At 61.8% G+C, this 56,169-nt stretch carries 49 protein-coding genes, 1 tRNA gene and 1 pseudogene (2 of these 51 cut by a window edge); 24 read left to right on the forward strand and 27 right to left on the reverse strand.

Annotated features, from left to right (window positions below; genetic code table 11):
- Both ribD and nrdR read right to left on the reverse strand, forming a co-directional pair.
- Positions 1–621, reverse strand: the 5' portion of a protein-coding gene (ribD, locus tag ACEN2R_RS09755; protein WP_442041668.1) for a bifunctional diaminohydroxyphosphoribosylaminopyrimidine deaminase/5-amino-6-(5-phosphoribosylamino)uracil reductase RibD. The gene continues 477 nt to the left of window position 1, outside the view; only the first 621 of its 1,098 coding nucleotides appear in the window; its start codon is at positions 619–621; its stop codon lies beyond the left edge, outside the window.
- Positions 618–1,085 carry a transcriptional regulator NrdR gene (nrdR, locus tag ACEN2R_RS09760; RefSeq protein ID WP_442041670.1) on the reverse strand — a complete coding sequence of 156 codons (468 nt, stop codon included), beginning with the start codon at positions 1,083–1,085 and terminating at the stop codon, positions 618–620. Before nrdR ends, ribD begins: the two co-directional genes overlap by 4 nt.
- A gap of 224 nt (positions 1,086–1,309) precedes the next feature.
- Between nrdR and ACEN2R_RS09765 the strand changes: the two genes are divergently transcribed.
- On the forward strand, positions 1,310–2,665 hold the full coding sequence (locus tag ACEN2R_RS09765) for an Nramp family divalent metal transporter (protein ID WP_442041672.1): 1,356 nt from the start codon (positions 1,310–1,312) through the stop codon (positions 2,663–2,665).
- A gap of 114 nt (positions 2,666–2,779) precedes the next feature.
- Positions 2,780–3,667 carry a YghX family hydrolase gene (yghX, locus tag ACEN2R_RS09770; RefSeq protein ID WP_442041674.1) on the forward strand — a complete coding sequence of 296 codons (888 nt, stop codon included), beginning with the start codon at positions 2,780–2,782 and terminating at the stop codon, positions 3,665–3,667.
- 87 nt (positions 3,668–3,754) lie between these two features.
- Here yghX and ACEN2R_RS09775 read toward each other — a convergent pair whose 3' ends face one another.
- The 8 genes from ACEN2R_RS09775 to ACEN2R_RS09810 all read right to left on the reverse strand — a co-directional run bounded on the left by ACEN2R_RS09775 (position 3,755) and on the right by ACEN2R_RS09810 (position 15,134).
- Entirely contained in the window at positions 3,755–4,135 is a 381-nt protein-coding gene (locus ACEN2R_RS09775; RefSeq protein ID WP_442041676.1) for a hypothetical protein, read from the reverse strand.
- A gap of 235 nt (positions 4,136–4,370) precedes the next feature.
- The gene (rpoD, locus tag ACEN2R_RS09780) at positions 4,371–6,365 is read right to left on the reverse strand and encodes an RNA polymerase sigma factor RpoD (protein WP_442041678.1); all 1,995 of its coding nucleotides are present in this window, start codon (positions 6,363–6,365) and stop codon (positions 4,371–4,373) included.
- Between the two features lie 116 nt (positions 6,366–6,481).
- On the reverse strand, positions 6,482–8,473 hold the full coding sequence (gene dnaG / locus ACEN2R_RS09785; protein WP_442041680.1) for a DNA primase: 1,992 nt from the start codon (positions 8,471–8,473) through the stop codon (positions 6,482–6,484).
- Between the two features lie 56 nt (positions 8,474–8,529).
- Positions 8,530–9,072 (reverse strand): sarcosine oxidase subunit gamma, encoded by a 543-nt coding sequence (locus ACEN2R_RS09790; protein ID WP_442041681.1) that lies wholly within the window; start codon positions 9,070–9,072, stop codon positions 8,530–8,532.
- Positions 9,065–11,995: a sarcosine oxidase subunit alpha family protein gene (locus tag ACEN2R_RS09795; RefSeq protein WP_442041683.1), complete on the reverse strand. Its 2,931-nt coding sequence runs from the start codon at positions 11,993–11,995 to the stop codon at positions 9,065–9,067. The genes ACEN2R_RS09790 and ACEN2R_RS09795 overlap by 8 nt, the downstream gene beginning before the upstream one ends.
- The gene (locus ACEN2R_RS09800; RefSeq protein ID WP_442041685.1) at positions 11,992–12,264 is read right to left on the reverse strand and encodes a sarcosine oxidase subunit delta; all 273 of its coding nucleotides are present in this window, start codon (positions 12,262–12,264) and stop codon (positions 11,992–11,994) included. The genes ACEN2R_RS09795 and ACEN2R_RS09800 overlap by 4 nt, the downstream gene beginning before the upstream one ends.
- Positions 12,265–12,275: 11 nt before the next feature.
- Entirely contained in the window at positions 12,276–13,526 is a 1,251-nt protein-coding gene (locus ACEN2R_RS09805; RefSeq protein ID WP_442041687.1) for a sarcosine oxidase subunit beta family protein, read from the reverse strand.
- A 177-nt stretch (positions 13,527–13,703) separates the two neighbouring features.
- Positions 13,704–15,134, reverse strand: a complete 1,431-nt coding sequence (locus tag ACEN2R_RS09810; protein WP_442041688.1) for a Glu/Leu/Phe/Val family dehydrogenase — start codon at positions 15,132–15,134, stop codon at positions 13,704–13,706.
- Positions 15,135–15,511: 377 nt separating this feature from the next.
- Between ACEN2R_RS09810 and ACEN2R_RS09815 the strand changes: the two genes are divergently transcribed.
- The 3 genes from ACEN2R_RS09815 to ACEN2R_RS09825 are packed head-to-tail and all read left to right on the forward strand — an operon-like array spanning position 15,512 to position 18,389.
- Positions 15,512–17,290 (forward strand): TadE/TadG family type IV pilus assembly protein, encoded by a 1,779-nt coding sequence (locus tag ACEN2R_RS09815; protein WP_442041690.1) that lies wholly within the window; start codon positions 15,512–15,514, stop codon positions 17,288–17,290.
- Complete coding sequence (locus tag ACEN2R_RS09820; RefSeq protein ID WP_442041692.1) at positions 17,287–17,835, forward strand: TadE/TadG family type IV pilus assembly protein; 549 nt, start codon at positions 17,287–17,289, stop codon at positions 17,833–17,835. Before ACEN2R_RS09815 ends, ACEN2R_RS09820 begins: the two co-directional genes overlap by 4 nt.
- 2 nt (positions 17,836–17,837) lie before the next feature.
- A complete protein-coding gene (locus tag ACEN2R_RS09825; protein WP_442041694.1) occupies positions 17,838–18,389 on the forward strand; it encodes a TadE/TadG family type IV pilus assembly protein in 552 nt (183 codons plus the stop codon).
- A gap of 15 nt (positions 18,390–18,404) precedes the next feature.
- Here ACEN2R_RS09825 and ACEN2R_RS09830 read toward each other — a convergent pair whose 3' ends face one another.
- Together ACEN2R_RS09830 and ACEN2R_RS09835 are read right to left on the reverse strand one after the other, a co-directional pair.
- Entirely contained in the window at positions 18,405–18,890 is a 486-nt protein-coding gene (locus ACEN2R_RS09830; protein ID WP_442041696.1) for a hypothetical protein, read from the reverse strand.
- Between the two features lie 74 nt (positions 18,891–18,964).
- Positions 18,965–19,918 carry an NAD(P)-dependent oxidoreductase gene (locus ACEN2R_RS09835; RefSeq protein WP_442041698.1) on the reverse strand — a complete coding sequence of 318 codons (954 nt, stop codon included), beginning with the start codon at positions 19,916–19,918 and terminating at the stop codon, positions 18,965–18,967.
- 163 nt (positions 19,919–20,081) lie between these two features.
- On the opposite strand from ACEN2R_RS09835, the gene ACEN2R_RS09840 reads away from it, so the two are divergent.
- Both ACEN2R_RS09840 and ACEN2R_RS09845 read left to right on the forward strand, forming a co-directional pair.
- Positions 20,082–20,993, forward strand: a complete 912-nt coding sequence (locus tag ACEN2R_RS09840; protein WP_442041700.1) for a pirin family protein — start codon at positions 20,082–20,084, stop codon at positions 20,991–20,993.
- A gap of 342 nt (positions 20,994–21,335) precedes the next feature.
- The gene (locus tag ACEN2R_RS09845; RefSeq protein ID WP_442041702.1) at positions 21,336–23,321 is read left to right on the forward strand and encodes a tetratricopeptide repeat-containing sulfotransferase family protein; all 1,986 of its coding nucleotides are present in this window, start codon (positions 21,336–21,338) and stop codon (positions 23,319–23,321) included.
- A 38-nt stretch (positions 23,322–23,359) separates the two neighbouring features.
- Here the strand turns inward: ACEN2R_RS09845 and ACEN2R_RS09850 are convergent, their stop codons facing one another.
- A complete protein-coding gene (locus tag ACEN2R_RS09850) occupies positions 23,360–23,947 on the reverse strand; it encodes a TetR/AcrR family transcriptional regulator (protein WP_442041703.1) in 588 nt (195 codons plus the stop codon).
- 98 nt (positions 23,948–24,045) lie between these two features.
- On the opposite strand from ACEN2R_RS09850, the gene ACEN2R_RS09855 reads away from it, so the two are divergent.
- The 6 genes from ACEN2R_RS09855 to ACEN2R_RS09880 all read left to right on the forward strand — a co-directional run bounded on the left by ACEN2R_RS09855 (position 24,046) and on the right by ACEN2R_RS09880 (position 29,987).
- On the forward strand, positions 24,046–24,360 hold the full coding sequence (locus ACEN2R_RS09855; protein WP_442041705.1) for a hypothetical protein: 315 nt from the start codon (positions 24,046–24,048) through the stop codon (positions 24,358–24,360).
- A gap of 76 nt (positions 24,361–24,436) precedes the next feature.
- On the forward strand, positions 24,437–25,723 hold the full coding sequence (locus ACEN2R_RS09860) for a homoserine dehydrogenase (protein ID WP_442041707.1): 1,287 nt from the start codon (positions 24,437–24,439) through the stop codon (positions 25,721–25,723).
- 60 nt (positions 25,724–25,783) lie between these two features.
- The gene (glpX, locus tag ACEN2R_RS09865) at positions 25,784–26,746 is read left to right on the forward strand and encodes a class II fructose-bisphosphatase (protein ID WP_442041709.1); all 963 of its coding nucleotides are present in this window, start codon (positions 25,784–25,786) and stop codon (positions 26,744–26,746) included.
- A gap of 96 nt (positions 26,747–26,842) precedes the next feature.
- Positions 26,843–28,588, forward strand: a complete 1,746-nt coding sequence (recJ, locus tag ACEN2R_RS09870; RefSeq protein WP_442041711.1) for a single-stranded-DNA-specific exonuclease RecJ — start codon at positions 26,843–26,845, stop codon at positions 28,586–28,588.
- A 76-nt stretch (positions 28,589–28,664) separates the two neighbouring features.
- Positions 28,665–28,739: transfer RNA gene (locus ACEN2R_RS09875), tRNA-Glu, on the forward strand.
- 249 nt (positions 28,740–28,988) lie between these two features.
- Positions 28,989–29,987 carry a LacI family DNA-binding transcriptional regulator gene (locus tag ACEN2R_RS09880; protein WP_442041713.1) on the forward strand — a complete coding sequence of 333 codons (999 nt, stop codon included), beginning with the start codon at positions 28,989–28,991 and terminating at the stop codon, positions 29,985–29,987.
- On the opposite strand, the gene ACEN2R_RS09885 is transcribed toward ACEN2R_RS09880, so the two are convergent.
- The 3 genes from ACEN2R_RS09885 to ACEN2R_RS09895 are packed head-to-tail and all read right to left on the reverse strand — an operon-like array spanning position 29,984 to position 33,198.
- Entirely contained in the window at positions 29,984–31,141 is a 1,158-nt protein-coding gene (locus tag ACEN2R_RS09885) for a Gfo/Idh/MocA family protein (RefSeq protein WP_442041715.1), read from the reverse strand. The genes ACEN2R_RS09880 and ACEN2R_RS09885 overlap by 4 nt on opposite strands.
- Positions 31,142–31,190: 49 nt before the next feature.
- The gene (locus ACEN2R_RS09890) at positions 31,191–32,081 is read right to left on the reverse strand and encodes a sugar phosphate isomerase/epimerase family protein (RefSeq protein ID WP_442041717.1); all 891 of its coding nucleotides are present in this window, start codon (positions 32,079–32,081) and stop codon (positions 31,191–31,193) included.
- 19 nt (positions 32,082–32,100) lie between these two features.
- On the reverse strand, positions 32,101–33,198 hold the full coding sequence (locus ACEN2R_RS09895; RefSeq protein WP_442041719.1) for a Gfo/Idh/MocA family protein: 1,098 nt from the start codon (positions 33,196–33,198) through the stop codon (positions 32,101–32,103).
- Between the two features lie 208 nt (positions 33,199–33,406).
- Between ACEN2R_RS09895 and iolC the strand changes: the two genes are divergently transcribed.
- Genes iolC through ACEN2R_RS09910 form a run of 3 tightly spaced genes read left to right on the forward strand, consistent with a single transcriptional unit; the run spans position 33,407 to position 36,069 of the window.
- Complete coding sequence (gene iolC, locus ACEN2R_RS09900; RefSeq protein WP_442041721.1) at positions 33,407–34,390, forward strand: 5-dehydro-2-deoxygluconokinase; 984 nt, start codon at positions 33,407–33,409, stop codon at positions 34,388–34,390.
- Between the two features lie 9 nt (positions 34,391–34,399).
- Positions 34,400–35,239, forward strand: coding sequence for a 5-deoxy-glucuronate isomerase (locus ACEN2R_RS09905; protein ID WP_442041723.1), 840 nt, complete (start codon positions 34,400–34,402; stop codon positions 35,237–35,239).
- Positions 35,236–36,069, forward strand: coding sequence for a class II fructose-bisphosphate aldolase (locus tag ACEN2R_RS09910; protein ID WP_442041725.1), 834 nt, complete (start codon positions 35,236–35,238; stop codon positions 36,067–36,069). Before ACEN2R_RS09905 ends, ACEN2R_RS09910 begins: the two co-directional genes overlap by 4 nt.
- Positions 36,070–36,146: 77 nt before the next feature.
- On the opposite strand, the gene ACEN2R_RS09915 is transcribed toward ACEN2R_RS09910, so the two are convergent.
- Complete coding sequence (locus ACEN2R_RS09915) at positions 36,147–36,320, reverse strand: hypothetical protein (RefSeq protein ID WP_442041727.1); 174 nt, start codon at positions 36,318–36,320, stop codon at positions 36,147–36,149.
- 76 nt (positions 36,321–36,396) lie between these two features.
- Positions 36,397–36,618, reverse strand: a pseudogene (locus tag ACEN2R_RS09920) (FAD-dependent oxidoreductase); the annotation flags it as partial.
- 265 nt (positions 36,619–36,883) lie between these two features.
- Here ACEN2R_RS09920 and ACEN2R_RS09925 point away from each other — a divergent pair.
- Together ACEN2R_RS09925 and ACEN2R_RS09930 are read left to right on the forward strand one after the other, a co-directional pair.
- Complete coding sequence (locus ACEN2R_RS09925; protein WP_442041729.1) at positions 36,884–38,452, forward strand: winged helix-turn-helix domain-containing tetratricopeptide repeat protein; 1,569 nt, start codon at positions 36,884–36,886, stop codon at positions 38,450–38,452.
- Positions 38,453–38,592: 140 nt separating this feature from the next.
- Positions 38,593–39,348, forward strand: a complete 756-nt coding sequence (locus ACEN2R_RS09930; protein WP_442041731.1) for a sulfotransferase family protein — start codon at positions 38,593–38,595, stop codon at positions 39,346–39,348.
- A gap of 93 nt (positions 39,349–39,441) precedes the next feature.
- On the opposite strand, the gene ACEN2R_RS09935 is transcribed toward ACEN2R_RS09930, so the two are convergent.
- From ACEN2R_RS09935 to ACEN2R_RS09945, 3 genes are all read right to left on the reverse strand, one after another.
- Positions 39,442–39,645, reverse strand: a complete 204-nt coding sequence (locus ACEN2R_RS09935; RefSeq protein ID WP_442041733.1) for a YgaP family membrane protein — start codon at positions 39,643–39,645, stop codon at positions 39,442–39,444.
- Between the two features lie 98 nt (positions 39,646–39,743).
- Positions 39,744–40,136, reverse strand: coding sequence for a Cu(I)-responsive transcriptional regulator (cueR, locus tag ACEN2R_RS09940; protein WP_442041735.1), 393 nt, complete (start codon positions 40,134–40,136; stop codon positions 39,744–39,746).
- Positions 40,133–42,598, reverse strand: coding sequence for a heavy metal translocating P-type ATPase (locus tag ACEN2R_RS09945; RefSeq protein WP_442041737.1), 2,466 nt, complete (start codon positions 42,596–42,598; stop codon positions 40,133–40,135). Before ACEN2R_RS09945 ends, cueR begins: the two co-directional genes overlap by 4 nt.
- A gap of 186 nt (positions 42,599–42,784) precedes the next feature.
- Between ACEN2R_RS09945 and ACEN2R_RS09950 the strand changes: the two genes are divergently transcribed.
- The 4 genes from ACEN2R_RS09950 (at position 42,785) to selD (ending at position 49,214) form a co-directional block, all read left to right on the forward strand.
- Positions 42,785–43,480 carry an ABC transporter ATP-binding protein gene (locus ACEN2R_RS09950; RefSeq protein ID WP_442041739.1) on the forward strand — a complete coding sequence of 232 codons (696 nt, stop codon included), beginning with the start codon at positions 42,785–42,787 and terminating at the stop codon, positions 43,478–43,480.
- On the forward strand, positions 43,477–45,882 hold the full coding sequence (locus tag ACEN2R_RS09955; protein WP_442041741.1) for an FtsX-like permease family protein: 2,406 nt from the start codon (positions 43,477–43,479) through the stop codon (positions 45,880–45,882). The genes ACEN2R_RS09950 and ACEN2R_RS09955 overlap by 4 nt, the downstream gene beginning before the upstream one ends.
- Positions 45,872–46,945, forward strand: coding sequence for a lipocalin-like domain-containing protein (locus tag ACEN2R_RS09960; RefSeq protein WP_442041743.1), 1,074 nt, complete (start codon positions 45,872–45,874; stop codon positions 46,943–46,945). The genes ACEN2R_RS09955 and ACEN2R_RS09960 overlap by 11 nt, the downstream gene beginning before the upstream one ends.
- A 70-nt stretch (positions 46,946–47,015) precedes the next feature.
- On the forward strand, positions 47,016–49,214 hold the full coding sequence (gene selD, locus ACEN2R_RS09965) for a selenide, water dikinase SelD (protein WP_442041745.1): 2,199 nt from the start codon (positions 47,016–47,018) through the stop codon (positions 49,212–49,214).
- On the opposite strand, the gene mnmH is transcribed toward selD, so the two are convergent.
- The 5 genes from mnmH to ACEN2R_RS09990 form a co-directional block, all read right to left on the reverse strand.
- A complete protein-coding gene (gene mnmH / locus ACEN2R_RS09970) occupies positions 49,211–50,251 on the reverse strand; it encodes a tRNA 2-selenouridine(34) synthase MnmH (RefSeq protein ID WP_442041747.1) in 1,041 nt (346 codons plus the stop codon). The genes selD and mnmH overlap by 4 nt on opposite strands.
- Positions 50,252–50,299: 48 nt before the next feature.
- Positions 50,300–51,367: a diguanylate cyclase domain-containing protein gene (locus tag ACEN2R_RS09975; RefSeq protein WP_442041749.1), complete on the reverse strand. Its 1,068-nt coding sequence runs from the start codon at positions 51,365–51,367 to the stop codon at positions 50,300–50,302.
- Positions 51,364–51,951: a heme NO-binding domain-containing protein gene (locus tag ACEN2R_RS09980; RefSeq protein ID WP_442041751.1), complete on the reverse strand. Its 588-nt coding sequence runs from the start codon at positions 51,949–51,951 to the stop codon at positions 51,364–51,366. Before ACEN2R_RS09980 ends, ACEN2R_RS09975 begins: the two co-directional genes overlap by 4 nt.
- Before the next feature lie 68 nt (positions 51,952–52,019).
- Positions 52,020–53,594 carry a trimethylamine methyltransferase family protein gene (locus ACEN2R_RS09985; protein WP_442041753.1) on the reverse strand — a complete coding sequence of 525 codons (1,575 nt, stop codon included), beginning with the start codon at positions 53,592–53,594 and terminating at the stop codon, positions 52,020–52,022.
- Positions 53,595–53,741: 147 nt separating this feature from the next.
- On the reverse strand, positions 53,742–54,434 hold the full coding sequence (locus tag ACEN2R_RS09990; protein ID WP_442041755.1) for an HAD family hydrolase: 693 nt from the start codon (positions 54,432–54,434) through the stop codon (positions 53,742–53,744).
- A gap of 105 nt (positions 54,435–54,539) precedes the next feature.
- Here ACEN2R_RS09990 and ACEN2R_RS09995 point away from each other — a divergent pair, with 105 nt between their 5' ends.
- The gene (locus ACEN2R_RS09995) at positions 54,540–54,989 is read left to right on the forward strand and encodes a MarR family winged helix-turn-helix transcriptional regulator (RefSeq protein WP_442041757.1); all 450 of its coding nucleotides are present in this window, start codon (positions 54,540–54,542) and stop codon (positions 54,987–54,989) included.
- Here the strand turns inward: ACEN2R_RS09995 and ACEN2R_RS10000 are convergent.
- The gene (locus tag ACEN2R_RS10000) at positions 54,986–55,264 is read right to left on the reverse strand and encodes a DUF3572 domain-containing protein (RefSeq protein WP_442041759.1); all 279 of its coding nucleotides are present in this window, start codon (positions 55,262–55,264) and stop codon (positions 54,986–54,988) included. The genes ACEN2R_RS09995 and ACEN2R_RS10000 overlap by 4 nt on opposite strands.
- A 106-nt stretch (positions 55,265–55,370) precedes the next feature.
- On the opposite strand from ACEN2R_RS10000, the gene ACEN2R_RS10005 reads away from it, so the two are divergent.
- Positions 55,371–56,169 carry the 5' portion of a diguanylate cyclase gene (locus ACEN2R_RS10005; RefSeq protein ID WP_442041761.1) on the forward strand. 587 nt of this gene lie beyond the right edge of the window, so only the first 799 of its 1,386 coding nucleotides appear in the window; the start codon lies at positions 55,371–55,373; its stop codon lies beyond the right edge, outside the window.

Here is a 56,169-nt window from a genome sequence, read left to right on the forward strand (position 1 = left end):
TGTCAGCGCGGGGTCGTCGACGCGGGCCGTGCCACCGCCCACAAGAACCGCGTCATGGCGGGCCCGCATCATATGCACCATGCGGCGGGCATCTGGCCCGGTGATCCATTTGCTTTCGCCCGTGGCCGTCGCAATGCGGCCGTCAAAACTGCTGGCAAGCTTCAGCGTCAGGAAAGGGCGCCCTTCGGTGACGCGCGACAGGAACCCGGCGTGATCGCGCGCGGCCTGGTCCCGCAACACGCCAGAGGTCACGGAAATACCAGCGTCGCGCAGCATCGCGTGACCACCGCCGCTGACCCTTGGGTCGGGATCCTCGATCGCGGTCACAACACGGGCGACGCCTGCGGTGATCAGCGCCGCAGCGCAAGGTGGGGTTTTGCCGTGATGGGCGCAGGGTTCAAGCGTGACATAGGCCGTGGCCCCGCGCGCAGCATTTCCCGCCTGCGCCAGCGCCATAGGTTCGGCGTGGGGCCGCCCGCCGTCCTGCGTCCAGCCGCGCCCGACTATGCGGTCGCCCTGAGCAATGACGCAGCCTACCGCAGGGTTGGGCCAGACACGGCCCATGCCCCGTTGCCCGAGGGAAAGGGCAAGGGACATGAAGCGTTGATCGCGCGCGCTCACTCTTCGGGCTTGGTATCGGGCCGCAGCTCGCTGACGAATTTATCGAAATCGTCCGCCGCCTGAAAGTTCTTGTAAACACTGGCAAACCGGACGTAGGCAACCGTGTCGATGCGGGCCAACGCCTCCATCACGATCTCGCCGATGACCTTGGAGCCGATGTCGGTCTCGCCCAGACTTTCCAGACGACGGACAATGCCCGAAATCATCTGGTCCATGCGTTCGGGTTCCACGGGGCGCTTCTGCAGTGCCATACGGATCGAACGCTCAAGCTTGTCGCGGTCGAAATCCTCGCGGCGGCCATTGGATTTGATCACCACCAGATCGCGCAGCTGGACGCGTTCATATGTGGTAAAGCGCCCGCCGCAAGCCGGACAAAAGCGCCGGCGCCGGATGGCAACGTGATCTTCGGCCGGACGGCTGTCCTTGACCTGTGTGTCTATATTTCCGCAAAACGGACAGCGCATGGCCTATCCCCTTATCTCACTGCCTCTGGGTGTTATTCCCCACTTATCCACAGGCACTATAGGCGAGCGGCTAGGCTTTGGGTAGGGGGCAAATTCAACCGCAAGATAGGCTGTTGCAAATAAAGCCGGTTCTGCGGGGTTGGCAGACATTGAACTTGACCTGCCGGAAAGGCGGGGATACCTGTTTTTGCGAATGGTTCTCATTCTTAGATTTAGGTGTTCCTGTGACAACTCTGAATACGACCCGAAAACCGCGAAAAGCCTGGCATTCCGAGGGCAACAATCCCTCGCTGTCCGAGGTGAACGCCAGCGTCCCGATCAGCGGCGGCGCAGTCCTGAAGCGGTTCTTCTCGTTTTTCGGCCCGGGATATCTGGTGGCGGTCGGCTATATGGACCCCGGCAACTGGGCCACGTCCCTGGCGGGCGGATCGGCGTTCGGCTACACCCTGCTGTCGGTTGTCCTGATTTCCAACATCATGGCGATCCTGCTCCAGGCGCTCAGCCTCAGGCTGGGCATCGCTGCGGGCCGCGATCTTGCGCAAGCCTGCCGCGAGGCCTTTGCGCCGTGGATCGCCTATCCGATGTGGGTGCTGGCAGAGGCCGCCATCGTCGCCACCGATCTGGCCGAGGTGATCGGCACAGCCATCGGCCTGAACCTTGTCTTCGGTATTCCGCTGGAAATCGGGGTGGTCTTGACCGCGCTGGACGTGTTCCTGATCCTGTGGTTACAGGGCCGCGGGTTCCGTATTCTAGAGGCGGTTGTGATCGCCCTGACGCTGGTGATCGCCGTCAGCTTTGCCATCCAGATGGTCTATGCCGCCCCCGTCATGGGCGATGTGCTGCGCGGGTTCATTCCCGATACGCAAATCGTGAAAAGCACCGCGATGCTGTATCTTGCGCTGGGTATTCTGGGTGCGACGGTGATGCCACATAACCTGTATCTGCATTCCGCGATCATCCAGACCCGCCGGATCGGGCCGACGGATGCAGACAAACGCGACGCAATCTTTCTGGGAACCATCGATTCAACCATCGCGCTGATGTTCGCGCTGTTCATCAATGCCTCTATCCTGATCCTGGCGGCGGCGGTGTTTCATACCACGGGCCAGACCGAGGTGGCCGAAATTCAGGACGCGCACCGCCTGATCGGGCCTGCCGTCGGCGCGCCGGTTGCGGCGCTTTTGTTCGGCATCGCGCTGCTGTGCTCGGGGTTGAATTCAACCGTCACGGCAACGCTTGCGGGGCAGATCGTGATGGAGGGCTTTATCAAGTTCCGTCTTGCCCCCTGGATGCGCCGCCTGATCACCCGCGGCATTGCCATTGTGCCCGCCGCGATCGTGACGGTTCTATATGGCGAAAGCGGCACGGCGCGGTTGCTGGTGCTGTCGCAGGTGGTGTTAAGCCTGCAACTGCCCTTCGCTATCGTGCCCCTGGTGATGTTCACCGCCGACAACGGCAAGATGAAGGGCCTGCGTGCGCCGCGTTGGCTGACCTGGGCCTGTGTGGTGATCGCGGCCATTGTGATTGTCCTCAACCTCAAGCTTTTGTGGGATGTATCACAGGGGGCGATCGCGTTTTGATGCGCGGTCACGCGATTTTCACTTAACGCGGCGTCAAATCGCACTACTCTGTTGCCAGGAAGGTTGGCCAATGGTCGGCCCCATCCGGTTTCCGTCAAACAGGAGAGCCTAATCATGACCCGTATGACCGCCAAGGATTTCGATCAGGAACTGCTTGATCTCTATGACTTTTACGCCCACGGCCAGATCACGAAACGCGAATTTCTGGACAAGGCCGCCAAGTACGCCGTCGGGGGGCTGACCGCCGCCGCCCTGCTGAATGTCCTAAGCCCGAACTACGCCATCGCCGAACAGGTCTCGTTCAACGACCCCGACATTATCGCCGAATATATCACCTACCCCTCGCCCAACGGGAACGGTGATGTGCGTGGGTATCTGGTGAAACCCGCAGGGGCGACCGGCCCACTGCCCGCCGTTCTGGTGGTCCACGAAAACCGCGGCCTGAACCCCTACATCGAAGATGTCGCGCGGCGCGTGGCAAAGGCGGGGTTCATGGCGCTGGCGCCCGATGGCCTGACCTCTGTCGGGGGGTATCCGGGCAATGACGAAGAGGGCAAAGCCCTGCAAAGCACCGTGGATGGGACCAAACTGATGAATGATTTCTTCGCGGGGGCAGAGCATCTGATGGCCCGCGAAGACAGCACCGGCAAAGTCGGCTGTGTCGGGTTCTGCTATGGCGGTGGCGTGTGCAATGCGCTGGCGGTCGCCTATCCAGAGCTTGCCGCGTCGGTGCCGTTCTATGGACGGCAACCCTCGACGGCGGATGTGGCCAAGATCACGGCGCCGCTGTTGCTGCATTACGCGGAACTGGACACCCGCATCACCGAGGGCTGGCCCGCGTTCGAGGACGCGCTGAAGGCAAACGGCAAGACCTATACCGCCTACGTCTATCCGGGGGTGAACCACGGGTTCCACAACGACAGCACACCGCGCTACGATCAGGCGGCGGCGGATCTGGCGTGGGACCGCACGATTGCGTTCTTCAAAGACACACTGTCATAGGACCATGCGCCACCTACGGCGCTGAAGGGCAGACGGAAAGGGGCGCATCCTGTGACGCGCCTCTTTTTCATATCAGATCTCGTGACGTTATTTGAACAGCCGGATCACAGGCCGCTTGCAGAAATTCACAGCCATATCCGCCGAAATGCTTTTCCCGTCGCCCCCAAGGATGATCACACCCGTCTTCGAGGCCGCCCGCTCGGGGCTTAGCGAAAAGTCGATAGGCTGTCCCGATCTGCGCGGCGGTTCCGACGTGCGGTAGATGCGGGTGAAACGCGACATATTCAGTGACCGGATCACATAATCGCCTGCGGCACACCAGAACGCTGTGGTGTCGGAGTTGCCGCTATAGGGCACGGTGAACTCTGTCGGGCCAGTCGCGTTCACCGAAAGGCCGTTCATAGCGGTAAAGGCGTGTGCGGGAAGCGCCATCAGGGCAGCGGCGGCAAATGGAATAAAAATGCGCATGGGAATCTCCTTAATTTATTGTTGCCTTAATTTTTTTAAATGTCGCCCTGCAGCGACGGCTATACAAGGCAAGGCCGTTCACAGTTCTGAGACCGGCGCGCCCAAGGGTCAAGCAATTGCGGTGCCGCATCGAAGGCCACGCACAGCGACCGAACAGACACCGCATCGGCATTCACCCTTTTGGAACGCAAAAGGGCCCTTCTGAAAAGGGCCCCTTCGAGATTGTTCCAGACCTTTACTGGTCGAGAAAGCTTCGCAGTTTCCGCGACCGGCTTGGGTGCTTGAGCTTGCGAAGCGCCTTCGCCTCGATCTGGCGGATCCGTTCGCGGGTCACGCTGAACTGCTGGCCCACTTCCTCAAGCGTGTGGTCGGTGTTCATGCCGATGCCGAACCGCATCCGCAGTACACGCTCTTCGCGCGGGGTCAGCGACGCCAGAACCCGTGTCGTGGTTTCCTTCAGGTTTTCCTGAATGGCACTGTCCAGCGGCAGGATCGCGTTCTTGTCTTCGATGAAGTCGCCAAGCTGGCTGTCTTCCTCGTCGCCAATCGGCGTTTCCAGGGAAATCGGCTCTTTGGCGATCTTCATCACCTTGCGGACCTTTTCCAAAGGCATTTGCAGCTTTTCTGCCAATTCCTCGGGGGTCGGTTCGCGACCGATTTCGTGCAACATCTGGCGACCGGTGCGGACCAGTTTGTTGATCGTCTCGATCATGTGCACCGGAATACGGATCGTGCGCGCCTGATCCGCGATGGACCGCGTGATCGCCTGACGGATCCACCATGTCGCGTAGGTCGAAAATTTATAGCCGCGGCGGTATTCGAACTTATCCACGGCCTTCATCAGGCCGATATTGCCTTCCTGAATTAGATCAAGGAATTGCAGGCCGCGGTTCGTGTATTTCTTGGCGATCGAAATCACCAGACGCAGGTTCGCCTCGACCATTTCTTTCTTGGCCTGACGGGCTTCTTTCTCGCCCTTCTGGACCTGATTGACGATCCGGCGGAATTCGGAAATATCCAGACCGATGTACTGACCGACCTGGGCCATTTCGGCGCGCAGTTCTTCCACCTTGTCGGTTGAACGTTCGATGAACGCCTGCCAGCCACGTCCGCCCTTTTCCGCCATCCGGTCCAGCCAGTTCGGGTCCAGCTCATATCCGCGATACTCGTCGATGAATTCGCGGCGGTTGATCCGCGCCTGATCGGCAAGTTTCACAAAGCTGCTGTCAATCGACATAATGCGGCGGTTGATGCCGTAAAGCTGGTCAATCAATGCTTCGATACGGTTGTTGTGCAGGTGCAGTTCGTTGACCTTTTCCACGATTTCCGAACGCAGCTTCTGATAGGATGCCTCGGCCCCTTTCGAGAAACTGGAATCTTCGTTCAGGGTTGCGGAAATCCGAAGGTCCTGCATTTCCGACAGTTTGACGTAGTCGCGCGCGATCAGTTCCAGCGTTTCCAGCACGCGGGGCTTCAGTGCGGCCTCCATCGCGGCCAGAGACATGTTGGCCTGTTCGTCTTCTTCCTCGTCGTCGTCATCCGAGCTGATCGGGTTGCCGTCGGCATCCAGTTCGGCGGTATCGGTCGTGGTTGAACCGCTTTCGGTCGACGCCGCGCCATCCAGTCCGGCAACGACGGGCACCGTGCCCTCGCCGTCTTCTTCAAGCGAATTGCCGAACGTGGTTTCAAGGTCGATCACATCGCGCAGCAGGATGTCTTCGGACAGAAGTTCATCGCGCCAGATGGTGATCGCCTGAAAGGTCAGCGGGCTTTCGCACAGACCAAGGATCATGGTGTTGCGACCGGCCTCGATACGCTTGGCAATCGCGATCTCGCCCTCGCGGGACAAAAGCTCGACCGACCCCATCTCTCGCAGATACATGCGCACCGGATCATCGGTGCGATCCAGCTGTTCCGTTGTCGTCGTCGAAACCGTCACATCGCGGTTGGATGAGGCCGCAACCAGATCGGTCGAGGCCGCCTCGCCATCTTCGGCTTCGTCGTCTTCGATCACGTTGATGCCCATCTCGGACAGCATCGACATGACATCCTCGATCTGTTCCGACGACACCTGTTCGGGCGGCAGAACCTGATTGAGCTGATCATAGGTGATGTAGCCGCGTTCACGCGCATCGGCGATCATCTTTTTGACCGCGCTCTGGGACATATCCAGACCCTGATCGTTGTCTTGATCGTCTTGTTTTGCGTCGTCGTCGTCTTTAACGGCCATGCGGTGCTCCTAGAAGGGGGCGGATGATTCGGCGAGTGTTCCCGAATCAATACGTTCGAATCAGTGATTCTAAAACCCGTTTACCCTGTTTTGTTTACCTATTCCTCACCAAAGCGTCAGGATTTGCTCCGTCCGCCTTTGGCAAAGTCGATCTTTTCCAGCATTTGATCGAACGCAGAGCGTTCGTCCCTGCTTAACTTGGCGCCGTTCGGACCGACGTCGTATTGCGCCTTGTCTTCGCTTTCGCTGCGAACGGCACGGTTCTGCGCCTCTGCCGCCTGCCCCAGCCGCCATGTCAGGCCCTCGTCCACGACCCCCCCCAGATCCATCATCGCCTCAGAGATTTCCTTGCGGACACCTCTTTGCGATTCAAGCTTTGCCAGCTCTTCCGCGACACATAATCTGGCGAGGTCCGCGTTCGACGGGTCGCGCACGGGGGGCGCCAGTTGCACATGGCTTGGTGCGAACAGCTTTTCAAGGGCATCCGCACCTGCGTCCGCTTCGATTTTTTGGCGCAACACCTGTGGATCGGGTTCTTTGGCGTGGCGCAACAGGGCCGCACAGATCGCGCGGTGGTCTGGCACGGCGAAATCCAGCATCTCCAACTCGCTGATAAATTGCGGCAAAAGCGACGGTGACGACACAAGGGCGGCTAGGATCACCGCCTCGCGCAGGTGTTCGGCGATGTCCGCGCCCTGCCCCGCCAGCATAGAGCTTTTTGTGGTCGGCAGCGCGGGCAAGGCAGCACCGATCCAGCCGGTGCCCTTCTTCCATTCGCCGCGCGGTTTTGCCCCGAATTCAGAACCGGCCTTGGGCGCGCGACCGGACCGGAACAGTTGCCACCGCAGATCCTTGATGTCTTCGCCGTAATGGCTGCGGATCGAGGGGTCCTGGATTTTCTTGATGGCCTCGCGCAGGATCTTGTCCAGCGCGGCCTTGCGTTCTGGGCTGTCGAACACCTTGCCTTCGGTTTCGCGCCGCCACAGCAGGCTGACCATCGGCTGTGCCTCGTCCAGCAATTTCTGCATGCCAGCCGCACCTTGCGCCTTGATCAGGTCGTCGGGGTCGGTCTTTTCGGGCATCATGCAAAAGCGCAGGGATTTCCCCGCCTCCAACAGGGGCAACGCAAGGTCAATCACCCGCATTGCCGCCGCAAGACCGGCGCGGTCGCCGTCCAGCGTGATGATCGGCTCTGGTGAAATGCGCCACATCAGTTGCAGCTGGTCCTGTGTGATCGCGGTGCCAAGGGGGGCCACCGCCGCCCCGAACCCCGCCTGCGCCAATGCGATCACGTCCATATAGCCTTCGGCCACGATCAGGGGTTGCCCCTTGCCTGCGGCCTCTCTGGCGGGGGCGTGATTATACAGGCTGCGGCCTTTGTCGAACAGTTCGGTTTCCGGCGAATTCAGATACTTGGCCCGCGCATTCGGGTCCATCGACCGCCCGCCAAGACCGATACAGCGGCCCCGCGCGTCGCGGATCGGAAAGATGATGCGCCCCTTGAAACGGTCATAAGGGGCGCCGCCGTCATCGGGCCTCGCACAAAGGCCCGCGTCGATGATCAGGTCGGGCGCGATGCCCTTGCCGGTCAGGTGGTTGAAGATGCCCTGCCGCGCGTCGGGCGCGAAACCGATGTCAAAGCGGTCCTGCGTGGGCATATCCAGCTTTCGCCGTTCCAGATAGGCGCGGGCCTCGGCGCCGGCGTTGGTTTTCAGTTGCAGGCGGTAAAAGCGCACCGCGTCTTGCATCACCTCTGCCAGCACGGTCCGGCGGTCTGATTTCTCTTGCGCCTTGGGGTCCTGCGCGGGGACGGTCATCCCCGCCTCGCCCGCGAGGATTTGAATTGCCTCCATAAAACCGACGTTCTCGGTTTCGCGCACAAAGGAAATCGCATCGCCCTTGGCGTGGCAACCAAAGCAATAATAGAACCCTTTCCGGTCATCGACGTGAAAGCTGGCGGATTTTTCCTGATGGAAGGGGCATGGCGCCCACATATCGCCCTTGCCCTGATTGGACTTGCGCGTGTCCCACATGACCTTTCGCCCGACCACCTGCGAAAGCGAGGTGCGGGTGCGAAGTTCGTCAAGGAATCCGGGTGGCAGGCTCATACTGCATTATATCGGACGACGGGCGGCAAGAGTCTAGCGGGTCTGACGTGTGCGTTTCAGGATTGCGCCGCGACGGAGGTCATGGCGATGTGAATATCATGCACAACCGATACGCAAACCGACCGCATGACCATGATATCGAAGGCATCCGCGCCGCTGCGTGTGATCGAGCAGGCAACGTGGAAAAGTTGCGTCCGCGCGGTTTGCCCGACGGGGAAAACCTGCGCGCGCAGATCAACAGGCACCAGCCGCGCCAGAACATCCTCTGCCCGCGTGCCCGACAGCCGCATCACGCCCCAGCCGTCGGACTGATCCGTCAGGGCGGCATGGGCGGCCAGCCCGTCATCGGCCACGCCAAGTACCATGGCCTGCCCGCGCCCCGACCAGATGCACAAGGTGTCGCCCTTGGCGCTGGTCCGGTTCGGCGCCGGAAACGTAACGCCATGGGCCGTTTTCAGTGCCGCAGACAATGCCTTTTCCCGGCCCCGATAGGGTGCAATCGAGGTGATGGCGACAGGTGTGATTTCCGTCAGGGTGCAGGTGCCGGCGGCAACCGGCAACAGCCCGTCAAGCGGTGTTCTGGCGATCAGATTAACCACGAACGCGTCCTCCTTCGGGGTCATAAAACACCGGATCGCACACCTCGCACAGGGTTTCGATATTGCGCAGGTGGTCCACCAGTTTCACCTTTTGCCCGTGACGGGCACGACCGTTTTCCAGAAATCCCAGCGCCAGATAGCTGTTCAGCGTCGGCGAATAGCAGGCCGAGGTCACATAGCCCTTGTCGTTGACCCGCACCGCCGCATCGCCGTCATTGAACAGATGCGCGCCCGCCGTGATCTGGACCGATCCGTCAACGGGCCGCAGCCCGACCATCTGTTGCCGCCCGGGCCCGTTCAGCCCCTCGCGCAGGGCGGCGTCCTTGCCGATGCAGTCTTTCCCGTCCCAGACCATTTTCGCAAAGCCGATGTCAAAGGCGGTGGTGCGCCCGTGGATTTCGGAATGGGTGATATGGCCCTTTTCGATCCGCAGCACGTTCAGCGCCTCCATCCCGTAGGCGCCGCCGCCCAGCATTTCCGCCCGCGCCAGCAGGTCGCGGAACAGCGCCTCGCCATAGCGGGCGGGAACGGCGACCTCGTAGGCATGTTCGCCGCTGAAACTGATCCGGAACAAACGCCCCCGCACGCCCAGCACCCGGACCGGCCCGCAGGCCATAAAGGGCCAGGCATCGTCGGTCAGCGGTTCGGCCAGAACGGTCGCAAGCAGGTCGCGCGATCTGGGGCCGGCAACGGCAAACTGCGCCCATTGTTCGGTGACAGAGATAATGCGCACGTCAAGGTCAGGACGCAGGCATTGACTGACGAATTCCAGATGCCGCAACACCGGACCAGCGGCGGCGGTCGTGGTGGTCATCACGAAATGCGTGTCGCCCAGCCGCGCGGTGGTGCCGTCGTCCATGACATGGCCATCCTCGCGCAGCATAAGACCGTAGCGCACGCGCCCGACCTTCATCGTGGAAAAGCGGTTGGTGTAGACAAGATCGAGAAATGCGGCGGCGTCCTTGCCCTGAATGTCGATCTTGCCCAGCGTCGTCACATCGCAGACACCGACGGCGGTGCGGACCATCCCGACCTCGCGGTCGCAGCTTTCACGCCATGTGCTTTCGCCGGTTTTGGGGAAATAGCCGGGACGATACCACAGGCCCGCCTCGATCATCGGTGCGCCGCGCTCGACCGTAGGTTTGTGCGAGGGTGTGAAACGCTGCGGGGCAAAGCCCTTGCCGCGGGCACCCGCGCCCATCGCGGCAATCGACACCGGCGAATAGGGCGGGCGAAAGGTTGTGGTGCCGGTTTCCGCAATCGTGCGACCCGTCGCATCCGCCAGAATCGCCAGCGCGTTGACGTTCGAGTTCTTGCCCTGATCGGGCGCCATCCCTTGCGTGGTATAGCGTTTCATATGCTCGACAGAGCGAAAGTTTTCCTGCGCGGCCAGTTTGACATCCTTGGTCGTCACATCGTTCTGGAAATCAAGCCAGGCGCGGCCCTTTGCGGGCACCTGCCACAGGGGTTCCAGCGCGTAGGCGTCATCCTCTGCCTCTGGCAATGTGACCTGCGGCACGGAACGGCCCTGTGCCTCCAGCACCATTTTGGCCCGCAGAAAGCCGGATTTCAACGCTCCTTTGGTCGAGAAGGTGCCAAGCGCGGCCCCCGCGACCTGCATCCCCGGAATGGCGCCGGGTTGCGGAATGAAGGCCTGTATCGCCTCGTTCCACTGCGGCCTGCCGTTCATGTGGCAGGTCAGATGCAGCGACGGGTTCCAGCCGCCCGACATCGCCAGACAATCGGTGGCGATGGTGCGGGTGCCGCCGGACTGTTGCACGGTGATCTCTTGCAGGCCAAGGCGGCCTTTGGTGGTGATGACCTGCCCGCCGGTGAACACAGGAAAATCGCCGCGCACCTTTGCATCTTCGCGACTGTCGATCACGCCCGCGATGGTGACCCCCGCCGCCTGAAGATCGCGCGCCGTGCGGTGCGCGTCGTCGTTGTTGCAAAAGACGGTCACGGCTTTTCCGGGTGCCACGCCCCAGCGGTTCAAATAGGCGCGAACGGCACCCGCCGCCATGATACCGGGACGATCGTTCATCGGAAAGGCGACGGGGCGTTCCAACGCGCCGCTGCACAGAACCGCGCCCTTTGCCGCGATCCGCCAGAAGGTTTCCAGCGGCGCATCGCCCGCGTCGGCCTTGTGCAGGGACACCCGTTCCAGCGCGGCGTACGTGCCCTGATCGTAGGCACCCGTGACGGTGGTGCGGGTCATCAGGCGGACATTGCCCAGCGCCCGTAGCCTTGCAACCATTCCGGCGGCCCAGAGATGCCCCGGCTGCCCGTCAAGCAGGGTGGTTTCCGCGTTCAGGCGCCCCCCCATCAGGCTGTCCTCGTCCGCAAGGATCACATCGGCGCCCGCCTGTGCGGCAGTCAGGGCGGCGATCAGCCCCGCAGGCCCCGCGCCGATCACAAGCACATCGCAAAAGGCATATGCCTTGTCGTAGCGGGCATCGTCATGCTGGCCGGACAGACCGCCAAGCCCGGCGGCGCGGCGGATCACCGGCTCATACAGCTTTTCCCAAAAGGCACGTGGCCACATGAAGGTTTTGTAATAAAACCCCGCCGACAGAAACGGCGACAACATGTCGTTCACCGCCATCACATCACGGGCCAGCGAGGGCCAGTTGTTCTGGCTGTGCACCTGTAACCCGTTGTAGATTTCCTGCACCGTGGCCCGCACGTTGGGGGTTTTCGCGGCCCCCGATCCGGTTTCCATAAGGGCGTTCGGCTCCTCCGATCCGGCGGTCAGAACGCCGCGCGGGCGGTGGTATTTGAACGACCGCGCCATCAGCCGCACATCATTCGCCAGCAACGCCGAGGCCACCGTGTCGCCCTCGAGGCCACAGTAGCGCTGGCCGTCGAAGGTGAACGGAACAGAGCGTTCGCGGTTGATCAGTCCCTTGCCATCTATCCTCATGTGCGGGGGCCTTTCACGTCGGATGCCAAGGCCACATCCAGCACCTCGTGGGTCACTGTGTTGCGAGTCACGACCAGCCAACTGGTGCAGCCGGTTTCGTGATACCACAGGTCTTTTGTGACACCCGCAGGGTTGTCGCGCAGGTGCAGATAGCTGTCCCATGCGGCGACGGGTGCGCCTGCCTCGGGGCGGTTCAGGTAGTCATCGGCGCCCATATAGTAGAATTCGCGCCGGTCGCGGTCGCCGCACAAAGGGCAAGTGATACGCATTGATCTATTCCCTAATGCAGGTTGTGTTGGCTGCCGGTGCCTTCTTCGTCCAGCAAGACACCGCGTTTAAAGCGGTCAAGGCGGAAGCGCGCGGCGGGTTCGTGGTGGTTGCCCGTGGCCATCAGATGGGAAAAGGAATAGCCAGAGCCCGGCACCGCCTTGAACCCGCCGTAGCACCAGCCACAGTTGATAAACAGTCCATCGGTATCGGTCTTGTCGATGATCGGGCTGCCATCGGGGGTCATATCCATGATGCCGCCCCAGGACCGCAGCACCCTGGCCTTGCCGATCATCGGCATCAGGGTCATCCCCGCCTCCATCACGTGTTCGGTCATCGACAGGTTCCCGCGCGCGGCGTAAGAGGCGTAGAAATCCAGATCGCCGCCAAAGACAAGGCCGCCCTTGTCGGACTGGCTGATGTAGAAATGGCCCGTGCCGAAGCTGATGACATGGTTGATGCAGGGTTTCAGCCCCTCGGTCACAAAGGCCTGAAGAACGTGGCTTTCGATCGGCAGGCGCATCCCCGCCATCGCCGCCACCTGCCCCGAGCGCCCCGCCACCACAATCGCCACCTTTTTGGCGCGGATCGCCCCGCGCGAGGTTTGCACGCCGGTGACCTTGCCGTTGACGATGTCGATGCCCGTCACCTCGCAGTTCTGGATCAGATCGACACCGCGCTGGTCGGCGCCACGGGCATAGCCCCAGGCCACCGCATCGTGCCGCGCCGTGCCACCGCGCGGGTGCAGCAATCCGCCGTAGATCGGAAACCGGGTCTGTTCGAAGTCAAGATAGGGCAGGTGTTCGCGCACGCCGTCGCGGTCCAGCAGGATCGCGTCATCGCCCTGATTGACCATCGCATTGCCGCGCCGCACAAAGGCGTCGCGCTGGCCGTCGGAATGGAACAGGTTGATCAGGCCGCGCTGCGAATGCATCGTGTTGTAGTTCAGATCCGCCTCCATTCCCTCCCAGAGTTTCAGGGAGTGGGAATAGAATTCGGAATTGCCGGGCAGAAAGTAGTTGGCGCGCACGATGGTCGTGTTCCGCCCGATATTGCCCGACCCGATATAACCCTTTTCCAGCACCGCCACATTGGTGATGCCGTGATTTTTCGCCAGATAATAGGCGGTCGCAAGCCCGTGCCCGCCGCCGCCGATGATGATGACGTCATACTCGGCCTTCGGTTCCGGGTCGCGCCACTGCGCGCCCCATCCCGTGTTGCCGGTCAATCCCTGACGCAGAACCTGCCAGCCCGAAAAACGCATCGCTTTATCCCTATTGGCCCGGATCGCAGTGAACCAAGTCCCGGCCGACTGTTCAAGAGCCCGCGCCAGATTCCGCGTCGTTTCGCGACATAGAAGGGTCAAGGCGCGACGTTCGGTGAAAACCACGCGACATGGGCGGTTCGGGCCGCGCCGGTTTTGCCGCGCGGCCCGCGTCTATCACAACCCTTTGGCGCGGTAGCTGGCCGCGACGCGACCGATGGACACCAGATAGGCCGCCATTCGCAGATCGGTGACGCCCTCTTTCCCGTGCCAGACCTCTCGCATGTTCTGATAGGCGATGCGCATGGTGTCATCCAGGCCGGACCGGACAAGTTCCAGTTCCCCTGCGCCGCGCAGGTATTGCTCTTTGAAGCCGGGCGACAGCTCCCACCCCAGTTGCTTGTCGTTCGACAGGCGTTCCAGTTCGTCGATCAGCAGTTGGTGGCGTCCTTCCTCCTGACGGCGCTGCATCCGGCCAAAGCGGATGTGCGACAGGTTCTTTACCCATTCAAAATAAGACACGGTGACACCGCCGGCGTTGGCATACATGTCGGGAATGATCACGGTGCCCTTGTTGCGCAGCACCTCGTCAGCGCCAGCGGTGATCGGGCCGTTCGCCGCCTCGATGATCAGCGGCGCCTTTATTCTGGCCGCATTGCCCATGTTGATAACGCCTTCCAGGGCGGCGGGGATAAGGATGTCACACGCCTCTTCCAGCAGTTTGGCACCGTCCTTGATAAAGGTGCCGCCAGTAAAGCCCGCGACGCCGCCGGTTCGGATCATGTGGTCGCGCAGGGCGTCTATGTCGATGCCGTCCGCGTTCTGGATGCCGCCGTCCCGCTCGATCACACCGATAACCTTGCAACCGTCCATTTCCGACAGGAACAGCGCCGCGTGATAGCCCACGTTGCCAAGCCCCTGAACGATCACACGCTTGCCGTCCAGCGTGCCAGCCAGGTTCGCGATCTTGACGTCCTCGGGGTGGCGGAAGAATTCCTGAAGCGCATATTGCACGCCGCGGCCCGTTGCCTCGACCCGTCCGGCGATGCCACCGGCGTTCAAAGGTTTGCCCGTCACACAGGCGCGACTGTTGATGTCGGTGGTGTTCATCCGCGCATACTGGTCGGCGATCCATGCCATTTCACGCTCGCCCGTTCCCATGTCGGGGGCCGGGACGTTCTGGCTGGGGTGGATCAGATCGCGCTTGATCAGTTCGTAGGCAAAGCGGCGGGTGATCAGTTCCAGTTCCTGTTCGTTCCATTCGCGCGGATCAATGCACAAACCGCCCTTGGAACCGCCGAACGGTGCCTCGACCAAAGCGCATTTATAGGTCATCAGCGCCGCGAGCGCCTCTACCTCGTCCTGATTGACGCCAAGCGAGTAGCGGATGCCGCCCTTGACCGGCTCCATGTGTTCCGAATGAACCGAGCGGTAGCCGGTGAATGTGGTCAACTGCCCCCGAAGCCGGACCCCGAAGCGCACAGTATAGGTCGAGTTGCAAACGCGGATCTTCTGCTCAAGGCCCGGAGACAGATCCAGCAAGGCCACCGCCCTGTTGAACATCATATCTACGGATTGGCGGAAACTTGGTTCGTTCTTCGGTATCATATCGCTCTCCCAATACTGCTACGGCACCGCTGCGGCAGGAATGGTGCCATCACCCTGACCGACCGTAGGCCGAATAGACCACATCGAACACCCCAAAATCCCACAATGCGAATCAACCGGACTGGTTGCGAAAGATGGCACTGATATCGTGAACAGACCCTTAAGGCCGTCCGGAACCGGCAATTGCGCCGCAACCTGTCCTGAATTCGGAAACAGTTCTTGCGCATTGGCCGGAACTGGTCCCAGAACGTCTTGCAATTGACGGATTTCGTTAACATTTCGCCCAAATTTCGCCACAGGCGTCCGTCAAAAAGCAATAAGCGCATTGCGTCTGCGCATTGGGTGTCGATTCTTCGACGCCATCAAGGAATACAGACATGAGCATCGAAACCCGGACCGAAACGAACGAAAGCCATCGCCAAACGGCGACGGCGCCTGTGACTGCCCACCGTCCCGCACCATCGTTGCGCAGGTTTCGCGCCGATGAAAGCGGATCGTTGATCATTTTCGGTATTTTCATGCTGATCCTGATGCTGTTGGCGGGCGGCATGGCGGTTGACCTGATGCGCTTTGAAACCTCACGCACCAAAATGCAGAACACCCTTGATCGCGCGGTTCTTGCCGGTGCGGATCTTGACCAGCCCCTGAACTCCAAGGCCGTGGTCGAGGATTATTTTCTGAAGGCGGGCATGAGCGGCTATCTGGTCAACGTCGTCCCTGACAACGGTATGAACTATCGCAAGGTATCGGCAAATTCGCGGGCGCGCGTGCCGACCATGTTCCTGCGGCTTCCAGAGATTCTGGGGCTGCCCAGCATCAACCAGTTCTCCGCAACCGCGTCCGGGGCTGCCGAAGAGCGGATCGGAAATGTCGAGATTTCTCTGGTTTTGGACGTGTCCGGATCCATGAACCAACTGTCTTCCCCGACGAGCAAAGGCATCAAGAAAATCTCGCGGCTTCACACAGCGGCAGAAGACTTCTTGAACAAGACATTCGACACGATCGAACCCGGAAAACTGTCGATGTCGATCGTTCCCTATTCCTCGCATGTTGCGGCCGGACAGACCCTGCTTGGTTACTTCAACATCGACGGCCCGCATACGAATTCGGCATGTCTTGATTTTGCGGCGGATAGCTTTGACACGGTTGCCCTGCCGATGGGGTCAACCCAGAAACAAACCTCGCATTTCGACGCGACGCACTGGTATTATACCAATTCCGGCGCGACCGCCTTCGTTTATGCCTTCGGCAATTCGGCCTGCCCTAACAAATCCAGCGTCGAGATCACGCCGTTCGGATCGGTCAAAAGCACATTGGTCACCAAGGTCAAGGCGCTGACCGCTGGCGGAAACACATCTATTGATGTGGGCATCAAATGGGGTGCTGCCCTGTTGGACCCGTCGACGCAGGCCATGGCCCCCTCCGGGTTTGCCGGACGGCCCGTCGCCTATTCCGACAAGGAGACGCTAAAGGTGATCGTTGTGATGACCGACGGCGTTAACACAGAGCGCAACGAGATGATCGAGCCTTATCGGGCCGGACCGTCGGTGGTCTGGAAAAACAACACGATCAACGCTGACAATGTGAACGCCTATTCGATGTATGACGCGGGTCGGGATCAATACTGGATTCCCGCCCTGAACAAATGGCGGGACGAACCCTACGGCAATTATTCCAAGACAACCTGCACCACAACAAACGGTTACTGGAAATGGGATTCCTGGAGGGGAAAATATGTCTGGGTCGACGGATCGACCTCGTGCAACACAGAGCAGGACCCAGGCTATCCCAACGGGGCCGCGCAATGGACCTATCAAACGCTGTGGGCCTCTGCGAACCAGGAATGGATCATTGAAAAGCTGTTCCGTGCCGCATGGCCGAACAAGTCGCTGGACCAGTGGAAAGACCTGATCGCGCCATTGGTCGATGCCAACACGATGAACACGCAAATGGGTGAAATCTGCACAGCGGCCAAACAAAAGGGAATCGTCGTCTATACGATCGGGTTTGAAACCAGCCCGACGGCGCCGCAAACGACCCTGCTCAAGAATTGCGCCAGCACGCCCAGCCACTTTTTCAACGTGAACGGGGCCGATCTGTCCTCCGCATTTTCCGCGATCGCAAGTTCGATTACCTTGCTGAGGTTGATCCAATGATCCGTCTGATCCGCAAACCTGTGATGCGTGCACGGCAGTTCCGCAATCGGCAGGACGGCAACGCGACCATCGAATTCGTGTTCTTGTTTCCCTTGTTTGTGTTCTTGCTGATCGCGTCCTACGAGATGGGCATTTTACAAGTGCGCCATGTGATGCTTGACCGCGCACTGGACCTGTCGGTGCGCGCCCTGCGTCTGGGGCAGGTCAAGGACCCGACGGCGGCAAAGCTGAAGATTGCGATCTGCCAGACGGCGGGCCTGATCCCCGATTGCATGAACGCGCTGCATCTGGAGTTGCAGCCAGTCAGCACGACAACCTGGAACCCGTTGGACAAAAAGGCGCAATGCATCGATAAAAGTGCCGAAATCCAGCCGGTGACGACCCTGATCCCCGGCGCGCCGAACGAACTGATGCTGGTCCGGGTCTGCGCCAAGGTCAACCCGCTGTTCGGAATTTCCGGCAGGCCATTCGGCATCCGCATGCCGATCGACGGTGCCGGCCAATACGCGCTTGTCTCTTCAACCGCATTTGTGAACGAGCCATGATTATGTCGAAACAAATCCTGCTGGCCCGCCTTAGGCTGTTCGCAAGCGATGCGCGTGGCAGTCTTTCGGTGGAAACCGCGATGATCTATCCGCTGTTGATCTGGGTCTACATCGCCACTTATGTGTTTTTTGACGCGTTCCGGTCGCAAAACGTGAACCTGAAGGCCGCCTATACGATCAGCGATATGCTGTCGCGCCAGACAGAGGAGGTCGACCTGAACTATCTGAACGGCCTGAACAAGGTGTTCGACTACCTGACCGTCAGCAACAAGGAAACCTGGATCCGCGTCAGTGTCATCAACTGGAGCGACGACGAGCAAAAATACCGGCTGGAGTGGTCGCAGGCGACAGGCGGCAAGTCCGCGCTTGTTCAGGACGACATCACCAACATGACCGACCAGATTCCGGTCATGGCAGATGGTGACACGCTGATCATGATGCAGACCGCAATGGCCTATGAGCCGGTGTTCGACGTGGGCCTTGCCGCGCGCTGGTATGAAAATCTGGTATTGACCCGCCCGCGGTTCGCGCCGCGGCTGAACTGGAAATCCTGACCAAAGGTCAGGGCGTTATTTGGGACCGTCGCGCTGTGCCAGAAGATTGGCCAGAATTTCCGACATGATCTTTGACTGGGCATCGCGGGTCACGCCGCCGATGCCCACCATCCGCCCGATGCGCCACCACAGGCCCGGTGCCCAAGCACTGCCATTGCCCGATTTCAGCACCAGCATAAAGCCGTTCGACGGCTTGAACGCAAAAACCCCGCGATCAAGGCTTTTGATATTGTCGACCCGCGCCAGAACCCGCCCCGAAGTGTCGCGGATTTCGTCGGCAGTCAGTTCGATCGTCAAAAGCGTGGCCCGACGCAGTTTTTCCGCCAGAACAAGAACACCCCCACCAAAGGCCAGCAACACCAGCTGCCCGACGACGTTGCCTGTCATGTTGAACGCCAGATACAGCGAAAACCCGCCCAGAAGGCACAGAACAGTAAACCCGACCCTGCGGCGCGTGGCCGATGGCGTGATCGTGGCTAGCAGTTCGCTGTAGTCGGTCATCGGGACGCTCCTGTTGTTACGCCCCCGCTGTAGCTAGGTTTTCGCCCGTTGAATAGGGTTCACTGTGAATAGGGTCACTGTGGCGGGCGCACCTCGTAGCCGCGCGCCTCGGGTTCGTCATCGACCAGTTCGGCAGGAAAACCGGGGGCAAGAACCGACAGCCCCGTTGCCTCTTCCAGCCGTTCGATGATGCGGTCCGACTGTGCCTTGACGCCGTATCGTCGTTGTCCGTCGGTCATGATGTCGATGATCATCGGGCTGATGTCCAGCGGCACGCCGTTCCGGTCTGCGATGGCCTGAAACAGGCCAATGTCCTTTTGCACCAGATCCATGGTGAAATTCACATCGCGCACGCCGTTCAGGATCAACTGGTTCTCTGTCTCGGACACAAAGGAATTGCCGCTGGAGATTTTGATCGCCTCATAGGTGGTCGCAAGGTCGATGCCTGCGGCCTTCATCGTTACCAAAGCCTCGCAGTTGGTCAGCAGGTTCGCCGTGGCCAGATAGTTGGTCATGACCTTCAGGATGCTGGCCGAACCAAGCGCGCCGGTGTGCAGCACCCGGCGCCCGAGGATGGTCAAAAGCGGCAGCATCCGGTCGAATGTAGCGCGGTCGCAGCCCGCAAAGATCGAGATATTGCCCGTGGCCGCGCGGTGGCAGCCCCCCGACACCGGACAATCCACCGCCGCCCCGCCCAGCGCGATGGCGCGGCCGCCAAGGCGTTTCACCTCCGCCTCGTCGGTGGTCGACATCTCCATCCAGATTTTACCGGGCCCCATGGCGTCCAGCAGGCCGTCCGGCCCCTCGACCACGGCGGCAGAGGCGGCAGGGCTGGGCAGGCAGGTGATCACGGCCTCGCACTCGGCCATCATCTGCGCCGGTGTCTGCCCGGCCCGCGCCCCCCGCGATACGAAATCCGCGACTCGGTCGCTGTCCAGATCCAGCACCGTCAGGTCGATACCATTGCGCAGCAAACTGCCGGCCAGTTTGCCCCCTACATTGCCAAGACCGATAAAACCGACTTTCATTGCAATCCTCCCTTTTCGGTCAGACTGACGGCAGCGCACCGGCCCCGTCTTGCCCAAAACCGACATGCGCGAAAACGCACAAGACCTGCGCCCGGCCGAACCGAATGTGCGATTGCCGAACCGTGGTGCAATGCCTACCTTCGGAATCAAAGGAGATATACCAATGTCCATTCGCCCAGTTTCATCTGAATCCCGCGCCATTCCAACGATGGAAGGCGCAGGCGTGCATCTGCACCGCGCGTTCGGGTTCCAGAACCCCGACCAGTTCGATCCGTTCCTGCTGTTCGATGACTTCCGCAACGAGCATCCGCGCGACTATCTGCGCGGCTTTCCGTGGCACCCGCACCGCGGGATCGAAACGATCACATATGTGCTGAATGGCACGGTGGACCACGGCGACAGCCTGGGCAATGAGGGCACGCTGGGGGCGGGCGATGTGCAATGGATGACTGCCGGGTCCGGCATCCTGCATCAGGAAATGCCCAAGGGAAACGCCAAGGGCCAGATGCACGGGTTCCAATTGTGGGCCAACCTGCCCGGCAGCCTGAAGATGACCGCGCCGCGCTATCAGGATGTGCAGGGAAAAGAGATCCCCGAGATCACCGATGATGACGGCACCCGCGTGAAGGTGATCGTGGGGTCGTTCTGGGGCAAGACCGGCCCGGTGGACGGCATTGCTGCCGATCCGCAATATCTGGATATCTTCGTTCCGGCGGGCATTCGCAAGACGTTCCGCATCGACACCTACCGCCGCGCCTTTGCCTATGTGTTCGACGGGGCGGGATCGTTCCGCGATGCGTCGAAACCGCAGGGCGTGTTGCTGGAAAAAGAGGTCATGGGACAAGAGGTCAACATCCGCGACATGTCGGGCGACCGCATGCTGATCCAGTTCGGGACAGGTGACGAGGTGACGGTGCAGGCCGGACCGAAGGGCATCCGATTTCTGCTGGTTTCGGGGGCGCCGATCGAAGAACCTGTGGCCTGGCACGGGCCGATTGTGATGAACACCAAGGAAGAAATTCGTCAGGCGCTGGCAGATCTGCGCAACGGAACCTTCATCAAACCCGCGCATTAAGGTGGCATTTCTGGCCCGAAAGCCCGGCACAGGGAACGTGACGGCAACGGTGCTGCGCGGGTGCCGCAGAACACGAACTGCCTGCTAAACAGGCAGCGCTGCTTTATTCGGGTCACGACCGGTTCTCTCGGAAACGTGATTATCAAAATGACAAATAAACAGTGGTGCGCGCTTGAAAAATAGCCGCACCACTCCTCTATTGAAAGACGGCATCGCGGATTGGACTGGCAAGATTGCCATTGTTCGTCCGGGGTCGTTCCTTTTTTAAATAGAGCACGCAGAATCTCCTGTAAATTCTGGATTTTTTGCCGCGTTCTGCACTCATTTTTCGAGGCCCGTAGAATGGCATTATCTGTTGATCGCATCCTTTTGAAAGCGAAGATCAACGTGAAAAACGGTGAGTTCGGCGTGGCCAAGGCGCTTTACCGCGAGATATTGAGGGCATTTCCTGACAATAATCGTGCGCGTCGGGGCTTGAACGCGCTGGACGCTGCCGTTCCCCAACAGATCGACGAGGACAAGGCGCAAGCGCAGCTTGATGCGGTGCTGGAGCTTTACCGTCTGGGACGTCTGGAGGAAGTGCTTGCAACGGGTAACGCGCTTTTGCGTCAATTCCCGAATGCCGTGGTTCTTTATAACCTTCTGGGGGTCACATATACGGATCTGGGCCACCCCGACGCCGCCGTTGCACAGTTTGATCGTGCTTTGGCGATACGGCCTGATTTCGCCGAGGCGCATAACAACCGCGGGATTGCCTTGCGGGCAAAGGGCGATTTGAACGCCGCAATCGAAAGCTACATAAGGGCCATTAAAGTCCGGCCCGATTATGCGCAGGCCTATAACAACCTTGGCAATGCGCAAAAGCTGCAAGGCGACCTTACCGCTGCGATAAAAAGCTACAAAACCGCCCTTGGCATCAGGCCTGCCTATGCAGAGGCGCACAACAATCTTGGAATTGCCAAAAAAGACGATGGTGATTTGCCCGGTGCCATCGAAAGATACCGGCGCGCAATCGCGATCAATCCGGATTACGCAGAGGCCCACAACAACCTTGGCATTGCCCTGAAGGACGCGGGCGATGTGGCCGGCGCGATTGCAGGTTATACCCGCGCATTGGACATAAAGCCCGACTTTGTGGATGCCCATTGCAATCTGTGCGAGGTTTACGAAAAACAGAACAACCTTGCCGCGCTGGAAAACGCGCTGGACGTGGCAACCCGGACCTGTGGCGATGACAGCGCGGACATCCGGTATCGCCTTGCCCAGCTTGAAACCCGAAAATCCCGCTATGATCTTGCCCTTGCCCATCTGGAAAAGATGCGGATCGACGAGGTCAAACCCGCTCTCAAGGAGTCCTACCTAAGCCTTTTGGGAAAGACCCATGACCGGCTTGACCACTTCGATGCGGCCTTTGCCGCCTTCGAGCAGCAGAACGCCTTGTCCAAAGGCTCGGCTCGGGCGCGGAAGTTCAATCCTGACGGGTATCTTGACTCCACGCGGCAGATGAACGCGGCCTGGGCGACGGCACCCCGACAGGACTGGCACCTGCCAGAAGATCAAGACACCGCACCCTCGCCGGTGTTTCTGGTCGGCTTTCCCCGGTCGGGAACAACCCTTCTGGATAGCATCCTGCGCAGCCACCCCAAGATCGACGTGCTTGAGGAAAGACCTATGGTTCAGGCGATGCGGCAGGTTTTTGCGCAACCCGAGACCGCCGAGGGCCTGACGGCCCTGACCGGGCAACAGATCCTTGCGTTGCGGACCGCGTATATGGCCGAACTGGCGCATCATGCGGACCCGTCAAAAAGCGGCGGCGTCATCGTGGACAAGCTGCCGTTGAACATCCGGCATGTCGGGATCATCCACCGGGTTTTCCCCCGTGCGAAATTCATCCTTGCGCTGCGCCACCCCTGTGACTGCGTGCTCAGCTGCTATATGCAGAATTTTGCCCTGAACGACGCGATGGCGAATTTTCTGGATCTGGATCAGACCGCAAAACTTTACGCGGCGATCATGGCGCTTTGGTCAACATATACCGAAAAGCTGGATCTGGATGTTCATTTGTTCAGATACGAGGATCTGGTGCGCGATCTGGACGGGTCCTGCAAGCCTTTGGTTGAGTTTCTGGGTCTGGATTGGGACGAGAACCTTAAGAACTACCGGCAAACCGCGCTGGACCGGCCCGACATCGCGACGCCCAGCTATAATCAGGTCATTCAACCGCTTTACAGTCAGGCCAGTGGTCGGTGGCAGCATTACAAAAAGCAGCTTATGCCCGTGATGCCCGTGCTGGAGCCTTGGATCGGGGCCTTAGGATACGCGCGATAAATGAGTATTTGGACCGAGAAGATGAACGGGACATTGATTTAGGCGGCCACGGATTTGCGGACCAGATTCCAGTAAATACGCTCGACGCGCTCTCGGTCCAGACGCCCGCCGTCGCGATACCATGTGGTGACGCCGGTCAGCATCGCGATCACCGCCAGTGTCGCAACTTTGGTATCTGGCAAGGTGAACTGGCCCGCCTCCTGCCCCGCGCGCAGGATGTCCTCAAGCACGGTTTCATAGCGTTTGCGCAGGTCTTCGATGATTTCGAAATTCGCGGGCTCCAGATTGCGCAGCTCCATATAGGCGATGAACACCGCGTCGGGGCGATCAAGGTGAAACCGGATATGGAACCGGGTGAAGGCCTCCAGCTGGTCCGCCGGGCCTGTTGTGGGGCAGATTTCCGTCCATGCGGCCAGAAGATCGACCATATGGGTTTTCATAAGGTCGAACAAAAGCGTCTGCTTGTCGGGCGTGTAAAGATAAAGCGCCCCCGCCTGCACGCCCACCTCTGCCGCGATCTGGCGCATGGAAACAGCCGCGAAGCCGTGGCGCGCGAACAATTTTTGCGCCGCCGCAAAAACGCGGGGGCCGGTGATGTCGGAGTGAGAGCCAGTCTTGCGTGCCATGGCTGTCTTTTATCTGAACATCCGTTCATTTCAAAGCCCCCGCTTGCCCCTGCCGCTGCAACCCCTGTATGGTCGGGAAAATCCTTTGGAGAGCCGCGATGCGCCGCGCAATTGTTGTGTTCAGTCTTTTGACCGGCCTTGCCGGATGCGGCGATTTTCCCGAGCTGGAAAACAGCGCAAGCGCACGCGCGGCGGATTACCCCGAATTGCTGCCGATCGACGGGTTGTTGGCGCAGGCAGAGGGCGCGCAGATCACCCCCGACACCGTTGAAAGTCTGGACGCGCGGATCGCCCGCCTGAAGGCGGCGGCAGAGGCGCTGAGCGTTCCGGTGATCGATGCGGATGCGATGGACCGCCTGCACGACCAGATCGACACCGGGGAGAGCGGCACAGAGCCTTCGGCAGACAACTGATGCGCGGATGCGTTGCAGGTGGGGACGGAACCCGCTAACAGGGCGATAATGATCGCGAAACGACGGAGTCTGCCCCATGTCCACCCCCTTGCGCCTTGGCATTGCCGGATTGGGAACCGTCGGAATCGGCGTTGTGAAAATCGTGCAGCAACATGCGGCGATGATTACCGCCCGCACCGGCCGCGAGGTTGTGATTACGGCCGTTTCCGCCCGTTCGCGCACCAAGAACCGCGATGCCGATCTGTCGGGGTATGCCTGGGAAGATGACCCCCTTGCCCTGGCCACGCGAGGCGATGTGGATATTTTCGTCGAGCTGATGGGCGGCAGCGATGGCCCCGCGCTGGACGCGACGCGCGCCGCCATTGCCGCGGGCAAGGATGTGGTCACCGCGAACAAGGCCATGCTGGCGATCCACGGACAGGATCTTGCCGAGACAGCAGAGGCCGCAGGCCATGTGATCCGGTTCGAGGCGGCGGTCGCGGGGGGAATTCCCGTGGTCAAGGTGCTGACCGAAGGGTTGGCAGGCAACCGCATCAAGCGCGTGATGGGCGTGATGAACGGCACCTGCAACTACATTCTGACGCGGATGGAATCGTCCGGCCTGCCCTATGGGGATGTTTTCGACGAGGCGGCGCAGCTTGGCTATCTCGAGGCGGACCCGAACCTTGACGTGGGCGGCATTGACGCCGGTCACAAGCTGGCGCTTTTGGCGTCGGTCGCGTTCGGCACGCGCGTCAGTTTCGACGCAGTCGAACTGGAAGGCATCCAACGCATCTCGATCGAAGATATCCGGCAGGCTGCCGATATGGGGTTCAAGATCAAGCTATTGGGCGTGGCGCAGATGACAGGGCGCGGGCTGGAACAGCGCATGTCGCCCTGCCTTGTGCCCGACGATAGCCCGCTGGGCCAGTTGCAGGGCGGCACCAATATGGTGGTGCTGGAAGGCGACAGCGTTGGCCAGATCGTTCTGCGCGGCGCGGGTGCGGGCATGGGGCCGACCGCCAGTGCCGTGATGTCCGACGTCATGGATATTGCCCGCGGCATCCGGGTGTCGACCTTTGGTCAGCCCGCCACAACGCTGGTGGCTGCGGTTTCGGCCAAGGCCAATGCGCCAGCCCCGTTCTATCTGCGGATGCAGCTTCTGGACAAGCCCGGTGCGCTGGCCAAAATCGCGACGGCCCTGGGCGATGCGGGCATTTCGATTGACCGGATGCGCCAGTATGGCCACGAGAATTCATCCGCGCCGGTTCTGATCGTGACCCATAAGACCACCCGCGATGCGCTTGACCATGCCCTTGCCGGTTGCGCCACGACGGGTGTGCTGACGGGTGACCCCGTGGCGATCCGGATTGAAGCTGTCTAAGCGCCTGCCCTTTTTGCGCCCGCACAGGCGCTGTCAAATGACGATGAATAGGAAACCGATATGACCAAACTTGATTTCAATGACCGCATGCTGTCGCTGGGTCTTGCCCGTGTGTCCGAGGCGGCCGCCCTTGCCAGCGCCAAGCTGATTGGCCGTGGCGACGAAAAGGCCGCAGATCAGGCCGCTGTCAACGCCATGCGCGAGCAGCTGAACCTGCTGGACATCGCAGGCGTCGTTGTGATCGGCGAAGGCGAGCGGGACGAGGCCCCGATGCTGTACATCGGCGAGGAAGTCGGCACCGGCAACGGCCCGGGCGTGGATATCGCGCTTGACCCGCTGGAAGGCACGACGCTGACCGCCAAGGACATGCCGAATGCATTGACCGTGATCGCCATGGGCCCGCGCGGGTCGATGCTGCACGCGCCTGACGTCTATATGGACAAGTTGGCCATCGGGCCGGGCTTTCCCGTGGATACGGTGACCCTAAGCATGAGCCCCGCCGAGCGGGTGGCCGCACTGGCAAAGGCCAAGGCCTGCGATGCGACCGATATCACGGTCTGCGTGCTGGAACGGCCCCGCCACGAGGAGTTGATCGAAGAGCTGCGCCGCACCGGTGCGGCGATCCGCCTGATTACCGATGGCGATGTCGCCGGCGTCATGCATTGCGCCGAGGCCGGAATTACCGGCATCGACATGTATATGGGGTCTGGCGGGGCACCAGAGGGTGTATTGGCCGCAGCCGCGTTGAAATGCATGGGCGGGCAGTTCTATGGCCGCCTGTTGTTCCGCAACGACGACGAGCGGGGCCGGGCACGCAAGGCCGGCATCACCGATTTCGACAGGATTTACACCCGCGACGAACTGGTGACACAGGACGTCATCTTTGCGGCCACCGGGGTGACCGACGGGTCGATCGTTGCCGGGATCAAGCGCGAAGTGGGGTATATGACCGCCGAGACGATCCTGATGCGCTCGAAAACCGGATCGGTGCGCCGGATGATCTATCGCAACCCGACCAAGTAACGGCATGGCAGCCGCGCTGATCCTGACCGACACCCAGCACGTCGGCGTCCTGCCGGACGGACCGCTTGCGGCGGCGAGCCGTCGGACGGGGATACCATGACCGCATTTCTGAACGTCACAGCGTCGTTGAACGGTCGTCGCTGGGTTGGCCCCAGCGCCGAGGATGACCGCCTGTCAGAGGGGATGACCCAGCAGACCCACCTGCCCCTGCCCGTCTGCCGGACGCTTGTGCGGCGCGGCGTAGCGGCGGAAGACGCCGAAAGGTTTCTGGCCCCCTCGCTGCGCGACCTGCTGCCCGACCCGCTGACCCTGCGCGATATGGGCAAAGCGGCGTCGCGGTTTCTGGCGGCGGTGAAAGATGGGCAAAGGATCGCGGTCTTTGCCGATTATGACGTGGATGGCGGATCATCCGCCGCGCTGTTGCTGACGTGGCTGCGCCAGATGGGCCGCGACGCGACGCTGTATATCCCCGACCGCATCGACGAAGGGTACGGCCCGAACGAGCCCGCGATGGCGGCTTTGGCACAGGCCCACGACCTGATCGTCTGCGTTGACTGCGGAACCCTGTCGCACGGCCCCATTGCGGCGGCTGCAGAGGCGGATGTTGTGGTGCTGGATCACCACCTTGGCGGCGAGACCCTGCCCCCCGCCTATGCGGTGGTGAACCCCAACCGGCAGGACGAGGATGGCAGCCTTGGGCATCTGTGCGCCGCCGGCGTGGTGTTCCTGATGCTGGTCGAGGCGAACCGACAACTGCGCGAGGCCGGCACAAAGGGCCCCGACCTGATGGCGATGCTGGATCTTGTGGCGCTGGCGACCGTGGCGGATGTGGCCCCGCTGATCGGGGTCAACCGCGCCTTGGTCGTGCAGGGGCTGAAGATCATGGCGCAACGGCGGCGCGTCGGCATCGTGGCGCTGTCCGATATTTCGCGGATGGATTCTGCACCGACGACATATCACCTTGGCTTTCTACTTGGCCCGCGGGTGAACGCGGGTGGCCGGATCGGCGCGGCCGATCTGGGAGCGCGACTGTTGGCCACCGACAACCCGCACGAGGCCGCCGCGATGGCGGAACGGCTGGACATGCTGAACACCGAACGGCGCGACATCGAGGCGCGCGTGCGCGAGGCCGCGCTGGAGCAGGCGACGATGCGTGGTCTGGATGGCCCCTTGGTCTGGGCGGCGGGGGAAGGCTGGCATCCCGGCGTTGTCGGCATTGTCGCCGCGCGGCTGAAAGAGGCCACAAACCGCCCCGCCGTCGTCATCGGGCTGGACGGGGCCGAGGGCAAAGGATCGGGCCGGTCAATCAGCGGTGTCGATCTGGGGGCGTCGATCCACCGGCTTGCGGCAGAGGGGCTGCTGCTGAAGGGGGGCGGGCACAAAATGGCCGCTGGCCTGACCGTTGAGCGGGACAAGCTGGAGGCGGCGATGGAACGGCTGGGCGACCTGCTGGCCCGGCAGGGCAGCGCCGATGCGGGCCCCGCCGACCTGCGGCTTGACGGCATTCTGATGCCCGGTGCCGCCACGGTCGAGCTGATAAACCAGATCGAATGCGCGGGGCCGTTCGGGGCCGGTGCCTCTGGCCCGCGCTTTGCCTTTCCCGATTGCCAGATCCATTTTGCCAAACGCGTCGGCGCCAGCCACCTGAAGGTGACATTCGGTGACGGCATGTCGGCGCGGCTGGAGGCGATCGCCTTTGGCGCCTTTGACACGGCCATGGGTCCGGCGCTGGAAAATCACGGCGGCGCACGGTTTCATCTGGCTGGCCGGCTGGAGGTGAATACATGGGGTGGTCGCCAGCGTGTCCAGTTGCGTTTGGAAGACGCATCGCCCGCAAACTAAAATAACCGTCACAATTCGAAAAAATACTCTTGCGCGTCGCGCGCACTTTGCCTAATTAGCCCCCACACGCTGTGATGGCCCGTTCGTCTATCGGTTAGGACGTCAGGTTTTCAACCTGAAAAGAGGGGTTCAACTCCCCTACGGGCTGCCACAGTGTGTATAATCCCCATACATATCAAACAGTCTCATTTGCAGTCACCCCGCGTCGTCAGGGGTTTGGAACGCTGTCTTGGTTTCTTTTGACATTCGCGACCGCGTCGGCAGCACTGCGGCATAGCCAACCGGCAAAAGCACGCAGTTGCCTTTTGCAACCTGTTGCAAAAACGGGAGCTATCTTTTTGCATGCCCCGAAGAACTTCGCTAGAACAACGCATACGTTACCAGACGGGCGGCCATCCCCATGACACCAACCCTGAAAGATGTCGCCGCACACGCAGGGGTTTCGCGCTCTGCGGTGTCACGCACATTCACCGACGGGGCCTCTGTTTCCCCGAAAATGCGCAAAAAGGTCGAAAAGGCCGCGGCAGAGCTGGGATACAGCCCTAATTTTCTGGCGCGAAGCCTGACCACGCGGCGCACGAAGCTGATCGGTCTGGTGTCCAACAACTTTCACAACCCGATTTTCCTCGAGGTCTTTGACCTTTTCACGCGCGGGTTGCAGGACCGTGGGTTGCGGCCCCTTCTGGTCAATCTCAGCAATGAAACCGATCCCGATCATTCGGTCAAAATGCTGACCCAGTATTCGGTTGACGGGGTGATCGTGGCGTCCTCGACGCTGCCGCCCGCATTTTCAAAAGCATTCCGTGACAAGCAGATACCGGTCGTCAATACGTTTGGTCGCTATGCCAGCAGCCCCGATGTTCATGTGGTCGGAATCGATAATGTCGAAGCGGGCCGCATCGCCGCGCGCGCACTGGTCGCACGCGGATACACGCGGGTGGCCTTCCTTGGTGGACCCGAAGACGCAACCTCGACACAAGACAGGCGACAGGGCTTCAAGGAAGAAATCGCCCGACACGCATCCGTCGCATCGACCGATTCCTTTGCCAGCGCATACTCATTCCATGCCGGCCGCACCGAGATGCTGCGACTGCTGGAAACCGGCCATGCCCAAGGGTATTTCTGCGGCGATGATGTGCTTTCCATCGGGGCGCTGAGCGCAATCAAGGATGCGGGTCTGCGTGTCCCGGAGGATATCGGGATTATCGGCCTGAATGATATGGAGATGGCAGGTTGGGAAAATATCGCGCTGACAACGATCAAACAGCCCATCAAGGAAATCATTGATGCGTCGGTGGACCTGATGGTTGCGATGCTGGAAGATCCGGACCGCTATCCCGAGGCCCGGCTCTTTGCGTGTCGTGTGATCGAGCGGGGGACGCTGCCCCCCCGCATCTAGCGGAACATCGGCGGGCGGGCGTCGGTCCATTCCCCGTTTGCCTTGCCGCTTTTTGCAACCGCAAAGACCGCAGCCATTGATCGCAGCCCGTCTTCGGCGCGCGGATAAAGATTGGCCGCAGGGTCCATCGGGCGCCCTTCCTTGCGGGCCCGTATCGCCTCTGACAGATCCGAGTAGATGTTGGCAAAGGCCAGCGGCATACCTTCGGCGTGGCCAACCGTGACGCGCGATGTGCGGTCCGCCTCTGGCGACAGATTGCCTTCGCCGCGTTCGATGATTTGCAACCGCTGCCCAAGAGGCATGTAGAACAACTGGTTCGGTTGTTCCTGCGCCCACCGCAGCCCCCCGGTTTCGCCAAAGACCTGAAGGGTCAAACCATGCTGGCGCCCGATCGCAATCGACGACGTCCAAAGCCGCCCGACGGTGCCACCATCCATGCGGAAGTTGACCATCGCGTCATCCTCCAGCACCCGAACGTCAATGCAGGACACGGTATCTGCCGACAGTTTTGTTACGTCCTGACCTGTCACGAAGGACGCCATGTGCATGGCATGGATGCCGCAATCCGCAAATTGCGCCGACACCCCTGCCTGCGCCGGATCATAGCGCCAGCGCACCCTCGGGTTATCGGCATCGGCGGCATCGGCGTGATGGCCGTGGGCGAATTCGGCTTTGACAAGACGCACTCTGCCGATGTCCCCCCGCGCGACCATGGCCCGCATGTGCCGCACAAGAGAATAGCCAGTGTACCCATAATTCACCGCGCAGATATTGCCGGTGGATCTGGCGATTTTCACGATTTCCTCACCCTCTTCCACGGTCATTGTCATCGGCTTTTCACACAGAACATGAAAGCCGCCCTCAAGGTAAGCCTTTGTAATCTCAAAGTGACTGGCGTTCGGCGTCGCCACCGTAACAAGATCGACAGGGTCATCGCGCCGCATCTCTGCGTTCAGCATTTCGCGCCAATCACCGTAAGCGCGATCCGCCGGCAGACCCAGGCGCTGACCATATTCGCGGCCCGCATCCGGACGGTGATCCAGCGCCCCTGCGGTGAACTCGAAAAGACCGTCAAGGCCGGATCCAAGGCGGTGCGCTGGCCCGATCTGGCTTCCTTCGCCCCCCCCGATCATCCCCCATTTCAGCTTTGTCATCGTCGTTCTTTCTTTTCCATATGTCAGGTGACGCCTCTTGCGTCAAAAATCAAAAGCCGATCGACTTCAGATACTCTCGGTTAGCTTTTGCGTCTTCTTGCGGTGTGCCGGGCATTGCGGGGTCACAGTCTTGCTCGACCGTACACCAGCCGTCAAACCCGTGATCGACCAACAGGTTTCGAACCGCCGAAAAATCAACATCGCCCTGACCAAGATTGCAGAACACCCCCTGCCCGCATGCCTTGTAAAAGTCGGTTCTGTTTGCGACCACGTCAGCCTTCACAACGGGATTGATATCCTTGAAGTGCATATAGCTGATCCGGTCCATGTGCCGCGTCATGAAAGCAACAGGATCAAACCCCGCATAGGAGTGGTGCCCGGTATCAAAACAGATCTTCAGAATGCTTTCATCGACTTCTGAAAGGAGGCGCTCCAGCTCTGGTTCAAAATCCATGAAGCCGCCCGCATGGGCGTGGATGCCGACGGTCAGCCCGTAGTCCTCGGACCCCATCCTTGCGATGGTCGCGATCCGGTCTCTGAATCCAGCCCATTCAGCGGTGTCCATCTGCTCGGCTTCGGATGCGCGACCGGCGGTGGCCGCGCGACGTGGTGCGATGCTGTCGATCAACACCAGATGCTGCGCGCCGTGGGCCACCAACGCCTTGCACGTCCGCACCGAGGCATCCATGACATCCCCCCACATCGCAGGATCATGAAACGCGCGGAACACAACGCCACCGATGAGTTCCAGATCGCGCGCGGCCAGTGCGGGGGCCAGCACGGCGGGGTCTTCTGGCATATACCCGATCGGGCCCAGCTCGATCCCGGTGTATCCCGCGCCGGCGCATTGGTCCAAAACGGCCTCCCATGTCGGATAGGACGGGTCGCTTGCAAATTCGATCCCCCAGGAACAGGGGGCATTTCCGATCTTGATGGTCATGTTTATGCCTTTCGCAGTGTCACAGTGACGCGACATCCACCCATGATTTTCCGCGCGACGACACAAGGGCGGCGGCGATGACTTGGTTCACGGCCATACCATCGGCAAAGGTCGGCCAGACAGGGGTTCGTGTTTCAATCGCCCGCAAGAAATCCCGCGCTTCGATGATGATTTGGTCCTGATAGCCGGTGCCGTGCCCCGGACCCTGACAGAAAGCGGCGTAATCGGGGTGCGCGGGGCCGATCAGGATCTTGCGAAAGCCCCGCGTTGCCTCGGGATCGTCCGCACAATAAAGCCAGATCGCATTCTGATCCTCCTGATCGAAACGGATCGCCCCCCTTGTCCCTGTCACCTCATAGGCGTAACCCATTTTTCGTCCGTGACTGATGCGGCTGAAATACATCTGCCCCATGGCACCGTTTTCGAAACGGCACATCATCTGCCCGTGGTCGTCATTGGTGACGGGGCCACCGGGGCGCGTTTTATGCACGGTTTCGATCTCTGCAACAAGCGAGGATATCGGCCCGATCAGCGCCAAAGCGCCATTGATCATATGGGGCGCAAGGTCACCCATCGTGCCGTTTGCATCCCCGTCGGTGCGCCAGTTGGCAGGGCTGTCAGGGTTGGCAAGGAAGTCCTCTGTGTGCTCGCCCCTGAACCACGTCACATCACCGATGGTGCCGTCCGCGATCAGCTTGCGGGCGAATTGGCTGGCGGGCGTGCGAATATAGTTGAACCCCGTCATGCTGACCTGACCGCAGGCGGCAGCCACCATGGCGCGGCTGTCGTCCAGCGACGCGCCCAGCGGCTTTTCGCAGAACACCGGCTTGTTCAACGCAAAGGCCGCCTCGGCAATGGCGCGATGCGTGCCCTGCGGCGAGGCGATGATGATCGCCTCGACCAGCGGGTCCTGCACCAGATCCTGCCAGCGGTCCGTTCCGCGCGCAAAACCATAGGCGGCGCGGTATGTCTCTGCCGACTTGGCCGAAGTGGCGCACACCATTTCCAGATGGGGTCGCAGCGCGGTATTGAATACAGCACCCACGGCCGACATGGCAACCGCATGGGCCTTGCCCATATAGCCACCACCGACGATGCCGATACCTATTCTTGTCATGCTGGCTTTCATCCCTTTGAAATTTGGTTTGCAACCGGTTGCAAAACAGGTAACCTGAGTCCCGGAACCGCGCAAGCGGCAATGACTTGAATTCGGGGACCCGACTATAGGTTTGAAGACGACGGCAGCATGACCCACCCGACGATCCCGATGCAATCATCCAGGAGCTGCGGCGGCACGGCCAAAGCGGCAACACAGAAGGCCGAACATGAAGGATATGATAGCACGCATCAGGCAAAACCGCTTTTTGGTTGTGGGCCGCGTCGGGATGGACCTGTTCCCTGATCCGGGCATCGCGACCGAGGATGCCGCGCATTTCACCGCCGATATGGGTGGCTCGTCTGCCAATATCGCGGCGGGCCTTGTCAAGCTGGGCGCGCAAGCTGCCCTTGTCACCTGTGTGTCCGACGACGCGGTCGGACGGTTCTGTGTGAACAAACTGCGGCACTACGGCGTTGATACCGCCTATGTCAAAGCTGTCGGCGGCGAGGCGCGCAATTCTCTTGCGCTGTATGAAAGCCGCGTTGTCGGGCATCAGTCGGTGATCTACCGCAACGGTGCCGCAGACTTTGAAATGACCGAAGCCGATGTCGAACAGGTTGACTATGACCGTTTCAGCGTGCTGGTCGCGGCAGGCACCGTCTTTGCTGCGGAACCGTCGCGCAGCGCCTGTTTCAGGGCATTCGAACTGGCCCATGCCGCAGGTTTGCCGATAATTTTCGACGTTGACTACCGCCCGTATTCCTGGCCCTCGGCGCGGGTCGCCGAACAGGTCTTGTCCCGTGCGGGCGCCCTTGCCGATGTGATCGTCGGCAACGATGACGAGTTCGGCTTTATGGCGGGTGGCAAAGACAAAGGCCTTGCAAAAGCCCGCGACCTCGCCGCGACAACGGCAAGCATCGTTGTCTACAAAATGGGGGAACACGGTGCCATTTCCATCACGGCCGACGGCGAGATGCGTACAGGGATTTTCCCTGTCGCGGCCCTTAAACCCACGGGCGCGGGCGACAGCTTTATGGCGGGGCTGCTCTCGTCCATGGGGGCCGGGCACGGCCTGGAATCCGCCATTCTGCGCGGATCGGCCTGTGCGGCGATCGTGGTTGCCAGGCCGGGCTGCGCGCCTGCGATGCCCACCGCAAACGATCTGGAACGATTTCTTGCCGAACATACCGGCCCAACGGACGCCACCTAAGGAAACCTCATGCATATCGCCCCTCATGACAATCAAAACAAACCCATTGTGGACGTGGATGATGCGACGGTGCCGCTCACCTATTTCAACATCGTCAAACTGAAGGCCGGCGAGGCGTTTGAATACCGGGTGCCGGGCTATGAAACCTGCATCGTGCCTGCCACGGGAACCGTCGATGTCGATGTCGAAGGCGCGCATTTTGCCGCGCTCGGCAATCGCGGCCTTGATGTCTGGGACGGCGAGCCCGAGGGCGTTTATGTGCCGGTCGGGGCCAAAGTCACCATCGTGTGCACCCGCGACACCGAGACATTCATCGCAGGCGCCAGATACGGTAAGGTGCTTGACCCGTTCGACGTGCGCAGCGCCGAACTGGACAAGGTGCAATACGGTTCTGACGACACCAAAACCCACCGAAAGATCAAGCATATTCTGGGCCAGAAACATCACGGCAAAGTGGGGCGCCTGCTGGTGTCAGAGCTATTTACCGTCGGTCAGGGCGGCTGGTCCGGCTTTCCCACCCACAAGCACGACACCGACAACCTGCCTCACGAGACCCGCCATGACGAGACCTATAATTTCCGTTTCAAACCCAACCACGGCTCTGGCGTGCAAATCTTGCAGCGCGAAGAGGGCAAGCCGGGGGATGCCTATCAACTGATGGACCGCTCTACGATATGCATCGACAAAGGCTATCACCCCTGCGCCGTGATGCCCGGATATGAGATGTATTACTTCACCATTCTGGGCGGCTTGACCCAACGCAGCCTGGTCCAGTTTTTTCAGCCGACCCATGCCTATCAAATTGAAACGATCCCCGGAATCAAAGACATGGTGGCCAAATTCAAATGACACTGGCAACCCTGTCGCAGGTGCTGCAACCTGCTTTGTCCGGCGGCTATGCTGTTGCTGGTCTTGTGACGCTCGGTTGGGAAGATATGCGCGCCTACGTCGCCGCAGCCGAGGCCGAAGGCGTGCCTGTCATCCTTCAGGCCGGTCCAGGCTGCCGTGCCCACACGCCTTTGCCGGTTCTGGGCAAAATGTTCCGCCACCTGGCCGAAGGTGCCTGCGTCCCCGTCGTTGCCCATCTCGATCATGGTTACACGTTCGAGGAGTGCCGCGAGGCCCTTGAGGCCGGGTTTACCTCGGTCATGTTCGACGGTTCACGCAAGCCCTTGCAGCAGAACATCGACGAGACCGCGCAAATCGCCGAAATGGCCCATGCCGCAGGCATGTCCTGCGAGGGAGAGATCGGTTTTGTCGGCTACTCGGGCGGTGAAAGTTCCGCAGGCACCGACCCCGCCGAGGCCGCAAAATTCGCGGCAGAGACCGGCGTCGATGCCATGGCAATCTCTGTGGGCAATGTGCATTTGCAACAAGACAGGCAGGGTGGTCTTGATATCGCACGCCTCCGCGCGATAGAGGCGTTGACCACCGTGCCGCTGGTCATCCACGGCGGATCGGGTGTTCCGGTTGCGCAGCGCGTGGATTTGGCGACCACGTCCAATGTGTGCAAATTCAACATCGGGACCGAACTGCGCATGGTCTTTGGTGCAGCTCTTCGCACGGCAGTAAACGCAGACCCCGACCGGTTTGATCGCGTCAGCATCCTTAAAGAGACCCACGCCCCAATGGTTGCGGCAACCCGCAATGTTTTGCGCGCATTTGGTGCCCCCCGATGAATGGGCGGGGATGACAGGTATCGAAATACCCGACTGTTTGCGGATGGTCGGCCTTTGGATAATCGGACGATTCGATCCTATCCCGGTTTGTCTTTCAGCCGGGACCACGCGATCATTGCCGTGACGGCGGGTTTGCGCAGGAAATGGAACGGGATGGGGCGCAGGTGGGTGACCGGAAAATCGAGGTCTTTCTCGGCAACCCCGGACGCCCAATCGGCCAGCACCTTACCCAGCGCCGTTGCCATCGCCACGCCGCGCCCATTGTAGCCAACCGCCGACATGATCCCCGCCTCGGGGCTGCTCAGGTGGGGGTAATGATCGGCTGTCATTGCGCCCCGAGGCGCCCCAGCCCGGCGTTTCGGCCTCCAGCACCATGGCGCTGATGCCGGCCTCGGCCAGATGAAGCGCCGCCGTCAGCCCGGTAAACCCGCCGCCGATGATAACAACATCCACCTGATGGTCGCCGACAAGCGGCGGACAGTCGGGCGGGGGTGCCGCCGTCGCCGACCACACCGAATTGGCAATGCTGGGCAGTTCGTTCTGTATCATTTCACACACCTCAAAGCCGAAAGATTAATAAACAGCGGGTGTCACCACCCAAAGCACCTCGGTCTCGACCTGTCCGACGGCCCAAAACGGGATCTGTTCCTGCGCATTTGGCGTAACACGCGCCAATCGTTCGGGAACGTGCACAGCATTGTGGACGCATGGGCGCAGGTCGTGCAGTCTGCAAGCAAGCCCTTTACACGTGCCCCGGCTTTCCCGGACGAAACACCAAGTCGACGCCCAAATCTGGCAAACAACCGGAGACGCGATGATGGAGGTTCTACGGTTTCTCGATTTCGAGTTGCGGCCCGCGCTCCGCAGTCTCACCCGGCAGGGGCGGGATGCGAGCCTTGGGGCCAGAGCGTTCGATCTGTTGTGTTTTCTGATCGACCACCGCAGCCGGGTTGTGGGGCGGGCCGAACTGATCGAGGCCGTCTGGGCCGGTCTGGCTGTCGGTGACAACAATCTGAATGTGCAGGTTTCCACATTGCGCAAGCTTCTGGGGCACGGGGCGATCATCACAGTTCCAAATCGCGGCCTTCGGTTCGGACTGGAGATAGAGATCAACCCGCAGGACGAGCGCCACAAGGTCGCCCTGCCCCTGCCCGACAGACCATCTGTCGCCATTCTGCTGTTCCTTGACCTGTCGGACGGATCAATCTTTGAATGGTTCGCCGACGGAGTGGCCGAAGACATCACCACCGAACTGTCACGTTTTCGCGGGCTGTTCGTCGTCGCACGGAATTCCGCCTTTATCTATCGCGGTCAGGCGATAGACGTGCGCTGCGTCTCGCGGGATCTTGGCGTGCGCTACATCGTAGAGGGCAGTGTGCGGCCTGCGGGGCCAAAGATGCGCGTGACAGCACAGCTGATCGACGCGGTCACCGGCGCGCATGTCTGGGCCGAGCGTTTCGACCGCCGCCTCGAGGATCAGGGCGACGTGCAGGACGAGGTTGCCCGTGCCATCGTCATGGCGATTGCACCGCAGATCGACGGGGCCGAGGACCGGCGTGCCAGCCGGGCGCCGCCGAATGATCCAAGCGCGGACGGTTTGGCGCGGCACGCCTGGGCGATCAGCTGGCCCGCGGGTATGACCTATGACCGGGCGCTTCGGGACGATGCACAGCAGTTGGCCGGGGCCGCGCTTGACCGGGATGCGGATTGCGCTTTGGCGCATTGCACGCTTGCGATGGTGCAATGGTGGCACGCCTATCACGGCACAACAGCATGCCGCAAAGACACCGTCGCATCGGGGCTCGACTCTGCCAACCGGGCCATTGCGCTGAACAGCGGCGATCACCATGCCTGGCGCATCAAGGGTCTGCTTCACGTCATGGCGGGCGAACCGGAGGCCAGCCTTCTGTCCTTGCGCCGGGCGCATGAGATCAATCCAAATTGCGCGATCACGCTGGCCTGGCTGGGCCTTTACGAGGCCATGAACGGCGACGCCGCGAAAGGCGTTCATTATGCGCAATCCGCGCTGCGGCACAGCCCGCTGGACCCCTCGCGCGGCTCGCTTCTGGTCGCGCTTGGCTTTGCCCAGTTCGCCGCGCGGGACTATTACGCAGCGGCGGCAACCGTCGCAGACGCGCTGCAGGACTCGCCGCGCGCCGCCGTGCCCTATGTGCTGGCCGCTATCTGCTATGTCGCGGTGGGCCAGTGGGGTCAGGCACGCGCGGCCTTTGACCAGTTGCAGGACATCGCGCCCGCGCTGGCAAAAGAACGTCTGGACGGCCTCTGGCTTGCGACCAACGAAGACTACCGACGGCGGGCCCATCTGGCGTTCCGCATCGCGGCGGGGCTGGAAGACATCGCTGCTGCGGCAGGGCTGCACTGATCCGGATTTATATCTTTTTAGTGCGACGTATGGCGCCGCACCCGACGCCTTGTCACACTCGGCGATATGGCCAAGGCGGTGGCAAAAGTATTGCCACGGTCGGCGCGGCCCCTGTCCCGTCCCAACTGGAAGGTGTTTCAATGTCCCTCAATGTGATCGGGTCCGGGTTTGGCCGGACAGGAACAATGTCGACAAAAATGGCGCTCAAGTCGTTGGGCTTTTCGCCCTGCCACCACATGACAGAGGTGCTGCAGCGCCCCACGCAGCTTCCCTTTTGGAAGGCCTGTGTAGACGGCGACAGCGTGGACTGGACACAGGTGTTCGACGGGTTCAAGGCGCAGGTGGATTTTCCCGGTGCCGCCGTATGGGAGCACATCGCGCCTGCCTTTCCGGATGCCAAAGTGCTGCACAACGAGCGCCCGGAGGAGGACTGGTGGGCCAGTTACAGCGTAACCATCGGCAAGTTCTTTGCCGTGGTGCCAACGCTGCCGGTCCCGCCGGACATGAAGGCGATTTTCAGGACCATGGACAAACTGTTGGTTCAGGGGGTCTTTGGCGGGCGGACCGACAAGAAAAGCTGCATCGCCGCCTATCGCCATGCGGGGTTTCGCGATGTGCCCCTGTCGGCAGAGTTTCCGACGGCGGAACCCGACATCGCAATCTGCATGGGAAATCGCAATCTGCATGGGAATGGGAATGGGAATGGGTCCGGCCCCTGCCGGACCCGCCAGATAAAGGAGCATCGCAAATGCTGCCAGCGATCACCCCGAGCTTCGCGGGAAAATCACCCATCCGCTTGGCCCATTTTTTCGCACATTCGGCGTCGAATCCCTGCTGGAACGACATCCATGATCCGCATCTATGGCGATTGCAGGATAAGGCTGGCCAAATGCTGAAATAACGGGCTCTGGACACCGCAATGAACGCAAGCCGGGCGGATCATCCGCGCGACCGCAATCGCGCGGATCGGGCCTGTCTCTGTGCAGGCGTTACTGGTAGGCGGCGCCGGGCTTCACACCGAGCATTTTAAAGACCCTCGCCGCAGGGCAAAAGCCGGTGAAGGCCGATTGCAAAAGGTTCAGGCCGACAAATGCCGTCAACAGCAGCCAAAGCGGCGAATAGAAATAGGTAAGGCCTGCCGACACCAAAACCATAATACCAGCAAAGGCCAAAACAGCGCGATCTACGGTCATTATATAGCTCCATTACAAAAATGACGGACAGGGATCAGGCTCTCTGCCTCATCACATTCCAAAATAAGAATTTGAATAGCCAGAAACAAGGGCTGCGCCTATTGTTTTCCCGTCGCCAGATCCCTGAGGATCGGACAGTCGGGCCGGTGATCGCCCGCGCATTTCCGGACAAGATCAGACAGCGTATCGCGCATGCTTTGCAACTCGACCAGCTTTCGGTCGATCTCTGCCAGATGCGCCTTTGCCAGATCTTTGACGTCGGCGCTTGCGCGGGACTGATCCTCGTATAGCGCCATCAGGCGGCGGCATTCCTCTATCGTAAAGCCCAACGAACGGGCGCGGCCCAGAAACGCCAGTTTGTGCAAATCCCCCTCGCGGAATGCACGGTATCCGTTTGGATCGCGCATCGGGGCGATCAGCCCGATGTCCTCGTAATAGCGGATAGTCTTGGCGGGCAGGCCCGATCGCTGCGCGACTTCGCCGATATTCATACCTGCGCCCCCTCTGCCATCATGGCGCGGACGCGGCGCAGGCGCAGGGCGTTGCCCAGAACAAAGACGCTGGACATGGCCATCGCCCCCGCCGCCAGCATCGGCGACAACAAAAGGCCGAACGCCGGATAAAGCGCCCCTGCGGCCACCGGGATAAGCAGCACGTTATAGCCAAAGGCCCAGAACAGGTTCTGCCGGATGTTCCGCATCGTGCGGCGGCTGATGTCAAAGGCGTTGACGACACCGCGCAGGTCGCCCGACATCAACACCACATCCGCCGCCTCGATGGCAACATCGGTGCCGGTGCCGATGGCAATGCCCACGTCGGCGGCGGCAAGGGCCGGCGCATCGTTGATACCATCGCCGACAAAACCGACCCTGCCCTCTTTCTGCAAAGCGCGGATCGCATCGACCTTTCCGGCGGGCAACACCTCGGCCAGCACACGGTCAATGCCCAGACGGTCGGCAATGGCCTGCGCCGTGGCGCGGTTGTCGCCGGTGATCATGGCGACGATCAGGCCTTCGGCCTTCAACGCGCGGATCGCGGCGGCGGTCGATGGTTTCAGGTCGTCGGCCACGGCGATCACGGCGGCGATCCTGCCGCCGATGGCAGCATAAAGCGGGGTTTTACCCTCGGTCGCGAGCCGTTTGCCGACAGGCTCCAGCGCCGATAGATCGACGCCATCGCGGGTCATCAAACGGTCGGCCCCGACCAGAACCTTGTGCCCGTCCACGGTCGCCGACACGCCGTATCCCGTGATCGAGCCGAACTCCGAGACCTGCGGAACATCCACCTCTTCGGCCTTGGCGGCGCGGGTGATCGCCTGTGCCACCGGATGTTCCGATTGTGCCTCGATGGCGGCGACCATGGCCAGAACCTGCGCCCGGTCAAAGCCGGGGGCGGTTTCGAAATCGGTCAGTTCGGGTTTGCCGCGGGTCAGGGTGCCGGTCTTGTCCAGCGCCACGATCTGCACCCCCGTCAGGGATTGCAGCGCCTCGCCCTTGCGGAACAGCACCCCGAGTTCGGCCGCGCGGCCCGTCCCGACCATGATCGAGGTGGGCGTCGCAAGGCCCATGGCGCAGGGGCACGCGATGATCAGCACCGACACCCCCGACACCAGCGCAAAGGTCAGCGCCGGATCGGGGCCGACGACCAGCCAGACCAGAACCGTCAGCGCCGCCGCGGCCATGACCGCAGGCACGAACCACGCGGTGATCTTGTCGACCAACCCCTGAATCGGCAGCTTGGCACCTTGGGTTTCCTCGACCAGGCGGATGATCTGGGCCAGCATCGTGTCACGCCCGACGCGGGTGGCGCGCAGGGTCAGTGCGCCGGTGCCGTTGATGGTGCCGCCCACCACCTCTGATCTGGCGCTCTTTTCAACCGGAACAGGTTCGCCGGTGATCATGCTTTCGTCGACATAGGACGCCCCCGCCGATACCTCGCCATCGACGGGAATACGCTCGCCGGGGCGGACCAGAACGATGTCGCCCGGAACGATCGCCTCGACCGGCAGGTCAAGGGTGACCCCGTCGCGGTCCACGCGGGCGGTTTTGGGTTGCAGGCGCAACAGGCTGCGGATCGCCTCTCCGGTACGGCCCTTTGCGCGGGCCTCCAGATAGCGGCCCAGCAGGATCAGGGTGACAATCACCGCTGCCGCCTCGAAATAGACGTTTCGCGTGCCTTCGGGCAAGGCCGACGGAACAAACAGCGCAACTACGGAAAAGCACCACGCGGCGGCGGTTCCCATCGCGACCAGCGAATTCATGTCAGGCCCGAACCGCAGCAACGCAGGCACGCCCTTTGCAAAGAACTGGCGCCCCGGACCGATCAGAACCGCGGTGGTCAGCACAAACTGGATCAACCAACTGTTGGTTTGCCCGATGGTGGCCAGAATCCAGTGGTGGAACGGTGCGATCAAATGGCCGCCCATTTCCAGCGCGAACACCGGCAGGGTCAGCGCCACGGCGATCCACAATTGCGTTTTCAGCGCGGCGGCCTCGGTCGCCTTGCGGTCGCGGTCGATTTCTGTCGCGTCTTTTTGCGGATGCGCGGCATAGCCTGCGCGGCTGACGGCGGCGACAAGATCGGCGGGCGTCACAGCACCTTTCAGAAAATGCACCGTTGCGGTTTCCGACGCCAGATTGACCGCCGCCGCAGTGACCCCGCCCACCCGCATCAACGCCTTTTCCACCCGCCCGACGCAAGACGCGCAGGTCATGCCCTCGACCTGCAACACCATGCTTGCGACCTCGGCGGGATAGCCCGCCTTGTCCAATGCGCCGGTGACCGCTGCCAGATCGCCACCGCGGCCCAGATGAACAGTCGCCGTTTCCGCAGCCAGATTGACCGAAGCGGACGCGACCCCGGCGACCGCCGACAACGCCTTTTCCACCCGCCCGACGCAGGACGCGCAACTCATTCCAGTGACATGAAGGGTAACGGTCTGGGCGTCGGTCATGGTGCAATCCTTTGGTTGACCCTTCTCATAGGGCTTCCCGCAACTGGAAGGTCAAGGGCAAGTTGCAACATTAACGCATAGACCCTGAACCGCCGCTTTTGCCACACCCCACCCACCAGGCCACATCACCGGCGATGCCGCGACAATAGCCACTGTCATCCGGCGCGAACTGGCCTAGATTGCAACATGGCCTACTTATGCGCCACGCGACCGGGGAATGACGCCGTGCTATTGACCGCAACCGATCTGACGAAAACCTTTGGCCAGGGGGCCGATGCCGTGCATGTGCTGCGCGGCGTGTCACTGGCGCTGGACAAGGGGCAAACACTGGCCCTGACGGGTGAATCCGGCAGCGGCAAAAGCACCCTGATGCACCTGATCGCAGGGTTGGATGCGCCCGACAGCGGCCGCATCCTGCTGGACGGGTCCGACATCGCGCATCTGTCCGACACGGGCCGCGCCGCCATCCGGCGCAGCACGGTCGGGCTGGTGTTCCAACAGTTCAACCTGATCCCGTCGCTGACCGTGCGCGACAATATCTCGTTTCAGGCGCGCCTGTCGGGCAAGGTTGACGCGGCGTGGATGGCAGAACTGGCGCACCGGCTTGGCCTGACCGCGCAACTGGCGCTTTACCCTGAACAGCTGTCCGGCGGCCAGCAACAGCGCGTCGCCGTGGGCCGCACATTGGCGGCACGGCCCAAGTTGGTGCTGGCGGATGAACCCACCGGAAATCTGGACGAAGTGACCGGCGACGCGGTTCTGGCGCTGATGCTGGAGCTGGTCGCGGACACCGGCGCGGGGTTCCTGATGGTGACCCATTCCGCCCGCCTTGCCGACCGGATGGATCGCCGCATTCACCTGTCCAAGGGGCGCATCGCATGAGGCTTTGGCCCGTCATGGCGGCGCTTTTGTCCCATTGGTGGCGCAGGCCGTTTCAGCTGTTGACGCTGGTGGCGGGGCTGGCGCTGTCCACCGCGCTTTGGTCCGGCGTGCAGGCGATCAACGCCGAGGCCCGCGCAAGCTATGCCCGCGCCGCCGCCACGCTGGGGCAAGGCAACCAGTCGCGGCTGGAGGCGGCAATTGGCGTGATCGCCCAGTCGGACTATATCACGCTGCGGCGGGCCGGATGGCTGGTGTCACCCGTGATCGAGGGGACATTGGGGCGGGGCGAGACCATGGTGCGGCTTGTCGGGATCGAGGTGCTGACCGCACCGGACACCGGCCTGCGGCCCGAGGGGGGCACCAGCGATCTTGCCGCGTTTTTGCACCCTGCGGGCAGGATCTTCGCCAATGCGCAAACCGCCAAACGGCTGACGAGCCGCGACCTGCCGCCCGTGATCGTCGACGACAGCATTGCCCCCGGTCTTGCGGTGACCGACATCGGCGTGGCGCAGCGGCTTTTGCAGCGCGAGGGGCAGATCACCCGGCTGATCCTGTCCCCCGATCAGCCGCTCGGTCGGCCGCCCCTCGCTGAAATCGCCCCGGATCTGGTGCTGAAATTGCCCGAGGCCCAAACAGACATCGCACGATTGACCGACAGTTTTCACCTGAACCTGACGGCCTTCGGGTTCCTTGCCTTTGCGGTGGGGTTGTTCATTGTCCATGCCGCGATCGGGCTTGCCTTTGAACAACGGCGGCCGGTGTTCCGCACCCTGCGTGCCCTCGGGGTGCCGGCGCTGGCGCTGATGGGGCTTCTGGCTGGTGAGTTGTTGATCCTTGCGCTGGTGTCCGGCGGGATCGGGGTTGTGATCGGCTATGGCATCGCGGCGGCACTGCTGCCCGATGTCGCGGCGACCTTGCGCGGGTTATACGGCGCGTCGGTATCCGGCACCCTGTCCTTGCACCCGTCGTGGTGGGTGGCGGGGGTGTTGATCGCCGTTCTGGGAACCATCGCCGCCGCAAGCCTGAGCCTGTGGCGTGTCTGGCGCCTGCCCCTGCTGGCGGCGGCGCAACCACGGGCATGGGCGCGCGCGTCAGAGCGCGGGTTGATCGTGCAATCGGGATCGGGCGCGGCGCTGTTGTTTGCGGCCCTGTTGACCGGCGTGTTCGGCGAGGGGTTGATCGCGGGATTCGCCCTGCTGGGCGCGTTCATGCTGGGGGCGGTTCTGCTGCTGCCGCTGGTGCTGCAAGGGGTGCTGGCCATCGGGCAACGCTGTGCAAGGGGGCCGTTGGCGCAGTGGTTCTGGGCCGACACACGACAGCAGGTGCCCGGCCTATCGCTGGCGCTGATGGCGCTTTTGCTGGCGCTGGCGGCCAATATCGGGGTCGGGACCATGGTATCCAGCTTTCGCCTGACCTTTACCGCATGGCTGGACCAAAGGCTGGCCGCCGAACTGTATCTGACCGCCCGCGACCAACCCGAGGCGGACCGTCTGGCGGCATGGCTGGCCCCGCGTGTGGATGCGGTTCTGCCCATCGCCTCGGTTCCGCTTACACTCTTGGGTGCGCCGGGCGAGGTTTACGGCATGATCAACCACGCAACCTACCGCGACAACTGGCCCCTGCTGGACGCCACCGCCGATGTCTGGGACGCGCTGGCCGCGGGGCGCGGCGTTCTGGTGAACGAACAACTGGCCCGACGCAAGGATATCGCAGTGGGCGACACCATTGATCTGACCGCCGATTGGCAAGCGCAGGTTACAGGGGTCTTTTCCGACTATGGCAACCCCATGGGGCAGGTTCTGACCTCGATGGAGCAGCTGACAACCCGCTTTCCAGAGACCCGGCGCCTGCGGTTCGCGGTGCGCATCGACCCCGCCCGCGTTCCCGACCTGCGCGAAGCCCTGACCACCGATTTCGGCCTGCCCGCCGACGGGATGGTCAATCAGGCCGCGATAAAGGCGTTTTCGCTGAACGTGTTCGAGCGGACGTTTTCCGTCACCGCAGCCCTGAACGTGCTGACCCTTGGCGTGGCGGGCTTTGCCATTCTGACCAGCCTTTTGACGCTGTCGGCGATGCGCCTGCCCCAGTTGGCACCGGTCTGGGCCTTGGGGGTCACCCGCAAATCGCTGGCGCGGGTGGAACTGCTGCGCGCCTGTCTGCTGGCCGTCATCACCATGGTCGCGGCCTTGCCCGTCGGGCTGATGCTGGCATGGGTGTTGCTGGCCATCGTCAATGTCGCGGCCTTTGGCTGGCGCCTGCCGATGCATATTTTTCCGTCAGACTGGCTGGTGCTGGGGCTACTGGCGCTGATTGCCGCTGTGATCGCCTCTGCCCTGCCGGTCTGGCGTCTGATGCGGGTGCCGCCTGCGGAACTGCTGAAGGTTTTCGCCAATGAACGCTAGACATCTGGTCTGTCTGATCGCGCTGCTTTTGCCCCTGCCCGCCTTTGCACAAGGCTTTGCGGGCCTCGGGACGGATGCCGCAGGCTTTGCCACACCAATCCGGGGCGTGCCCTTTCAGTTCCCGCGCGATCATGGCCCGCACACTGATTTCCGGATCGAATGGTGGTATGTGACCGCCAATCTGACGGGCAGCGACGGGCGCGAGTACGGGGTGCAATGGACGCTGTTCCGAAGCGCACTGCGTCCCGAAGAACTGGGTCCCGAAGAACTGGGTCCCGAAGACGCGACCGGCTGGCAATCGCCACAGCTGTGGATGGGCCACGCGGCGCTGACCAGCCCCGACGCGCATTATGTGTCAGAGCGGCTGGCGCGGGGGGGTATCGGGCAGGCGGGCGTCACCGCGACCCCGTTCAATGCCTATATCGACGACTGGGCGATGCGGGGCGACACGCTGGAAGCACTTCACCTTCAGGCCAGTGGAACCACGTTTTCCTATGACGTGTCGCTTGCGGCCAAGGGGCCTTTGGTGGCGCAGGGCGATCAGGGCTATTCGGTGAAATCCGCCGGGGGGCAGGCCAGCTATTACTATTCGCAGCCCTTCTTTGCCGTAACCGGATCGCTGACGCTGCCCGGCGGGCCGGTATCGGTCACCGGCACCGCATGGCTGGACCGCGAGTGGTCGTCGCAGCCGCTGGCACAGGGGCAGACCGGCTGGGACTGGTTTTCCCTGCATCTTGACGGCGGCGCAAAGCTGATGGGATTTCGCCTGCGCGACGGCGGGGCGGGCTATACCTCTGCCACATGGATCGCGGCAGACGGCACGGCCACGCCCTATCCCGACGGTGCGCTGAAGGTCACACCGTTGGCCTCGGCCCGGGTCGCGGGACGCGATATTCCGGTGCGCTGGCGGGTGGAACTGCCCGCGCGGGGGCTGGACGTGATCACAGCCGCCCTGAACGATCAGGCATGGATGGCCACCCGTCTTCCCTATTGGGAGGGGCCGATCGCCTTTACCGGCAGCCATCAGGGGCGCGGTTATCTTGAGATGACGGGCTATGAGTGACACGGCGCGCCCCCTCGCCATTCGGGCAAAGCCCCGCTAAGCAAGGCCAATGATCAGCCGGAGTTCCCCGATGCATAGCCCCCTGCCCCTGACCCGCGATGTTGTCCTGATTGGCGGCGGCCATACCCACGCGCTTGTGCTGCGCCGCTGGGGGATGAAGCCTTTGCCGGGCGCGCGTCTGACGCTGATCAACCCCGCGCCCACCGCGCCCTATACCGGGATGTTGCCGGGCTATGTCGCGGGCCACTATCCGCGCCGCGCGCTGGAAATCGACCTTGTCCGGCTGGCCCGCTTTGCCGGTGCCCGCCTGATTCTGGGGGCCGCCACGGGCATTGACCGCACAACCCGGCATATCCAGATCACCGGACATGCCGATATCTCCTATGACATCGCCGCGATCGACATCGGGATCACCACCGATCTGCCCATGCTTGACGGGTTCGTCGAACATGCGGTCGGGGCCAAGCCGCTGGGGGTTTTCGCCGCCCGCTGGGACGCGTTTCTGGGCCGGATCGCGGCGGGGGCCTGCCCCGCGACGGTCGCGATTATCGGCGGCGGCGTGGCGGGCGTGGAACTGGCGCTGGCCATGATGCACCGGATGCGGACCCAAGGGGCAACCGCCCCCGAAGTTACCGTTCTGGAAGCTGCCTCAGAGGCCCTGACCGGCATCGGCGCACCGGCCCGCGCCGCCCTGTTGCGGCACATGGAACGGATGGGGATCACCTTGAAAACCGGCGTCACCGTGTCCGGCGTCACGCCCGGTGCCGTGGTGCTGAACGATGGCACCGTCATTGACGCGCAACTTACCGTAGGGGCTGCTGGCGCGCGCCCCCACGGCTGGCTGAAAGACACAGGGCTGGACCTGCACGAGGGATTTCTTACGGTCGATCCGCAGTTGCGCACGGTCACCGACCCCGCGATCTATGCCACGGGCGACTGCGCCCATATGGCCGATGACCCGCGCCCCAAGGCGGGGGTTTTTGCCGTGCGCCAGGCGCCGGTTCTATACGATAATCTGCGGGCAGATCTGACGGGTCGCCAAAGGCGCAGCTACCGCCCTCAAGGCGGCTATCTGAAACTGATCTCGACGGGCGGCAAGGGCGCGGTGGCAGACAAGTTCGGGCTGCGGCTGGACGGCGGCTGGCTATGGGCATGGAAAGACCGGATCGACCATAAGTTCATGGAAAAATTCGAAACATTTCCAAAAATGCCAACGCCGGAAATCCCCCCGGATCTGGCAAACGGGGTTGCGCAGGAACTGGCCGGCGGCACGCCGCTGTGCGGCGGCTGTGGATCAAAGGTGGGGGGGGCCGATCTGGTGGCGGTGTTGTCCGCCCTGCCCGAACCCCGCCGCTCCGACGTTCTGACGCGGCCCGGCGATGACGCTGCCGTGCTGGTCCATGGCGACGGCCAACAGGTTCTGACCACCGACCACCTGCGCGCCTTTATGGGCGACCCTTACCGTATGGCCCGCATCGCAGCCGTTCACGCGCTGGGGGATATCTGGGCGATGGGGGCCATCCCGCAGGTGGCGCTTGCCTCTGTTATCCTGCCGCGCATGACCGCGCACATGCAGGCCGAAACCCTACGGGAAATCATGCAGGCCGCGACAGACGTCTTCCGCGATGCCGGCGCGGATGTGGTGGGCGGGCACACCAGCCTTGGGTCCGAATTGACCATCGGGTTCACGGTGACCGGCCTGACCAAAGGGCGGGCGGTGCGCCATTCCGGCGCGCGGGCCGGCGACGTGCTGATCCTGACCAAACCGATTGGCAGCGGCACGATACTGGCCGCCGAAATGCAGGGCAAGGCGAATGGTGAATGGGTTGCAGACTGTTACGACGTGATGGAACACCCGATGGGAAAAGCCGCCGCAATTCTGGCCCCCGCCGCGCATGCGATGACCGATGTCACGGGGTTTGGTCTGGCGGGCCACCTTGGCGCGATGATGACCGGGTCGGGCACGTCGGCCACGTTGGTCCTGAACGATATTCCGCTGATGATGGGCGCGGAAGCGTTGGCGCAGTCGGGCATTCGGTCGACCATTTGGCCTGCGAACCGCGCCGCTTCGGGCGGGCTGTCCCTGCCTGACACGCCCCGCGCTGCGTTGCTGTTCGACCCGCAAACCGCAGGCGGATTGCTGGCGTCGGTGCCCGTGCATGCAGCCGCGGCGGTCTTGTCGGCGCTTGCGGACGCTGGCGAAACGGGTGTGGTGATCGGCACGGTCGACACAGTCAGTAATGCAGCGCAACCGGTCAGCCTGCGCTAAAGGAACTGCGGCGCAAGCCTGTCCGCAAGCGCGTCCAGCGTGGTGCCGGCCAGATCGTCGACGCTAACCTGACGGCTGTTTTCAGCCCCCGCCCGCCCTTTGGCATAGCGCGGATCATAATGGATCTCCATCAAAGAGGCCGCCAGCGCCTCCATATCCTGCGCGGCTGCCATTGCTTGCCAGTCTTCGATTTGCCGTGCCGACTGGTGCCCTTTCAGCCTGCCCAGAACACCGGTCAGACGTGCGGGGTCGTCGATGATGTCGGCGTAGGCCGTGACCAGATAGCGGGCCCGCGCCGCCAAAGGTGCCACGATTTCCAACCGCGGCGCACCCTTCATCGCGGTCCACAAGGCGGGCGGCACGATGCGTTCGCCCACTTTGGACGATTCCGCCTCGATCACAACGGGGCGGCTTTGGTCGATCTGCCCGATAATGGCGGCAACGGCCCCTTCGAACGCTTTTTGTGACGGCTGCCCGCTGGCCCGCGCGCCGAACAGCGACCCGCGGTGGTTTGCCAGACCTTCCAGATCAATGACCTGAACGCCGCGCGCGGCAAGGCGCGCCAGAAGGTCGGTTTTTGCGGTGCCGGTATTGCCATCCAACAGCGTGACCGGTGCCCTGAAGGGAGTATCATAGACCGCCTGCACGACCAGCCTGCGATAGGTCTGATACCCGCCCGCAATCAGGTCCGCCCGCCAGCCGATCTGGGTCAGGATAGAGGCGAAAGACCCCGAGCGCTGCCCGCCGCGCCAGCAATAAACCAAGGGCCGCCACGATCCGTCCTTGTCCGCCAGGGCTGTCTGCAAATGATGCGCGACGTTCCTTGCGACCAGTGCGCCGCCAATTCTGCGGGCCTTGAACGGGCTTTCCTGCACATAGATCGTGCCGATCTCGGCCCGTTCCGCGTCATTCAAAGCCGGAAGGTTGATTGCACCGGGCAAGTGGTCTTCGGCAAATTCAGCAGGCGAACGAACGTCGATCAACGTGTCATGTGTCACGTTGGCTAGATCAGAGAGCGAAGACAGGGTAATGGCCATGCCCTTCCTTAGCTGCTATTTCACTGCGCGAAAAGGCGGGACGATGGATCAATGCTCTCTTCGGCCCGCGACGGCCGGCATATCGGACGCGGGCTGTGCCAGACCGGCCATATCCGCCGAATAGATCGTCCAGCACGCGCGGCCTTTGTGTTTGGACGCATAAAGCGCCATATCGGCGTCCGACAGCATCTTTTCGATGTCCGGTGCGGTATAGAACTCTGACACCGTAGTACCGATACTTGCAGATATCCGGCAGGGCGACCCATTGAAGCTCATCGGTTTTTCCAGCTTATCAATGATCCGCGCCGCGACGTCACCCAGTCGTTTCAAGTCAGTCAACCCCTTGAATATGATTACAAACTCATCCCCGCCGACACGCGCAACCGTGTCTTCTCCGCGCGTTTCCTCGACCAGAACGCGGGCCACTTGCTGCAACACATGATCGCCCGCCGCATGACCAAGGCTGTCATTGACGCCCTTGAAAAAGTCCAGATCAAGGTGCATCAGCGCAAACCGTTCGCCTGCGCGCGCGATGCGCGACAGCACGTGATCCATGGCGCGGCGGTTCTTCAGCCCCGTCAGGGTGTCCGTGAACGCCTGCTCCTCTGCCGCGATTCGCGCTCCTTGCAGGCGTTGGTTCAGCTTGCGTGACTCCTCCATCGCGGCGGATTTCGCTTCGACCAGATACAACATTTCGACCGTCAGATCGGTCGCGGCGAAATCGCTGACCGTCAGCCCGTAGGTCGACACCGCCTCTACCACCGAAATCCCGAAGGACAGGTTCAGTAAAAGACCACCATCCGCCAGCACAGGCACGACGACGCCATTCAGCGTTGTGGCGGGGGCGTTGCGGAACTGCATTTGCAGGCGTTTGCCTTGTGCCGCAAGAATATCGCTGGTGCGCTGCGCGTCCCTCGGGCGGCGAAACTCGAACAGCTCCAGCAGGCGCGCGCCGATCCAGTCCGCCGCGGGCCGCAGCTTTCGCAAGGTCGGGCCCGCGTGCAGGATATGCCCGCTGGGGGCCACGCGCAGATGCATGGGCATCAAGCGGTCAAGCGCACCCGGCGTCATCGACACCGGTGCATCGGGGTCGGGGAAGGGAGTGGCAGCCGTCATCCGGCCCGCGCCGCCAGATCAAAGGGTCGCCCGATGGCAAATTCGGAATCCAGCAGGTTGATTGTGATCTTTTCCGCGCCGCTATGGTTACCGCTATGCTCCAGATAGACCAGCGCGCCATAGTCATCGGCCATGGCCCGCAGGATTCCGACCATGACATGGCCGAACCCCAGATGCGACCAGGTGCTGGTCAGGCAAAAGGTCGCCGGACCGTGATCGCACAGTTCCAGTTGCGGCAGATCCAGATCCGGCACGGCAAGGCGCGCCCTGTCATGCAGATCATCCAGAGAATGCAGAAAATCCACGAAGCTTTCTCCGCCGAACCTCAGTAAACGGCGCAGTGCCTCCAGATTGGGGTGGGACACCAGATAGGTGCCCAGATCTTCCAGAACTGTATCGGCAGGTCGGTGCAGCTGGTGCGCTATTTCAGCCAGAATGCGAAAGGTGATCGCGTCATCGTAACTGAGCATCGCCTCGAACCGGTCGAAATCAAGCGATGCCGCGCGGGTCACCGCCCCCCATGCCTCCGCACCGTAAGTGTCGCACACAAAGCATTGGATCGAGCGATTTATCAAACCGTGCATGTCTTTTACCCTTTGAACAGCGCAAGGCTATCCACAGGGGGTTAAGAAACCGCAAACGCCAAACGGCGTCAGAAATCCGTCGGCGCGCCGCCTTCGGATTTGCGGCGCGTCACAAAGGCTTGCAACTCTTCGCGGATTCCCTCGTCCATCGGGGGGGCCTCGAACTCGTTGATGATCTCTTTGAACATCCGGTGCGCGCGTTCATGGGTCCAGACGCCGCCTGCCAGATCCCAGCCTTCGTAGTTGCGCCAATCCGACAGGAACGGTTGGTAGAACGCCGTGGTATAGCGTTCCTGCGTGTGTTGGGTACCAAAGAAATGCCCACCGGGGCCGACGTCCCTGATCGCCTCCATCGCGATGTCTTCGTTGCGGGTCTGGGTCAACACGGGTTGCATATAGCGTTGGATTTGCTGCAACATCTCGCAGTCCATGATGAACTTTTCGGGGCTGGCGATCAGCCCGCCCTCTAGCCAGCCAGCGGCGTGATACACCATATTGGACCCCGACTGGACCGCGGCCCAAAGGCTGTTCGAGGTCTCCCACATTGCCTGCCCGTCCGGCACATTTGCCGCGCAGACCCCCGAGGACCGCAGCGGCAGGCCATAGAACCGCGCCATCTGGCCGCTCATCTGCGTCGCCCGCATATATTCGGGCGTGCCGAAGGCGGGTGCGCCGGATTTCATATCGACGTTCGAGGTGAATGTGCCAAAGGCGCAGGGTGCGCCGGGGCGGATATATTGCATCAGTGCGATGCAGCACAGCCCCTCGGCCAGGGATTGCGCCACCGCCCCCGCCATGGTCACAGGTGCCATCGCCCCCGCCAGCGTAAAGGGCGTGACGACCAGCGCCTGCCCCGCGCGGATCACCCTCATCGCCCCGTCCAGCATGGGAATGTCGTGCTTCAGCGGCGAGGTGGAATTGATGTTGGTATACATCCGCGGCGTCGACTGGAACTGCTCATGGGTCAGGCCACCTGCGATGCGGACCATCTCCATCACGTCCTCCACCCGCTCTTTTCCAAGGCTATAGGCATGGGCGACCTTGTCGGTCAGGGTCAGCTTTTCATAAAGCACATCAAGGTGGCGGACAGAGGCATGGCTGTCCTGCGGTTCGACCGGATAGCCGCCCGCGATGTGGATGCAGTTGAAATACTGCGTCAGTTTCAACAGGTTGCGGCAGTGGTGCAGGGTGCCTGTCACCTTGCCCGTCTCCATATCCCAATAACTGGGCGGAGACGACACGTTGACGAAGGTCATATGCCTGCCGCCGATGGTCACGCGGCGGTCGGGGTTGCGCGGCGTCAGGGTGAATTCGGACGGGCAGTGGGCCAGCATCTCCATCACCCAATCGCGGCCCATGCGCACATTGGTGCCGTCGATGGTGCATCCCGCCTCTTTCAGGATGACAAGCGCCTCTTCGTTGAGGAACTCGATCCCGATCTCCTCGAGAATGCGCATCGCCCCGTCGTGGATGGCCTGCACGCCCTCTTCGCTCAGCGGTTCCGTCGGGCGGTCTGTGTTGACCGGCGGGTTCCAGGGCATCTGCTCGATCACGGCAGAGCCATGGCGCGTCTTGTTGCCTGCGCGTCCGCCTGCACGCTTTCTGCGGGGCGATGTTTCCTCGGTCAAGGCTGCGTCCGTCATGGCGTCCTCCGTTTACTTGACCACAGGAAACAAGAGCTTTGCCGCGACATATTTAAGAAAAGCGACAAAGGATGTCGTTTTACCTACTCGGCGCTGTGTGAGGGCGGATTTATTCGGGCAGACCGCGCCGGATGTCGCGATAAACGGTCAGTGCCGCGCGTCAATCCACGCGGGCAGATGGCCGATGTGGGGCAAAACGGTATCGGCCAGCGATGCCAGATCCCCCGCCACCGCCATGCCGGTCAGCACCGCGACCGTGTGCATGCCCGCCGCGCGCCCGGCAATCAGATCGTGACGGCTGTCGCCGACCATGACGATCTGCGTGGGCGGCAGCGACATGGCATCGGCAAAGGCAAGGCACATGCCAGGGGCCGGTTTGCCGCCATGGCCGCTGTCGAACCCAGCGATGAAATCGAACAGTCCCGTCACCCCCGCACTGCCCAGATGCGCCCGCGCGGGAACCTCTGCGTCATTTGTGGCCACGCCAAGCTTTAGCCCGCGCGCCCGCAGACCGGTCAACAAGGGCACCAGCGGCACCGCCTCTGCCTGCGGGGCCTCTGCTGCCACCGCGTTGATATGTGCCACCAGCTGCGCGATGGTCAGGTCCGGCACATGCGGCGCAAGCTCTGCTGCGACGTCCCCCGGTGTGCCCGCGATCACCACACTGTCGGGGCGGAACCGTCCTTCGGCAAATCCATAGCCCAGCACATCGCCAAGAACCGCGGCGCGGTCTGGGTCGCCCTGCGCCAGACCGGTCAGAAACCGGTTCGCCCAAGGCGTCCATGTGGCATGAAAATCGAACAGCGTTCCGTCTTTGTCGAACAACACAGCCTTGATCACCAGCGTCCCTTTCCTGTGCGGACCGATGCGCGGACCCTAAAAGCAATCCGCGCCCGATTCCAGCCTTCGTTGACAGATCGGCCCGCTTGATTGACAAGGTCAAGCATGAGCATTCCATACCATCTCCACGAGTCACTGGGCTACCAGATGACCGTCGCCGCGCGCATTCAGGAAAAACGGCTGGAGGACCGGTTGAAGGCGCTTGGCCTGACCCGGATTACATGGTGCATTCTTCTGGCCGCAGGAACAGAGGGGCTGGCCCATCCATCCGAAATCGCGGGGTTCGTCGGGATCGACCGCACCGCCATTTCCCGCGCCCTGCGCCAGATGGAGGATGACGGGCTGATCCGGCGCAAAGCTGGCGAGGCAGACCGCCGGACCACATTGGTCGAGGTCACCGAGGCGGGCGCCGTGCGCGTCGAACAGGCGATCCCCATCGCGCAGGAAAACAGCAGGCTGGTCGAGGCCAAGCTGACTGAAGAGGAGGTCGCAGGCTTTCGCCGGATTCTGGCGAAATTGCGGGAAGGCGAGGAATTGTCGCTGAAGACCTTTTAGGTCCAGCTGACATCGGCACCGCCGGGCAAGGACTGGCGGGCGCGCATCGGCACCTCGTAGGCCAGCCCCGCCGCATCGCAGAACTGCACCACCCAGACGTCGTCCATCATCAGAAAATCCAGAACCGAGCCCAGAAATTCAGGCTCTGTCGCGCGGGCCTTCAGGTCTTCGTCGGCGGCACCGGTCGCGCCCATGAAGGCGGGCAAAAGGTCGTCATTTCCCACCAGCCACCCCAAAACCCGAAGCGCAATCGTCTCTGCCTGATCCTGTTTCATCTGGGTTCCTTTTCTCGTTCGGGGGAATCGCAACGTTCTCTTAACCAATATCTGGGAAAGATTACCGCACTATCGCTGTGAATAGTCCCTTTTCCCCGAGGTTGAAATGCCAGGTCGCATACTGATCATAGATGACATCGCGACGAACCGGATCGTGCTGAAGGTCAAGCTGGCCTCGGCGCAGTATCAGGTATTGCAAGCCGACAGCGGGCAAGCGGGGCTGACGCTGGCGGCCGACATGCAGCCTGACCTGATCCTGATGAAGCTGGCCCTGTCGGATATCGGCGGGATTGAGGTGTGCCGCCTTTTGAAATCGCTGCCAAGGACCGCGCAGATCCCGATCATCATGCTCAGCGACGATGCAGGCCCGAAGGCCAAGACACAGGCGCTGACAGCGGGGGCCGATGATGTGCTGTCAAAGCCACTGGACGAACTGACGCTGCTGGCCCGCATACGCAACCTGCTGCGTGCGCATGCGACCACGGAAGAGCTGCATCTGCGCGAAGGCACCCGCCGCGCTTTGGGCTTTGCCGAGGATATCGCCCCCTTTGCCATGGCCGGACGGATTGCCCTTGTCGCCCGAAGCCGCGCCACGGCAAGCCATTGGAAGGCGACGCTGCAACATTTGGTCGAAGACCGTATCGACGTTGCCGACCGCGATATCGTGATGTCCTACCACGACAGATCCGGCGCGCCGGACCTCTTTGTCATCGACACCGATCTTGACTCCCCTTCCGACGGGTTGCGCCTGTTGTCCAAGCTGCGCAGCCGCGCCGCCACACGGCACGCGGGGATTGTCATGGTTTCCGCCGGGGACGAGGGTGGACGGACCGCTGTGGCGCTGGATCTGGGGGCCAATGACGTTGTCAGCTTCGGGTTCGACGCCGAAGAGATCGCGCTGCGCC

It is taken from the genome of Pseudogemmobacter sp. W21_MBD1_M6, assembly GCF_052119585.1.
Classification (GTDB): Bacteria; Pseudomonadota; Alphaproteobacteria; order Rhodobacterales; family Rhodobacteraceae; genus JBGQOJ01.

What these genes read in the sequence shown, in the direction of transcription:
- nrdR (WP_442041670.1), bottom strand. Translation starts at nt 1,085, where the DNA reads ATGCGCTGTCCGTTTTGCGGAAATATAGACACACAGGTCAAGGACAGC.
- yghX (WP_442041674.1), top strand. Translation starts at nt 2,780, where the DNA reads ATGACCCGTATGACCGCCAAGGATTTCGATCAGGAACTGCTTGATCTC.
- ACEN2R_RS09775 (WP_442041676.1), bottom strand. Translation starts at nt 4,135, where the DNA reads ATGCGCATTTTTATTCCATTTGCCGCCGCTGCCCTGATGGCGCTTCCC.
- rpoD (WP_442041678.1), bottom strand. Translation starts at nt 6,365, where the DNA reads ATGGCCGTTAAAGACGACGACGACGCAAAACAAGACGATCAAGACAAC.
- dnaG (WP_442041680.1), bottom strand. Translation starts at nt 8,473, where the DNA reads ATGAGCCTGCCACCCGGATTCCTTGACGAACTTCGCACCCGCACCTCG.
- ACEN2R_RS09795 (WP_442041683.1), bottom strand. Translation starts at nt 11,995, where the DNA reads ATGAGGATAGATGGCAAGGGACTGATCAACCGCGAACGCTCTGTTCCG.
- ACEN2R_RS09800 (WP_442041685.1), bottom strand. Translation starts at nt 12,264, where the DNA reads ATGCGTATCACTTGCCCTTTGTGCGGCGACCGCGACCGGCGCGAATTC.
- ACEN2R_RS09805 (WP_442041687.1), bottom strand. Translation starts at nt 13,526, where the DNA reads ATGCGTTTTTCGGGCTGGCAGGTTCTGCGTCAGGGATTGACCGGCAAC.
- ACEN2R_RS09810 (WP_442041688.1), bottom strand. Translation starts at nt 15,134, where the DNA reads ATGATACCGAAGAACGAACCAAGTTTCCGCCAATCCGTAGATATGATG.
- ACEN2R_RS09815 (WP_442041690.1), top strand. Translation starts at nt 15,512, where the DNA reads ATGAGCATCGAAACCCGGACCGAAACGAACGAAAGCCATCGCCAAACG.
- ACEN2R_RS09820 (WP_442041692.1), top strand. Translation starts at nt 17,287, where the DNA reads ATGATCCGTCTGATCCGCAAACCTGTGATGCGTGCACGGCAGTTCCGC.
- ACEN2R_RS09825 (WP_442041694.1), top strand. Translation starts at nt 17,838, where the DNA reads ATGTCGAAACAAATCCTGCTGGCCCGCCTTAGGCTGTTCGCAAGCGAT.
- ACEN2R_RS09830 (WP_442041696.1), bottom strand. Translation starts at nt 18,890, where the DNA reads ATGACCGACTACAGCGAACTGCTAGCCACGATCACGCCATCGGCCACG.
- ACEN2R_RS09835 (WP_442041698.1), bottom strand. Translation starts at nt 19,918, where the DNA reads ATGAAAGTCGGTTTTATCGGTCTTGGCAATGTAGGGGGCAAACTGGCC.
- ACEN2R_RS09840 (WP_442041700.1), top strand. Translation starts at nt 20,082, where the DNA reads ATGTCCATTCGCCCAGTTTCATCTGAATCCCGCGCCATTCCAACGATG.
- ACEN2R_RS09845 (WP_442041702.1), top strand. Translation starts at nt 21,336, where the DNA reads ATGGCATTATCTGTTGATCGCATCCTTTTGAAAGCGAAGATCAACGTG.
- ACEN2R_RS09850 (WP_442041703.1), bottom strand. Translation starts at nt 23,947, where the DNA reads ATGGCACGCAAGACTGGCTCTCACTCCGACATCACCGGCCCCCGCGTT.
- ACEN2R_RS09855 (WP_442041705.1), top strand. Translation starts at nt 24,046, where the DNA reads ATGCGCCGCGCAATTGTTGTGTTCAGTCTTTTGACCGGCCTTGCCGGA.
- ACEN2R_RS09860 (WP_442041707.1), top strand. Translation starts at nt 24,437, where the DNA reads ATGTCCACCCCCTTGCGCCTTGGCATTGCCGGATTGGGAACCGTCGGA.
- glpX (WP_442041709.1), top strand. Translation starts at nt 25,784, where the DNA reads ATGACCAAACTTGATTTCAATGACCGCATGCTGTCGCTGGGTCTTGCC.
- recJ (WP_442041711.1), top strand. Translation starts at nt 26,843, where the DNA reads ATGACCGCATTTCTGAACGTCACAGCGTCGTTGAACGGTCGTCGCTGG.
- ACEN2R_RS09880 (WP_442041713.1), top strand. Translation starts at nt 28,989, where the DNA reads ATGACACCAACCCTGAAAGATGTCGCCGCACACGCAGGGGTTTCGCGC.
- ACEN2R_RS09885 (WP_442041715.1), bottom strand. Translation starts at nt 31,141, where the DNA reads ATGACAAAGCTGAAATGGGGGATGATCGGGGGGGGCGAAGGAAGCCAG.
- ACEN2R_RS09890 (WP_442041717.1), bottom strand. Translation starts at nt 32,081, where the DNA reads ATGACCATCAAGATCGGAAATGCCCCCTGTTCCTGGGGGATCGAATTT.
- ACEN2R_RS09895 (WP_442041719.1), bottom strand. Translation starts at nt 33,198, where the DNA reads ATGACAAGAATAGGTATCGGCATCGTCGGTGGTGGCTATATGGGCAAG.
- iolC (WP_442041721.1), top strand. Translation starts at nt 33,407, where the DNA reads ATGAAGGATATGATAGCACGCATCAGGCAAAACCGCTTTTTGGTTGTG.
- ACEN2R_RS09905 (WP_442041723.1), top strand. Translation starts at nt 34,400, where the DNA reads ATGCATATCGCCCCTCATGACAATCAAAACAAACCCATTGTGGACGTG.
- ACEN2R_RS09910 (WP_442041725.1), top strand. Translation starts at nt 35,236, where the DNA reads ATGACACTGGCAACCCTGTCGCAGGTGCTGCAACCTGCTTTGTCCGGC.
- ACEN2R_RS09925 (WP_442041729.1), top strand. Translation starts at nt 36,884, where the DNA reads ATGATGGAGGTTCTACGGTTTCTCGATTTCGAGTTGCGGCCCGCGCTC.
- ACEN2R_RS09930 (WP_442041731.1), top strand. Translation starts at nt 38,593, where the DNA reads ATGTCCCTCAATGTGATCGGGTCCGGGTTTGGCCGGACAGGAACAATG.
- ACEN2R_RS09935 (WP_442041733.1), bottom strand. Translation starts at nt 39,645, where the DNA reads ATGACCGTAGATCGCGCTGTTTTGGCCTTTGCTGGTATTATGGTTTTG.
- cueR (WP_442041735.1), bottom strand. Translation starts at nt 40,136, where the DNA reads ATGAATATCGGCGAAGTCGCGCAGCGATCGGGCCTGCCCGCCAAGACT.
- ACEN2R_RS09945 (WP_442041737.1), bottom strand. Translation starts at nt 42,598, where the DNA reads ATGACCGACGCCCAGACCGTTACCCTTCATGTCACTGGAATGAGTTGC.
- ACEN2R_RS09950 (WP_442041739.1), top strand. Translation starts at nt 42,785, where the DNA reads ATGGCCTACTTATGCGCCACGCGACCGGGGAATGACGCCGTGCTATTG.
- ACEN2R_RS09955 (WP_442041741.1), top strand. Translation starts at nt 43,477, where the DNA reads ATGAGGCTTTGGCCCGTCATGGCGGCGCTTTTGTCCCATTGGTGGCGC.
- ACEN2R_RS09960 (WP_442041743.1), top strand. Translation starts at nt 45,872, where the DNA reads ATGAACGCTAGACATCTGGTCTGTCTGATCGCGCTGCTTTTGCCCCTG.
- selD (WP_442041745.1), top strand. Translation starts at nt 47,016, where the DNA reads ATGCATAGCCCCCTGCCCCTGACCCGCGATGTTGTCCTGATTGGCGGC.
- mnmH (WP_442041747.1), bottom strand. Translation starts at nt 50,251, where the DNA reads ATGGCCATTACCCTGTCTTCGCTCTCTGATCTAGCCAACGTGACACAT.
- ACEN2R_RS09975 (WP_442041749.1), bottom strand. Translation starts at nt 51,367, where the DNA reads ATGACGGCTGCCACTCCCTTCCCCGACCCCGATGCACCGGTGTCGATG.
- ACEN2R_RS09980 (WP_442041751.1), bottom strand. Translation starts at nt 51,951, where the DNA reads ATGCACGGTTTGATAAATCGCTCGATCCAATGCTTTGTGTGCGACACT.
- ACEN2R_RS09985 (WP_442041753.1), bottom strand. Translation starts at nt 53,594, where the DNA reads ATGACGGACGCAGCCTTGACCGAGGAAACATCGCCCCGCAGAAAGCGT.
- ACEN2R_RS09995 (WP_442041757.1), top strand. Translation starts at nt 54,540, where the DNA reads ATGAGCATTCCATACCATCTCCACGAGTCACTGGGCTACCAGATGACC.
- ACEN2R_RS10000 (WP_442041759.1), bottom strand. Translation starts at nt 55,264, where the DNA reads ATGAAACAGGATCAGGCAGAGACGATTGCGCTTCGGGTTTTGGGGTGG.